Origin of the sequence: Pseudomonas eutrophicaquae (genome assembly GCF_023544715.1) — a bacterium.
Classification (GTDB): domain Bacteria; phylum Pseudomonadota; class Gammaproteobacteria; order Pseudomonadales; family Pseudomonadaceae; genus Geopseudomonas.
Window position 1 is genome coordinate 56373 of record NZ_JAMJEZ010000007.1, and the last position, 55211, is coordinate 111583.

53 protein-coding genes, 1 tRNA gene and 1 pseudogene (1 of these 55 only partly in view) are annotated in these 55211 nt (G+C 65.5%); 33 read left to right on the plus strand and 22 right to left on the minus strand.

Annotated features, from left to right (window positions below; translation table 11 throughout):
- Positions 1 to 24 precede the first annotated feature (24 nt).
- Positions 25 to 651, minus strand: a complete 627-nt coding sequence (locus tag MXC11_RS04910) for an L-threonylcarbamoyladenylate synthase (RefSeq protein ID WP_250006063.1) — start codon at positions 649 to 651, stop codon at positions 25 to 27.
- 14 nt (positions 652 to 665) lie between these two features.
- Positions 666 to 1532: a PHP domain-containing protein gene (locus MXC11_RS04915; RefSeq protein ID WP_250006065.1), complete on the minus strand. Its 867-nt coding sequence runs from the start codon at positions 1530 to 1532 to the stop codon at positions 666 to 668.
- A 107-nt stretch (positions 1533 to 1639) separates the two neighbouring features.
- Here MXC11_RS04915 and MXC11_RS04920 point away from each other — a divergent pair, with 107 nt between their 5' ends.
- The 4 genes from MXC11_RS04920 (at position 1640) to MXC11_RS04935 (ending at position 4623) form a co-directional block, all read left to right on the plus strand.
- Entirely contained in the window at positions 1640 to 1939 is a 300-nt protein-coding gene (locus MXC11_RS04920; RefSeq protein WP_250006068.1) for a YciI family protein, read from the plus strand.
- Between the two features lie 22 nt (positions 1940 to 1961).
- Entirely contained in the window at positions 1962 to 2651 is a 690-nt protein-coding gene (locus tag MXC11_RS04925) for a response regulator transcription factor (RefSeq protein WP_250006070.1), read from the plus strand.
- 107 nt (positions 2652 to 2758) lie between these two features.
- On the plus strand, positions 2759 to 3223 hold the full coding sequence (locus tag MXC11_RS04930; RefSeq protein ID WP_250006072.1) for an LTXXQ domain protein: 465 nt from the start codon (positions 2759 to 2761) through the stop codon (positions 3221 to 3223).
- Positions 3224 to 3294: 71 nt separating this feature from the next.
- Positions 3295 to 4623 carry a sensor histidine kinase gene (locus MXC11_RS04935; protein ID WP_250006074.1) on the plus strand — a complete coding sequence of 443 codons (1329 nt, stop codon included), beginning with the start codon at positions 3295 to 3297 and terminating at the stop codon, positions 4621 to 4623.
- Here the strand turns inward: MXC11_RS04935 and MXC11_RS04940 are convergent.
- Positions 4607 to 5164 carry an NAD(P)H nitroreductase gene (locus MXC11_RS04940; RefSeq protein ID WP_250006075.1) on the minus strand — a complete coding sequence of 186 codons (558 nt, stop codon included), beginning with the start codon at positions 5162 to 5164 and terminating at the stop codon, positions 4607 to 4609. The two genes, MXC11_RS04935 and MXC11_RS04940, sit on opposite strands and share 17 nt — an antisense overlap.
- Before the next feature lie 72 nt (positions 5165 to 5236).
- Positions 5237 to 5608 carry a YkgJ family cysteine cluster protein gene (locus tag MXC11_RS04945; RefSeq protein ID WP_250006078.1) on the minus strand — a complete coding sequence of 124 codons (372 nt, stop codon included), beginning with the start codon at positions 5606 to 5608 and terminating at the stop codon, positions 5237 to 5239.
- Between the two features lie 243 nt (positions 5609 to 5851).
- Between MXC11_RS04945 and MXC11_RS04950 the strand changes: the two genes are divergently transcribed.
- The 4 genes from MXC11_RS04950 to MXC11_RS04965 all read left to right on the plus strand — a co-directional run bounded on the left by MXC11_RS04950 (position 5852) and on the right by MXC11_RS04965 (position 12891).
- Positions 5852 to 7255, plus strand: coding sequence for an adenylate/guanylate cyclase domain-containing protein (locus tag MXC11_RS04950; protein WP_250006081.1), 1404 nt, complete (start codon positions 5852 to 5854; stop codon positions 7253 to 7255).
- Positions 7256 to 7257: 2 nt separating this feature from the next.
- Entirely contained in the window at positions 7258 to 7989 is a 732-nt protein-coding gene (locus MXC11_RS04955) for a 4'-phosphopantetheinyl transferase family protein (RefSeq protein WP_250006082.1), read from the plus strand.
- Positions 7990 to 8604: 615 nt separating this feature from the next.
- Positions 8605 to 11463, plus strand: coding sequence for a ribonucleoside-diphosphate reductase subunit alpha (locus MXC11_RS04960; RefSeq protein WP_250006085.1), 2859 nt, complete (start codon positions 8605 to 8607; stop codon positions 11461 to 11463).
- Positions 11464 to 11640: 177 nt separating this feature from the next.
- The gene (locus tag MXC11_RS04965) at positions 11641 to 12891 is read left to right on the plus strand and encodes a ribonucleotide-diphosphate reductase subunit beta (protein WP_250006087.1); all 1251 of its coding nucleotides are present in this window, start codon (positions 11641 to 11643) and stop codon (positions 12889 to 12891) included.
- Positions 12892 to 12951: 60 nt separating this feature from the next.
- Here MXC11_RS04965 and MXC11_RS04970 read toward each other — a convergent pair whose 3' ends face one another.
- The 3 genes from MXC11_RS04970 to MXC11_RS04975 form a co-directional block, all read right to left on the minus strand.
- On the minus strand, positions 12952 to 13695 hold the full coding sequence (locus tag MXC11_RS04970; protein WP_250006089.1) for a class I SAM-dependent DNA methyltransferase: 744 nt from the start codon (positions 13693 to 13695) through the stop codon (positions 12952 to 12954).
- Between the two features lie 95 nt (positions 13696 to 13790).
- A complete protein-coding gene (locus tag MXC11_RS12155; protein ID WP_349665492.1) occupies positions 13791 to 13919 on the minus strand; it encodes a hypothetical protein in 129 nt (42 codons plus the stop codon).
- Positions 13920 to 14620: 701 nt separating this feature from the next.
- Positions 14621 to 15466, minus strand: a complete 846-nt coding sequence (locus MXC11_RS04975; protein ID WP_462938100.1) for a CAP domain-containing protein — start codon at positions 15464 to 15466, stop codon at positions 14621 to 14623.
- Between the two features lie 168 nt (positions 15467 to 15634).
- Between MXC11_RS04975 and MXC11_RS04980 the strand changes: the two genes are divergently transcribed.
- Both MXC11_RS04980 and MXC11_RS04985 read left to right on the plus strand, forming a co-directional pair.
- Positions 15635 to 16039: a hypothetical protein gene (locus MXC11_RS04980; RefSeq protein ID WP_250006090.1), complete on the plus strand. Its 405-nt coding sequence runs from the start codon at positions 15635 to 15637 to the stop codon at positions 16037 to 16039.
- 290 nt (positions 16040 to 16329) lie between these two features.
- Positions 16330 to 18330, plus strand: coding sequence for a peptidase U32 family protein (locus tag MXC11_RS04985; protein ID WP_250006092.1), 2001 nt, complete (start codon positions 16330 to 16332; stop codon positions 18328 to 18330).
- Here the strand turns inward: MXC11_RS04985 and MXC11_RS04990 are convergent.
- Together MXC11_RS04990 and MXC11_RS04995 are read right to left on the minus strand one after the other, a co-directional pair.
- Complete coding sequence (locus MXC11_RS04990; protein WP_250006095.1) at positions 18308 to 18589, minus strand: cell division protein ZapA; 282 nt, start codon at positions 18587 to 18589, stop codon at positions 18308 to 18310. The genes MXC11_RS04985 and MXC11_RS04990 overlap by 23 nt on opposite strands.
- The gene (locus tag MXC11_RS04995) at positions 18589 to 18822 is read right to left on the minus strand and encodes a hypothetical protein (protein ID WP_250006097.1); all 234 of its coding nucleotides are present in this window, start codon (positions 18820 to 18822) and stop codon (positions 18589 to 18591) included. The genes MXC11_RS04990 and MXC11_RS04995 overlap by 1 nt, the downstream gene beginning before the upstream one ends.
- Positions 18823 to 19027: 205 nt before the next feature.
- Here MXC11_RS04995 and MXC11_RS05000 point away from each other — a divergent pair, with 205 nt between their 5' ends.
- Genes MXC11_RS05000 through MXC11_RS05015 form a run of 4 tightly spaced genes read left to right on the plus strand, consistent with a single transcriptional unit; the run spans position 19028 to position 20841 of the window.
- The gene (locus MXC11_RS05000) at positions 19028 to 19723 is read left to right on the plus strand and encodes a YebC/PmpR family DNA-binding transcriptional regulator (RefSeq protein ID WP_250006099.1); all 696 of its coding nucleotides are present in this window, start codon (positions 19028 to 19030) and stop codon (positions 19721 to 19723) included.
- A 60-nt stretch (positions 19724 to 19783) separates the two neighbouring features.
- Positions 19784 to 20128 (plus strand): zinc ribbon domain-containing protein YjdM, encoded by a 345-nt coding sequence (locus tag MXC11_RS05005; protein WP_250006101.1) that lies wholly within the window; start codon positions 19784 to 19786, stop codon positions 20126 to 20128.
- Positions 20129 to 20182: 54 nt separating this feature from the next.
- Positions 20183 to 20431 (plus strand): hypothetical protein, encoded by a 249-nt coding sequence (locus MXC11_RS05010; RefSeq protein ID WP_250006103.1) that lies wholly within the window; start codon positions 20183 to 20185, stop codon positions 20429 to 20431.
- 14 nt (positions 20432 to 20445) lie between these two features.
- Positions 20446 to 20841 (plus strand): GNAT family N-acetyltransferase, encoded by a 396-nt coding sequence (locus tag MXC11_RS05015; protein WP_250006105.1) that lies wholly within the window; start codon positions 20446 to 20448, stop codon positions 20839 to 20841.
- Position 20842: 1 nt separating this feature from the next.
- Here MXC11_RS05015 and MXC11_RS05020 read toward each other — a convergent pair whose 3' ends face one another.
- On the minus strand, positions 20843 to 23194 hold the full coding sequence (locus MXC11_RS05020) for a sensor domain-containing diguanylate cyclase (protein ID WP_250006107.1): 2352 nt from the start codon (positions 23192 to 23194) through the stop codon (positions 20843 to 20845).
- Between the two features lie 337 nt (positions 23195 to 23531).
- Between MXC11_RS05020 and rpoS the strand changes: the two genes are divergently transcribed.
- Positions 23532 to 24497: an RNA polymerase sigma factor RpoS gene (rpoS, locus tag MXC11_RS05025; protein WP_462938101.1), complete on the plus strand. Its 966-nt coding sequence runs from the start codon at positions 23532 to 23534 to the stop codon at positions 24495 to 24497.
- Between the two features lie 67 nt (positions 24498 to 24564).
- Here rpoS and dinG read toward each other — a convergent pair whose 3' ends face one another.
- Complete coding sequence (gene dinG / locus MXC11_RS05030) at positions 24565 to 26709, minus strand: ATP-dependent DNA helicase DinG (protein WP_250006109.1); 2145 nt, start codon at positions 26707 to 26709, stop codon at positions 24565 to 24567.
- 145 nt (positions 26710 to 26854) lie between these two features.
- Between dinG and MXC11_RS05035 the strand changes: the two genes are divergently transcribed.
- The 4 genes from MXC11_RS05035 (at position 26855) to MXC11_RS05050 (ending at position 30391) form a co-directional block, all read left to right on the plus strand.
- Complete coding sequence (locus MXC11_RS05035) at positions 26855 to 27352, plus strand: YchJ family protein (protein WP_250006111.1); 498 nt, start codon at positions 26855 to 26857, stop codon at positions 27350 to 27352.
- 25 nt (positions 27353 to 27377) lie between these two features.
- Complete coding sequence (locus MXC11_RS05040) at positions 27378 to 27872, plus strand: LEA/WHy family protein (protein ID WP_250006113.1); 495 nt, start codon at positions 27378 to 27380, stop codon at positions 27870 to 27872.
- Positions 27869 to 28339: a DUF2489 domain-containing protein gene (locus MXC11_RS05045; protein ID WP_250006115.1), complete on the plus strand. Its 471-nt coding sequence runs from the start codon at positions 27869 to 27871 to the stop codon at positions 28337 to 28339. The genes MXC11_RS05040 and MXC11_RS05045 overlap by 4 nt, the downstream gene beginning before the upstream one ends.
- Before the next feature lie 81 nt (positions 28340 to 28420).
- Complete coding sequence (locus tag MXC11_RS05050; protein WP_250006117.1) at positions 28421 to 30391, plus strand: penicillin acylase family protein; 1971 nt, start codon at positions 28421 to 28423, stop codon at positions 30389 to 30391.
- A gap of 58 nt (positions 30392 to 30449) precedes the next feature.
- On the opposite strand, the gene secF is transcribed toward MXC11_RS05050, so the two are convergent.
- The 5 genes from secF to queA form a co-directional block, all read right to left on the minus strand.
- Positions 30450 to 31361 (minus strand): protein translocase subunit SecF, encoded by a 912-nt coding sequence (gene secF, locus MXC11_RS05055; RefSeq protein WP_250006119.1) that lies wholly within the window; start codon positions 31359 to 31361, stop codon positions 30450 to 30452.
- 11 nt (positions 31362 to 31372) lie between these two features.
- Positions 31373 to 33235 (minus strand): protein translocase subunit SecD, encoded by a 1863-nt coding sequence (gene secD / locus MXC11_RS05060; RefSeq protein WP_250006121.1) that lies wholly within the window; start codon positions 33233 to 33235, stop codon positions 31373 to 31375.
- A gap of 61 nt (positions 33236 to 33296) precedes the next feature.
- Positions 33297 to 33632 carry a preprotein translocase subunit YajC gene (gene yajC, locus MXC11_RS05065; protein ID WP_250006123.1) on the minus strand — a complete coding sequence of 112 codons (336 nt, stop codon included), beginning with the start codon at positions 33630 to 33632 and terminating at the stop codon, positions 33297 to 33299.
- 39 nt (positions 33633 to 33671) lie between these two features.
- Positions 33672 to 34787, minus strand: a complete 1116-nt coding sequence (tgt, locus tag MXC11_RS05070) for a tRNA guanosine(34) transglycosylase Tgt (RefSeq protein ID WP_250006248.1) — start codon at positions 34785 to 34787, stop codon at positions 33672 to 33674.
- Between the two features lie 5 nt (positions 34788 to 34792).
- The gene (gene queA / locus MXC11_RS05075; RefSeq protein WP_250006125.1) at positions 34793 to 35848 is read right to left on the minus strand and encodes a tRNA preQ1(34) S-adenosylmethionine ribosyltransferase-isomerase QueA; all 1056 of its coding nucleotides are present in this window, start codon (positions 35846 to 35848) and stop codon (positions 34793 to 34795) included.
- Between the two features lie 318 nt (positions 35849 to 36166).
- Between queA and MXC11_RS05080 the strand changes: the two genes are divergently transcribed.
- The 5 genes from MXC11_RS05080 to MXC11_RS05100 all read left to right on the plus strand — a co-directional run bounded on the left by MXC11_RS05080 (position 36167) and on the right by MXC11_RS05100 (position 42436).
- Positions 36167 to 37354, plus strand: coding sequence for an acetate kinase (locus MXC11_RS05080; RefSeq protein ID WP_250006127.1), 1188 nt, complete (start codon positions 36167 to 36169; stop codon positions 37352 to 37354).
- Positions 37355 to 37486: 132 nt separating this feature from the next.
- Entirely contained in the window at positions 37487 to 39601 is a 2115-nt protein-coding gene (gene pta, locus MXC11_RS05085) for a phosphate acetyltransferase (protein WP_250006130.1), read from the plus strand.
- 87 nt (positions 39602 to 39688) lie between these two features.
- Positions 39689 to 39775: transfer RNA gene (locus tag MXC11_RS05090), tRNA-Leu, on the plus strand.
- 330 nt (positions 39776 to 40105) lie between these two features.
- A complete protein-coding gene (locus MXC11_RS05095; RefSeq protein ID WP_250006131.1) occupies positions 40106 to 41743 on the plus strand; it encodes a hypothetical protein in 1638 nt (545 codons plus the stop codon).
- 186 nt (positions 41744 to 41929) lie between these two features.
- The gene (locus tag MXC11_RS05100) at positions 41930 to 42436 is read left to right on the plus strand and encodes an RDD family protein (protein WP_250006133.1); all 507 of its coding nucleotides are present in this window, start codon (positions 41930 to 41932) and stop codon (positions 42434 to 42436) included.
- A gap of 58 nt (positions 42437 to 42494) precedes the next feature.
- On the opposite strand, the gene dcd is transcribed toward MXC11_RS05100, so the two are convergent.
- Positions 42495 to 43061, minus strand: coding sequence for a dCTP deaminase (gene dcd / locus MXC11_RS05105; RefSeq protein ID WP_250006135.1), 567 nt, complete (start codon positions 43059 to 43061; stop codon positions 42495 to 42497).
- A 144-nt stretch (positions 43062 to 43205) separates the two neighbouring features.
- A complete protein-coding gene (gene apbC, locus MXC11_RS05110) occupies positions 43206 to 44294 on the minus strand; it encodes an iron-sulfur cluster carrier protein ApbC (protein WP_250006137.1) in 1089 nt (362 codons plus the stop codon).
- Positions 44295 to 44426: 132 nt separating this feature from the next.
- On the opposite strand from apbC, the gene metG reads away from it, so the two are divergent.
- From metG to MXC11_RS05155, 9 genes and pseudogenes are all read left to right on the plus strand, one after another.
- Positions 44427 to 46472, plus strand: coding sequence for a methionine--tRNA ligase (metG, locus tag MXC11_RS05115; protein WP_250006144.1), 2046 nt, complete (start codon positions 44427 to 44429; stop codon positions 46470 to 46472).
- 170 nt (positions 46473 to 46642) lie between these two features.
- On the plus strand, positions 46643 to 47227 hold the full coding sequence (rsxA, locus tag MXC11_RS05120; RefSeq protein WP_250006146.1) for an electron transport complex subunit RsxA: 585 nt from the start codon (positions 46643 to 46645) through the stop codon (positions 47225 to 47227).
- Positions 47224 to 47799: an electron transport complex subunit RsxB gene (gene rsxB, locus MXC11_RS05125; RefSeq protein WP_250006148.1), complete on the plus strand. Its 576-nt coding sequence runs from the start codon at positions 47224 to 47226 to the stop codon at positions 47797 to 47799. The genes rsxA and rsxB overlap by 4 nt, the downstream gene beginning before the upstream one ends.
- Positions 47796 to 49628, plus strand: a pseudogene (rsxC, locus tag MXC11_RS05130) (electron transport complex subunit RsxC); the annotation flags it as partial. The gene rsxB and the pseudogene rsxC, both read left to right, overlap by 4 nt.
- 210 nt (positions 49629 to 49838) lie before the next feature.
- Complete coding sequence (gene rsxD, locus MXC11_RS05135) at positions 49839 to 50885, plus strand: electron transport complex subunit RsxD (protein ID WP_250006150.1); 1047 nt, start codon at positions 49839 to 49841, stop codon at positions 50883 to 50885.
- A 28-nt stretch (positions 50886 to 50913) separates the two neighbouring features.
- Positions 50914 to 51531 carry an electron transport complex subunit RsxG gene (rsxG, locus tag MXC11_RS05140; RefSeq protein WP_284060394.1) on the plus strand — a complete coding sequence of 206 codons (618 nt, stop codon included), beginning with the start codon at positions 50914 to 50916 and terminating at the stop codon, positions 51529 to 51531.
- A complete protein-coding gene (locus MXC11_RS05145; protein WP_250006152.1) occupies positions 51528 to 52241 on the plus strand; it encodes an electron transport complex subunit E in 714 nt (237 codons plus the stop codon). Before rsxG ends, MXC11_RS05145 begins: the two co-directional genes overlap by 4 nt.
- A gap of 3 nt (positions 52242 to 52244) precedes the next feature.
- Complete coding sequence (nth, locus tag MXC11_RS05150; RefSeq protein WP_250006154.1) at positions 52245 to 52883, plus strand: endonuclease III; 639 nt, start codon at positions 52245 to 52247, stop codon at positions 52881 to 52883.
- A gap of 109 nt (positions 52884 to 52992) precedes the next feature.
- Positions 52993 to 53184, plus strand: coding sequence for a PA3496 family putative envelope integrity protein (locus MXC11_RS05155; RefSeq protein ID WP_250006157.1), 192 nt, complete (start codon positions 52993 to 52995; stop codon positions 53182 to 53184).
- Between the two features lie 65 nt (positions 53185 to 53249).
- On the opposite strand, the gene MXC11_RS05160 is transcribed toward MXC11_RS05155, so the two are convergent.
- From MXC11_RS05160 to MXC11_RS05175, 4 genes are all read right to left on the minus strand, one after another.
- Positions 53250 to 53777 (minus strand): DUF3833 domain-containing protein, encoded by a 528-nt coding sequence (locus MXC11_RS05160; RefSeq protein WP_250006159.1) that lies wholly within the window; start codon positions 53775 to 53777, stop codon positions 53250 to 53252.
- 23 nt (positions 53778 to 53800) lie between these two features.
- Complete coding sequence (locus MXC11_RS05165; RefSeq protein ID WP_250006161.1) at positions 53801 to 54349, minus strand: chalcone isomerase family protein; 549 nt, start codon at positions 54347 to 54349, stop codon at positions 53801 to 53803.
- A 127-nt stretch (positions 54350 to 54476) separates the two neighbouring features.
- Positions 54477 to 54869 (minus strand): lactoylglutathione lyase, encoded by a 393-nt coding sequence (gene gloA / locus MXC11_RS05170; protein ID WP_250006163.1) that lies wholly within the window; start codon positions 54867 to 54869, stop codon positions 54477 to 54479.
- Positions 54870 to 54980: 111 nt separating this feature from the next.
- A protein-coding gene (locus tag MXC11_RS05175; protein ID WP_250006165.1) for an argininosuccinate synthase crosses the window boundary here: on the minus strand, positions 54981 to 55211 show its 3' end. Its footprint extends 993 nt past the window's final position; the window shows 231 of its 1224 coding nt (coding positions 994-1224); its start codon lies beyond the right edge, outside the window — the gene reads right to left on this strand; the stop codon is at positions 54981 to 54983.

A 55211-nucleotide genomic window follows, 5' to 3' on the forward strand; every position in this document is an offset into this window, starting at 1 on the left:
CTCGCTCACCGGCAGCCAGTCCACTCACTCGGCACGAAACGGCGCGGGATCACCGCAGCCCTCGCGCAGCACCTCGGGATCACCGCCAACCAGGCTGATCACCGTGGAAGGCTCGGTGCCGCACCAGCCGCCGTCGATGATCAGATCGACCAGCTTCTGCAGGCGATCGCGGATCTCGTAGGGGTCGCTCATCGCCTCGGCATCGCCCGGCAGGATCAGCGTCACACTCATCAGCGGCTCACCCAGCTCGGCCAGCAGCGCCTGGGCAATCGGGTTGGCCGGCACACGCAGGCCGATGGTGCGGCGCTTGGGGTGCAGCAGCATGCGCGGCACCTCGCGGGTCGCGTCGAGGATGAAGGTGTAGGGGCCGGGCGTGTGGGCCTTGAGCAGGCGGAAGGCACTGGTATCGACCTTGGCGTACTCGCCCAATTGCGACAGATCGCTGCACATCAGCGTGAAGTTGTGCTTGTCGTCCAGGCGGCGCAAGTGACGGATGCGCTCAAGGGCCGCCTTGTCGCTCAGCTGGCAGCCGATGGCGTAGGAGGAGTCGGTGGGATAGATCACCACGCCGCCCTGGCGGATGATTTCAACCGCCTGCTTGATCAGGCGCAGCTGCGGATTTTCCGCGTGGATCTGGAAGAACTGGCTCATGGTGATTCCTTGTCTCAGGCGTGAAGCGGCGGGCGCAGGCTCTGTTGCAGGCAGTCCGCCAGCGCGGGCAGATCGGCCGGCAGGCCGCGGTACTGACCCAGCTCCGACCAGGGGCGCGGCCCGTGAAAGTCACTGCCGGCGCTGGCCAGCAGGCCAAATTCGCGGGCGAGGATCGCCAGCATGCCGACCTGACTGTCCACCTGCGGGCCGTTGGATACTTCAAGGGCGTGACCGCCGGCGGCGACAAACTCGCTGACCAGGCGGCGCCGCTTGCTGCGCGTGAAATCGTAGTGGCACGGGTGGGCCAGGCTGATCCAGGCCCCCGCGGCACGCAGGGTCTGCACGGTGCTGGGCAGATCCGGCCAGTGCTGCTTGATGTCGCCGAGCTTGCCCGCCCCCAGCCAGCGCTGGAAGGCCTGACCATGATCCTTCACGTGACCGGCGCGCACCATGTATTCGGCAAAGTGCGGCCGCGATGGCGGATGCCCCGCCTCGCCGCGCTCGGCCTGCACCGCACAGGCCCCGGCAAAGCAGCCGGGCATACCCTTGGCCTCCAGACGCTGGCCGATTTCCTCGGCGCGCGCCCAGCGCCCGTGGTGCAGGGCCGCCAGCGCCTCACGCAGCGCCGGCGCCTCGCGGTCGAAGGCATAGCCCAGCACATGAATGGTCGCCCCACCCCACAGGCAGGACAGCTCGACCCCATCGACCAGCCGCAGCCCAGCCTCACGGGCGGCAGCGTGCGCGGCCGGCAGGCCATCCAGGGTGTCGTGATCGGTCAGCGCCAGCAGCCCGACCCCCTGTGCCTGCGCGCGCGCCACCAGCTCGGCAGGCGTGAGCAGACCGTCCGAGGCGGTACTGTGGCAGTGCAGGTCGGCAAGCATGGTGGTCGGTTCCATCAATCGAGGTTTACTATTATGCGCCGGTGATACTGCAGATGGCGCACCGCCGGCAAAATTCCCCCCGCTCGCCCTTGCCCGGAGTCCTGCCCATGCTCTACGCCATTTTCGGTACCGATGTTGCTCATTCGCTCGAGGCCCGCCTGGCCGCACGCCCGGCGCATCTGGAGCGTCTGCATGCCCTGCGCGATGCCGGCCGCTTGGTACTGGCGGGGCCGCATCCGGCCATCGACAGCCCGGATCCGGGTCCGGCAGGTTTCAGTGGCAGCCTGATCGTTGCCGAGTTCGACTCGCTGGCCGAGGCCGAAGCCTGGGCCGCCGCCGATCCTTACAAGGCGGCCGGCGTGTATGCCCGCGTGGAGGTCAAACCCTTCCGCCAGGTGCTGCCCTGAGCCCTCGAGCGTCGAGCCTCCCATGCATGACCTGCTGCTGATCGACGACGATCGCGAGCTCACGGAGCTATTGAGCGCCTGGCTGACCCCGGAAGGCTTCACGGTGCGCGCCTGCCATGATGGCGCGAGCGCCCTGCAGGCGCTGGCCGCGCATGCCCCGGAAGCCGTCGTGCTGGATGTGATGCTCCCCGATGGCAGCGGTCTGGAACTCCTCAAACAGCTGCGCACCCGCCACCCGGAGCTACCGGTACTGATGCTTTCGGCGCGTGGCGAGCCGCTGGATCGCATCCTCGGCCTTGAGCTCGGCGCCGATGACTACCTGGCCAAGCCCTGCGATCCTCGCGAGCTGACCGCCCGGCTGCGGGCCGTGTTGCGCCGCACGCAGCCGGCGGGGCACGCGGCTGCCACCAGCGCCCTGCTCGAGCAGGGCGATCTGGCCTACAGCCCCAGCCGTGGCGTGGCGCTGATCGGCACGCAGGAAATTCCCCTGACCCTCTCGGAAAGTCGTCTTCTGGAAGCGCTGCTCGCCCAGCCGGGTGAGCCGCTGGACAAGCAGACCCTGGCTCAGCTGGCGCTGGGCCGCAAGCTGACCCTTTATGACCGCAGCCTGGACATGCACATCAGCAACCTGCGCAAGAAGCTTGGCGCCCACGCCGACGGCCGCTCGCGGATCATGGCCAGCCGGGGCCGCGGTTATTACTACGCGCCCTGAGGCCGCATCTTTACCCATCCTTTACCGCCGCATGACCACCGCTGACCTTGCGCGTCCTAGACTGTACTCATCCGGCCACCCGCCGATCACCTGAAAGGAAAGCCCCCATGCGCAAGACTCTGACCGCCCTGCTGATCGCCGCCGCTCTGCCGACCTTGGCCTTTGCCGGCCCCGGTAAAGGCGCCGGCCACCCCGAAGACTGCCCGATGGGCGGCAAGGGCTACCACCAAGGCCATCACGGCCATTACGGCCACGCCGCCGGTCACAGCCTGCACGGTCTGGACCTGACCCACGAGCAGCGCCAGACCCTGCGTGAAGCCCAGCGCACGCAGATGAAGGAGCATCACGCCATCGTCCAGCGCTACCTGAACAAGCTCTCCGCCGCTGATCAGGCAGCGATGGAAAAGGACCTGCAGGCCAACCGCGATGCCCAGCAGAAAACGCTCCGCGACACGCTGACCGACGAGCAGCGCCAGCGCTACGACGAGCTGCAAAAGCAGCGTGAAGCGCGCCGCGCCGAGCGTGCCGAGTTCGAGGCCTGGAAGGCTGAGCGCGCACAGAAGGCTCAGTAAGTTCACACCATCCGCCGCCGGCCCCTTCTTGTGAGGGGGCCGGTGGCTTTTTTCTGCCCGGGAGTTCTGCCATGCGTTCGCTGTTCTGGCGCATCTTCGCCACCTTCTGGCTGGCCATCGCGGTGGTTGCCGGGCTGTCCCTGCTGCTGGGGCATGCCCTCAAGCAGGATGACTGGATCCTCGCGCGCCATCCGGGACTCAAGACGCTGGCCCGTGAGTGGAGTGAGCGCTTCGAAACCCAGGGCGCGCTCGCCGGGCAGCAGTATCTGGAGCAGCATCGCCAGCGCTGGCGCATCAACGTGCAGGTTCTGGATGAGCTGGGCGAGCCGCTGGTGCGCGGCACCTTCCCCGCGCGTGCTGCCGCCTTTGAGGCCCGCGCCCGGCATCAGGAGCGCCTGCCCTGGCGGCGCCTGACCGAAGAGTACCAGGGCCCGGGCAGCGCAGAGACCTATCTGTTCATCTACCGTATCCCCCTGAGCGAGCTGGCCAGCTGGCAGCGCGACAGCCTGCTGTGGCCGGCCAGCGCGCTGGGCATTGCGCTGGTAGTGCTGACCCTGTGCAGCCTGCTGCTGACTTTCTCGATCACCGGGCCGCTCGGGCGCTTGCGCCGCGCCGTACATGATCTGGGCCAGACCAGCTATCAGCAGGACAGCCTGGCCCGACTGGCCACCCGGCGCGATGAACTGGGCACGCTGGCCTGCGACTTCAACCGCATGGGCGCACGCCTACAAGGGCTGATCACCAGCCAGCGCCAGCTGCTGCACGATGTCTCCCACGAGCTGCGCTCGCCGCTGGCGCGTCTGCGCATCGCCCTGGCACTGGCCGAGCGCGCGGGCGCCGAGGAGCGCGCGCGGCTGTGGCCGCGTCTTGCGCAGGAGTGCGACCGCCTTGAGGGGTTGATCAGTGAAATTCTCACCCTGGCGCGGGTCGATAGTGAAACCCGGCCCCGCGAGCACATCGCGCTGGCAGCGCTGCTCCACAAGCTCTGCGAGGACGCGCGCCTGCTGGCGCCGCAGCAGCACATCGCGCTTTCGGTGACAGATGAGCTGAGCCTGCAGGGCTGGCCGCCGCTGCTGGAGCGTGCGCTGGATAATCTGCTGCGCAATGCGCTGCGCTTCAATCCGCCCGGCCAGCCGTTAGAGGTCAGCGCCGAATGTCATGGCGCGCAGCTGGCGATCCGCGTGCGCGATCATGGCCCGGGGGTAGCCAGCGAACACCTGTCACGCTTGGGTGAGCCGTTTTTCCGCGCGCCCGGCCAGAGCAGCAGCGGGCATGGCCTGGGGCTGGCCATCGCCCGGCGCGCCGCGCAGCGCCACGGCGGCCAGCTACAGCTGGCCAATCATCCCGAAGGTGGCTTTGTCGCCACCCTGCAGCTGCCCGTTACTACGGCCAGCGACTGACGAAGTCCTCCACCGCCAGCACCGGCGGGGTGCGCCGCTCGCCCTGCGGAGTGCCCAGATAGAGAAAGCCGACAATACGCTCGTCGGCGCTCAGGCCCAGCCCGTCGCGCACGGCCGGGTCATGGGACAGCTCGCCGCTGCGCCAGACCGCGCCGATCCCTTGGGCGTGGGCCGCCAGCAAGATGGCGTGCGCCGCACAACCGGCCGCCAGCAACTGCTCGGACTCCGGCACCTTGTGTCCTGCCTGCAAGCGGGCAATCACCGTGATCAAGAGCGGCGCGCGCAGCGGCATGGCCCGCGCCTTGGCCAGCAGCTCCGCCGAGGCCTCGGGATGGCGCTGCTGCTGGACGCGGGCAAACAGCTCGCCCAGCTGCTCGCGGGCCGCGCCCTCGATGGTCAGAAAACGCCAGGGGCGCAGCTGGCCGTGATCAGGGGCCCGCAAGGCGGCGCGGAACAGCTGCTCACGCTGTGCAGGCGTTGGCGCAGGCTCGGCCAGGCGCGGAACGGAAACACGGTTGAGCAGGGCATCGAGGGCTTGCATGGCGAACTCCGGCAGAAGGATCAGGCCCGCATCTTACCCACAGCAACGGGCCGTCTGCAGCAGGCCACTAGGTCAGGCCGCACGCTCCGGCGACAGATCCGGCTGCTGGGGCGGGGTCAAAGGTGGCAGACCGTGGGCCGCACGGGCCGCATCACAACGCGGATTGTGCTCACCCAACTCCCAGGACGCTTCAAACTCGCGACAGGCTGAGGAGCGCTGCTCATAAACGGTGCAGCGCACCCCGCACCCCACCTCACCCAGCAGGCCGACACAGCGGGCGGGCTTTTGCGTGGTGCCGCGCATGGCAGCGTGATGGGGGCTGATCTGCTCGACCAGCTCATCCGGCACCAGACCGCCGGCAGACTGGCATTCGCCCCAGTAAAAAGACACACGAAAGTGCGCGCAGCAGGCGCCGCACGTCAGGCAGGGATTGTTGTCGGGCATCGGTGCAATACCGCAGAAGATACCGGCGGACGCCGGCGGGAGGCGCGATTCTAGCCAGCGCAAAATTGCCCTGAACAGGGGGGTGTCAGAGATTTTTTTACAGCCGGTGCAGCGCCGCTCAAGCCGGCACCACGCAGCCCTGAAACCCTGCGCTGGCGTGCGAGCGTTCGGCACCGGTAATATCCACCAGCACGCAGTATCCCCCCGATGCTGCGGTTCAGGACGAACCCGTCGAGACCCTCCATGCCAGTGCTATCCGGCCAGGCCCTACTGGACTCCCTGCGCAGGGCTGCGCCCCTGTCCCGCCACGAACAGCAGGCTCGCGCCCTGGGCTACCTGGTGACGCTGTCAGCCATCCTGGCGGGTGTGTATGTCGGCCATTTTGCGGCCTCTCTGCTGTGGCTGGCCCTGTATGCCCTCTGCTACCCCTACCTCAGCCATACCCTGAGTCGCCTGACCCCGGTCGCGCAGCATGCGCTGGCCCGCACCGTCCTGCTGCAGGGCGATGCCCTCAATGTCGGGGTGGCGCTGGTGCTGCTGGAGTATGCACTGGTGCCGAGCCTGTTGATGATTGCGGTGCTGCTACAGGGAGCGCTGCTGATCGGCGGTGCGCGCCTAGGGCTGCTGAGCCTGAGCAGCCTGTTCGCCGTGGCCTTTTTCGCCGCGCACCTGCTCGGCATCTCCATCCAGCTGGACAGCCCCTGGCCCGTCAACCTCACCGGCCTGCTGGTGGCCTCTGTCTATTTTGTGCTGGGCGCGTATTTCAGCCATCGCCAGACCCAGCGCCTGGCCGCGACCCAGGCCATCCTCGACCAGGAGCGCCACCAGTCCGCCGAGCGGGCCGCCAACCTCGCCCGCTATCTGGCCCCGCAGGTCTGGCAGTCGATCTTCAACGGGGAAAAAAGTGCGCGCCTTGAGACCCAGCGCAAGAAGCTCACGGTGTTCTTCTCCGACATTCGCGGTTTCAGCGAATTGTCCGAGGAGCTGGAGGCGGAAACCCTCACCGACATGCTCAACACCTATCTGGACGACATGTCGAAGATTGCCCTCAAATACGGTGGCACCATCGACAAGTTCATCGGCGACAGCGTGATGATCTTCTTCGGCGACCCCTCCTCGCGCGGGCCGCGCAGCGATGCGATCGCCGCCGTGACCATGGCGATCGCCATGCGCAAGCACATGAAGGTACTGCGTCAGCAATGGCGCGCCCAGGGCATCCTCAACCCGATGGAAATCCGCATGGGCATCAATACCGGCTACTGCACGGTCGGCAATTTCGGCACCGAAACGCGTATGGACTACACGATCATCGGCAGCGAGGTGAACCTGGCCAGCCGGCTGGAGAGCGCGGCCGAGTCCGGCGAGATCCTCATCTCCCACGAAACCTTCGCCCATGTGCGCGATGTGGTGATCTGCAGTGAGCGCGGCATGCAGACCTTCAAGGGCTTCAGCCGGCCCATGCGCGTCTATCAGGTGATGGATCTGCGCAGTGAGCTGGGCGTGGCCTCGCGCTATCTGGAGTTCGAGCGCACCGGTTTTTCCATGTACCTGGACATCGACACCCTGCCTGATGCCGAGCGCGAACGGGTCATCCATGCCCTGCAGCAGGCCGCCAACCGCCTGCGCAACCAGCTGGGCGGCTGCTGAACATGCGCTCCGTCACGCCCGCCTTGCCGGCCTGCTGCCACGCGCTCAGGCATGACTGGCTGCTGCCGCTGCCTCTGCCCGCCGTCCGCTTGGCCAGCTGCAACTTTACCCCCGAGCGGCTGCAGGACGATGACCCCGTACACCTGGGGCTGACGCTGCCCGATGCTCTGCAAACCGCTGCCGCCAAGCGGCGCTGTGAGTACCTGGCCGGGCGTGTCTGCGCCGCCGCCGCGCTGCAGCAGCTGGGGGGCGGCTGGCAGTACCCGCCCCGTGGCAGCGACCGGGCGCCACGCTGGCCGCACGGCTATAGCGGCAGCCTCACCCACAGCCACGGCTGGGCGGTCGCGGTGGTCGCGCACGGGCATCACTGGCGCAGCCTCGGGGTGGATGCCGAACGGCAGATTGCCCCGGAGCGCGCGGCACGTCTGGCACGGCAGATCCTTGTTGAGGAAGAAATCGCCCACTTCAACCGCCAGGATCCGGGTGCGGCGGCTGAATATTTGACGCTGTGTTTCTCCCTGAAGGAAAGCCTGTTCAAGGCGCTGTACCCGCTGGTCGGGCGACACTTCACCTTCAGCGCCGCTGCCGTGCATCTGCACGCCGCGCCAGGTCAGGCGAGCCTTGAACTGCGTGAAAGCCTGCACCGCGACTGGCCACGCGGGCGCTCGCTGGCGGGCCAGTTTGCCCGCCGCGGCGAACACCGGCTGAGCCTGATCGCCATTGCAGCGGACTGAGCGGCGTCTGCACATCTGGCGTGTTTTTCCAAGTCTCCCCCACCCCCAGATATTGTGTTAGTTTGCGCGCCCTCAAAGGCCTTGAAGCCTGCCTGTGGGCAGCGGTTTCAGGCCGAAGGCAAGACACGCAGTACCCAAGAGGCGGGATGCGCGGGCGCAGGCAACCACCCTCCGGCACTCACCCACATGTTGCCCACATGCTATCCACAGCCGGCAGCAGTCGCACCTTGCCAGATCATGCATCTTGTGCAGATCAGGCTACACTGGCACTACATGTGGTGTTTTTGGTGACAGATATGTACACCGCCCGCTGAAATCACTGCCGTACCGGGCGCGCGGACTCACCTTCGCGCCCGCCCAAGCGCTCAGGCCCGCCGCGTGCTGCCAGACAGCAGACGAGCGGCAGACGGCAAGGCCTCGATAGGCTGGCATGCTCCACGCATGGCCACCCCAAGATGTAGTGGTATTCATCGCCGTGCAACGGCGGGATACCACGCTGCTGACAGGCCCCGGCACCGCCGGACATGGCCTCCCCCGTGCCCCGGCGCGGTCGCTCTTTTTGCACAGTGGCACTGCGGTGCCTGAACTGAACACACGAAGATCGTGGAGAACCCGATGCACACCGACACCCACCGCGAGCACCCCCAGGCCGAGGCCGGCGAACTGGTCGCCACCGCCCCGGGCCAGCTGCGCGTGATCAAGCGCAACGGCACCGTTGTCCCCTATTCGGATGACAAGATCACCGTCGCCATGACCAAGGCGTTCCTCGCCGTGGAAGGCAGCTCCGCCGCAGCCTCCTCGCGGATCCACGACACCGTGGCCCGGCTGACCGAGCAGGTCACCGCCACCTTCAAGCGTCGCATGCCCTCCGGTGGCACCATCCACATCGAAGAAATCCAGGATCAGGTCGAACTGGCCCTGATGCGCGCCGGCGAGCAGAAAGTCGCCCGCGACTACGTGCTCTACCGTGAAGCCCATGCCCAGGAGCGCGCCCGCCGCGCCGCTGCCGAGCAGGTGCAGGCCCACCCGACCATCCGCGTGACCCTAGCCAATGGCGAGAAGATCCCGCTGAACCTCAGCCGCCTACAGACCATCATCGGTGAGGCCTGCGAGGGGCTGGCCGAGGTGGACAGCGAGCTGATCCTGCGCGACACCCTGAAGAACCTCTACGACGGCGTCACCGAGCAGGATGTCAGCACCGCGCTGGTGATGACCGCGCGCACCCTGGTCGAGCGCGAGCCCAACTACAGCTACGTCACCGCTCGCCTGCTGATGGACACCCTGCGCGCTGAAGCGCTGGGCTTCCTCGGCGTTGCCGAGCGCGCCACCCACCACGAAATGGCCGAGCTGTATGCCCGTGCACTGCCGGTGTACATCGACAAGGGCGTCGAATTCGAGCTGCTGGATGCGCGCCTGCGCGACTACGACCTGGCTCGCCTGGGGGCGGCGCTCGATCACCAGCGCGATCAGCAGTTCACCTACCTGGGTCTGCAGACCCTCTATGACCGCTACTTCCTGCACAAGAACGACGTGCGCTTCGAGCTGCCGCAGGTGTTCTTCATGCGCGTGGCCATGGGCCTGGCCATCGAGGAGCAGGACCGTGAAGCGCGCGCCATCGAGTTCTACAACCTGCTGTCCTCGTTCGACTACATGGCATCGACCCCGACCCTGTTCAACGCCGGCACCCTGCGCCCGCAGCTTTCCTCCTGCTACCTGACCACCGTGCCGGATGATCTGGGCGGCATCTACGACGCGATCCGCGACAACGCCCTGCTCTCCAAGTTTGCCGGTGGCCTCGGCAACGACTGGACCCCGGTGCGCGCACTGGGCTCCTACATCAAGGGTACCAACGGCAAATCCCAGGGCGTGGTGCCGTTCCTCAAGGTGGTCAACGACACCGCCGTGGCGGTCAACCAGGGCGGCAAGCGCAAGGGGGCGGTCTGCGCCTATCTCGAGACCTGGCATCTGGACATCGAGGAATTTCTCGAGCTGCGCAAGAACACCGGTGACGACCGTCGCCGCACCCACGACATGAACACCGCGAACTGGATTCCCGACCTGTTCATGAAGCGCGTGTTCGACGATGGCGACTGGACCCTGTTCTCGCCGTCCGACGTGCCGGATCTGCATGATCTGACCGGCAAGGCCTTCGAGGAGCGCTACGAGTACTACGAAGCCCTGGCCGGCTACGGCAAGCTCAAGCTGCACAAGACCCTCAAGGCCAAGGATCTGTGGCGCAAGATGCTCTCGATGCTGTTCGAGACCGGCCACCCGTGGCTGACCTTCAAGGACCCGTGCAACCTGCGTAGCCCGCAGCAACATGTCGGTGTCGTGCACAGCTCCAACCTGTGCACCGAGATCACCCTGAACACCAACAAGGATGAGATCGCGGTCTGCAACCTCGGCTCGATCAACCTGGTCAACCACATCAAGGATGGCCAGCTGGACACCGCCAAGCTGGCGCGCACCGTCAAGACTGCCGTGCGCATGCTGGACAACGTCATCGATATCAACTACTACAGCGTGCCCCAGGCGCAGAACGCCAACTTCAAGCACCGCCCGGTCGGCCTTGGGATCATGGGCTTCCAGGATGCCCTGTACCTGCAGCACATCGCCTACGGCAGCGACGCCGCGGTGGCGTTTGCCGATCAGTCGATGGAGGCGATCAGCTACTTCGCCATCCAGGCCTCCTGTGACCTGGCCGAGGAGCGCGGCGCCTATTCGAGCTTCGACGGCTCGCTGTGGAGCCGGGGTGTCCTGCCGCTCGACTCGCTGGAGATCCTCACCGAACAGCGTGGCGCGCAGTACATCGAGGTCGATCGCAACAGCACCCTGGACTGGGCGCCGATCCGCGAGCGCGTCAAGCGCGGTATCCGCAACTCCAACATCATGGCCATCGCCCCGACCGCGACCATCTCCAACATCGTTGGCGTGTCGCAGTCGATCGAGCCGACTTACCAGAACCTCTATGTGAAGTCGAACCTCTCCGGCGAGTTCACCGTGATCAACCCGTATCTGGTGCGCGACCTCAAGGCACGCGGCCTGTGGGATGCGGTGATGGTCAACGACCTCAAGTACTACGACGGCTCGGTGCAGCAGATCGAGCGCATCCCGGCCGACCTCAAGGCGCTGTATGCCACCGCCTTCGAGGTGGATACCCGCTGGATCGTCGAGGCCGCCAGCCGCCGCCAGAAGTGGATCGATCAGGCCCAATCGCTGAACCTGTACATTGCCGGCGCCTCGGGCAAGAAGCTCGATGTGACCTATCGCATGGCCTGGTTCCGTGGCCTGAAGACCACCTACTACCTCCGCGCGCTGGCCGCCACCAGCACCGAGAAATCGACCATCAACACCGGCAAGCTCAACGCCGTCAGCTCGGCCATCGATGAAACCCTGCCCAGCGCCGAGCCCAAGCCGGCCCCGGTGCCGCAGGCCTGCTCGATCGACAACCCCGACTGCGAAGCCTGCCAGTAACGCCACACGCCCCTCTCCCTCGGGAGAGGGGCCGGGACAAGAGGGCAACAGCCCCGTGCCGACCAGCGGCCCCCGGATACATCTTGCGCCTGCAACACCTGACCGTAGAATCCAGATTGCTGGCTAACCATACAGCTCCGCACCCGGCGGAGCACGCCACCAGACAGGAGAAACACCATGCTGAGCTGGGATGAATTCGATACCGAGGACACCGTCGTCGCGACCCGCCCGAGCACACCGGCCCAGGCGGCCAGTGCCGAGCGCCACAACGGCCTGGACAGCGACGGTGATGCCGCCGCCCATGATGCCCGTGCCGTGACCGCCGACGATTCCGACGCCGTGGCCCGTGCCAAGGCCGCCCTGAACGATCTGGACATCCAGGAAGGCCTCGAGGATCTGGAAGGCGCCAGCGCGCGGGTGCGCGTGGACGAGAAGCGCATGATCAACTGCCGCGCCGACCTCAACCAGCTGGTGCCGCTCAAGTACGACTGGGCCTGGCAGAAATACCTGGACGGCTGCGCCAACCACTGGATGCCGCAAGAGGTCAACATGACCGCGGACATCGCCCTGTGGAAGAGCGCTGACGGCCTGACCGAGGATGAGCGACGTATCGTCAAGCGCTCGCTGGGCTTCTTCTCCACCGCCGATTCGCTGGTCGCCAACAACCTGGTGCTGGCCGTCTACCGGCTGATCACCAACCCCGAATGCCGCCAGTACATCCTGCGCCAGTCGTTCGAGGAAGCGATCCACACCCACGCCTACCAGTACTGCATCGAGTCGCTGGGCATGGACGAGGGCGAGATCTTCAACATGTACCACGAGATCCCGAGCGTGGCGAAGAAGGCCTCCTGGGGCCTCAAGTACACCCGCTCGATCAGCGATCCGACCTTCACCACCGGCACCGTCGAGACCGACAAGCAGTTCCTGAAAAACCTGATCGCCTACTACTGCGTGCTGGAAGGCATCTTCTTCTACTGCGGCTTTACCCAGATCCTCTCCATGGGCCGCCGCAACAAGATGACCGGCACGGCCGAGCAGTTCCAGTACATCCTGCGCGATGAGTCCATGCACCTGAACTTCGGCATCGACATGATCAACCAGATCAAGATCGAGAACCCGCACCTGTGGGATGCCGAAATGAAGGACGAGGCCACCCAGATGATCCTGCAGGGGGCGCAGCTGGAGATTGAATACGCCCGCGATACCATGCCGCGCGGCGTGCTGGGCATGAACGCAGCGATGATGGAGGAATACCTCAAATTCATCGCTAACCGCCGCCTGACCCAGATCGGCCTGCCGGAGCAGTACGCCGGGGTGAGCAATCCGTTCCCGTGGATGAGCGAGATCATGGACCTGAAGAAGGAGAAAAACTTCTTCGAGACGCGGGTGATCGAGTATCAGACCGGTGGTGCGTTGAGCTGGGATTGATGCCCAGTAGCCACTGTCGTAACAGAGCCCCGCCTTGCGCGGGGCTTTCTGTCTCTGTCCTCAGCGCCTCACACAAGCAAACAATGCATTCCCCGCGCGGCCATCCCAGGGCAGCAGCTTCTGGTAGTCATGCGCGAACACATGCACCTCAAAGTACGGCGCCAACAGCGCCTGCAGCTCATCAAAATCCACCGCCACCATCGGGTGCTCGTCCTGCCAGTGCTGGGTCTGCCCGGCCATGCGCCGTTCAATGCGCAGGCGCAGAGTCTGCTGCTCGCCCTCGCCGGGGTAATGCCAGCCGGAGCCGAAGCTGAACAGGCCATCGGCATGCTCGGCGCTGTGGCTGACGAAAGAGGCGTTGTCGATGCGCCGCTTGTCCACCGCGTTGAAGCAGAACAGCCCCTCTGCCGCCAGAGCGTGATGGGCGCTGGCAATACAGGCCTGCAGCCGCTCGAGGCTGGAGCTGTAGTGGATCGAGTAGAGGAAGCAGGTGATCAGATCCTGCGGCTCGCTGACCGTGAAGGTGCACATGTCCTGGCAGGAGAACTGCGCCTCGGGGCAGCGCTGCGTGGCGCGATCGAGCATCGGCTGGTTGAGGTCGAGGCCGCTGCTGTAATAGCCCGCATCGATGAAGTGCCGCACATGGGGGCCGGTGCCACAAGCCAAGTCCAGATGCCGCTGTCCGCCGTTGCCAAACAGCTGCTGCAGGCGCTGCACGCAGTGGCTTTGCGCCGGGTAGTCGATGTCGGCGCACATCAGGTCGTAATAACCGGACAGGTCGTTGTAGAGGATGGTGCCGGTCATGGCGTAGGTTCCGGGCGGATGTGGGGCGCGCATCATAGCCTGATTGTCGGGACCGGTAGGCTACCGACAATCCGCCCGGACCAGCATGTGCTCGCTCAGCTGCCCTGCAGGCCAACCAGCACAAAACCGCTGATGATGCCGGCCAGCGCAATCAGCCAGCCGATGCGGTAACCACGATCCTTGAGGGCACGGCGGGCGGGGTCTATGGGCTTTTTCTTTCTCACGGGGTCACCTGTAACCGAGGGCAGTAAAGCGGGCTTGCAGGGCGTACCCGCGTGATGCGGACCGGAGCATGCCGGCCAGTCAGGCGGCCTTTTTAGGGAGGTTGTTGCGGCTTGTCCAGCCTCTTGCGATGAACAACCCACCGGCTGCGCAGTTACCCAGAGGCCAGATGCACGAAGGGGAGCCTTTGGGCTCCCCTTCGAAGATGGCGTCTGATTTTTCTTATTGTTCTGCCGGATCTGTTGTTCTTGTTGTCGATCCGGTTGGGTGTGCGGCCCGTTGCTCCCAGGGGGAGCGTCCTGCACAAACGGATTCCTTTGGATGCTGACGTCGCCGTCATCGTGCACGACTGACCGGTACTGGCGCTGCTGCTGGGCAGTTTTATTGTTCTCGCGCCGGTCGGGAGATTCCTTTCGGGCAACTCCTCTCCAAAAGAATCAGTTTGTTACGTTGCCTGCTGTTGTTCTTGTTGTTAAGGCTTCGTGACATCTTGTTCTTGTTGTACCGAAGATATTGCAGTTAGCGTGCCAGAAAACTAAAAATCCTTTTAATACAGTGAGTTACGCATCAGTCTGCTTGCGCAGACACCCTGCTAATCCTCCCCATCCGTTACCGGTACACCCAGGGCAGGTGACAGCCAGGCGTGCTCCAGTAACACCACAACGACTCGGTAACGCCGGTAACACGCAGTCTCGTGCCCGGCTCAGGGCGTACCGAACAGCGCGGTCCAGTAGATCCCGGCATCACTCTGTGGATCGATGGCATAGGCCGCGCCCAACTCTTGGAACCGGGCATTCATCAGATTGGCGCAGTGGGCGGGGCTATCCAGCCAGCCGGTCAGCACCTGCGCCGGGGTGTCCAGAGCTGCTGCGATGTTTTCACCCACCGCCTGCCCTGCATAGCCCGCCAGCTCGGCACGATCCGCCGGGGTATAACCCTCGTGGTCGACATGGGCGAAGAAATTGCCATTGGCCATCGCCCGGCTATGGCGCTCGGCCAGCTCACCGAGCAAGGGATTCCAGCTCAGCGCCGGGGCCGCCGGATACGTTTGCTCGCCACAGCGGCGCGGCAGAGCACGAGCTGCATTGATGCCCTCCAGCAGCGTCTGCCCTTCGCGCTGCCAGTCCGCTAACCCGGCTGCCAGCAGCGGGCGGGCCAGCACGATGCGCCAGTCACGCTCAGCCTGATGGATGCCGATATGCACGAAGCGTGCATCCAACAGCGTTCGGCAGTAGTGCGCCTGCAGCAGGGCCATTGCCGCAGCCGCATCGCGCGGGCCAGACAGACGAATCGACTGGGCATGCACCATCGGATAGCCCGCCGCGACCAGCGCCGGCTGCAGTTCCTGGCCTTCGGGCAGGATCAGGCGTGCATCCGCACGCAGGGGTGGCAACTCGCCCAGCGCATCGCCCGCGCAGGCTTGCGGGGTGCTGCGGTAACGGTTGAGGGCGTCGAGCAAGGTGGATGCTTCACTGCCATGCGCGGCAGGCATGCCAAGGCTTGCGAGCAGTCCGGCCAGCAAGGGCCAGAGACGGAAAAGGCGGGACATGGCAGGCTCCAGGGCGATTGATCAGCGCCCATGATGCCGGGTTGTGCTGAGCGGCGGCAGGGGGCCTAGCCCCGCTGGCGCCCGACGGTCACGCCGCCGCGCGAAAGCCGCGCTCAACCGCAGGGATGGCCTCTGTGCAGAGAAGCGGGCCATGACTATGATCGAGCCATGCACACCAACCCACCCTCGCCCCTGCGCCAGCCCTGCCCACCCGCACTGTGCACTTGCGGGCATCGCACCTTGCTGGCAGATGCCACGGCCGATCAGCGCATCCTGCGCCTGACCCGCCATGAGGAGCGGCGCCTGCTGGCGCGTCTGCAGGCGCTGCTCGATTTTGACGACCTGCAGCACCTGCGCCGGCGCATGCACGAGCAACTGGGCATCGAGCTGCGGCTCTCGCCCGGCCTACATGAGGTGCGTAGTGCGCGCGGTGTGCAGATCGACTTCACCCCGCAGCCCGGGCTGTGCCGCAAGACGCAGCGCGCGATGGCCGCCACGCTGCGCCGCGCCTTTGAGCAGCATCCGCCGCTGCTCTGGCGCCTTCTGGATAGCTTCGACCTGCTGGGTGCCTGAATCCTCAGCGCCGCGGGCGACGGTAAACCACGCCGCAGGCATGCTTGAGGGCGGATTCGGCGAAATAGACCTGATGCGAGATATTCATGGAAGCTCTCCTGTAACACGGGCAACGCCACCTAGGCGACTGGCTGCCATGGTGCGCGTCCGGCACCGCGCAGGGAAATCGACAAAGCGTATCGCCCACATTGAGCCAGCCGATGGAACCACGCCCGGCGCACAAGCCCCGCAAGCGGCCGGCGGGCAGGTACAATGCGCGCCCTGTTTCACAGCGCTCGCGAGCCCGCCCCATGTCCCTGCCCCAACACCATCTGGAACTGCTCAGCCCCGCGCGGGATGTCACCATCGCCAAGGAGGCCATCCTGCATGGTGCCGATGCCGTGTACATCGGCGGCCCAAGTTTCGGTGCCCGGCACAACGCCGAGAACAGCGTGGCGGAGATCGCCGAGCTGGTGACCTTCGCTCATCTGTTCCATGCGCGGGTGTTCGTCACCCTCAACACCATCCTGCATGACGACGAGCTGGAGCCGGCGCGCCGGCTGATCCACGAACTGTACAACGCTGGGGTCGATGCGCTGATCGTGCAGGACATGGGCATCATGGAGCTGGATATCCCGCCGATCGAGATCCACGCCAGCACCCAGACCGACATCCGCAGCGTGGAAAAAGCCAAGTTCCTCGCCGATGCCGGCTTCTCCCAGCTGGTGCTGGCCCGCGAGCTGAACCTTGCGGAAATCCGCCAGATCAGCGATTCGGTGGACTCGACCATCGAGTTCTTCATCCACGGTGCGCTGTGCGTGGCCTTCTCCGGGCAGTGCTACATCTCCCACGCGCAGACCGGGCGCAGCGCCAACCGCGGCGACTGCTCGCAAGCCTGCCGCCTGCCCTACACCCTCAAGGACGAGAGCGGCGCAGTGGTCGCCTACGAGAAGCACCTGCTGTCGATGAAGGACAACAACCAGAGCGCCAACCTGCGCGCGCTGATCGACGCCGGCGTGCGCTCGTTCAAGATCGAGGGGCGCTACAAAGATATGGGCTATGTGAAGAACATCACCGCCTACTACCGCCAGCGCCTCGACGAAATCCTCGCGGAACGTCCGGAGCTGGCGCGCGCCTCTAGCGGGCGTACCGAGCACTTCTTTGTCCCCGACCCGGACCGCACCTTCCACCGCGGCAGCACCGATTACTTCGTCAATGACCGTATGATCGACATCGGTGCCTTCGACTCGCCCAAATTCACTGGCCTGCCGGTCGGTGAGGTGCAGAAAGTCGGCAAGCGCGACCTGCTCGTCAGCACCACCGATCCGCTGACCAACGGCGACGGCCTCAACGTGCTGGTCAAGCGCGAGGTGGTCGGTTTCCGCGCCAGCGTGGTCGAGCTGCTCGGCCAGAGCGAGGAAGACGGCGCGCCGCGCTGGCAGTACCGCGTCGAGCCCAACGAGATGCCGGAGGCGCTGCGCCGCCTGCAGCCCAAACACCCGCTCAACCGCAACCTCGACCACAACTGGCAGCAGGCGCTGCAGAAGACCTCCGCCGAGCGCCGCATCGGCGTGCGCTGGCAGGCCGCGCTGAGTGCCGAACGCATCAGCCTCATGGTCAGCAGCGAGGACGGCAGCACCGCCTCAGTGAGCCTTGATGGCCCGTTCGGCGCCGCCAACAAGCCGGAGCAGGCGCGCGAGCAGCTACGCGAGCTGCTCGGCCAGCTGGGCAACACGATCTATCACGCCGATGGCGTGGAGATCGCTGCCACAGAGCTGCCCTTCGTGCCCAACTCGCAGCTCAAGGCGCTGCGCCGCGAGGCTGTCGAGGCGCTCACCGCGGCGCGTCTGGCGGTGCATCCGCGCGGCAGCCGCAAGCCGGTCAGCGTACCGCCGCCGGTCTACCCGGAGTCGCACCTCTCCTTCCTCGCCAACGTCTACAACGAGAAGGCGCGCGCCTTCTACCACCGCTTTGGCGTGCAGCTGATCGATGCGGCCTACGAGGCGCACGAGGAAACCGGCGACGTGCCGGTGATGATCACCAAGCACTGCCTGCGCTTCTCCTTCAACCTCTGCCCCAAGCAGACCAAGGGCTACACCGGGGTGCGCACCAAGGTCGCGCCGATGCAACTGGTGCACGGCGACGAGGTGCTGACCCTGAAGTTCGACTGCAAGCCGTGCGAGATGCACGTGGTTGGCAAGATCAAGGGGCACATCCTCAATCTGCCGCAGCCGGGCAGCGCGGCGAGCATTGTCGGTCAGATCAGCCCGGAAGACCTGCTGAAGACCATCAAGCGCCAGCCGCTGCACTGAGGCGGGCGACACACGCCTGCAGGCGCTGCTCGGCTTCCTGCAGGCGCTGCTGCTGCTCCAGCAGCGGCACGCACAGATTGAGCGCAGTCAGCACCAGCAGTTCATGGCTGCCCGCGCGCGGGAAGCGCTGGCGGTGCTCCTCCAGACGCTCTTCAAGCAGCATCGCTGCCTGCTGCAGCGCTGCCTCTCCCTCGGTCGTGGTACGGATCGCATACTCGCGACCGAGGATGCTGAGCGTGCGGACATGGCCGGCGCTCATCAGGCGCCGCCGTGGCCATGACCACCCAGACGCTGCACCAGCGCCTGCAGACGGGCCTGACTGGCAGCCTGCTTCTCTTCCTGCTCGAGCGCGGCCAGCTGCAGGTTGTCATTTTCCTCGCGGGCCTGCTGCAATTGCTGCTCTAGCAGACGGCAATGCTCACCAAGATTCTGATTCTGGCTCAGCAGTTCACTGACCAGGGCTTCGAGTTGTTCCAGCGTGGTTTCGAGCATGAAAAACATCCGATTGTCGTGAAAACAGCGCTGAGGATAATGAAAAGCCCGGCCCCTCACAACCGCCGCCCCGCCCGTCCGCCAGACCTCGATGGCGCTTTGGCAGGCACGAGAATAGATGCCGGCGGGCAGCCCAGCCGTTAGAATCGCCGCTCCCGTTCCGGGGCTGTCCCGGGACCTTCACGCCGCAGCGAGAGAAACCGACATGGGCGCCCAGTGGAAAGCCAAACCCAAAGAAGCCGCCGCCAACGCCAAGGGTAAAATCTTCGGCAAGCTGGTGAAGGAAATCATGATCGCCGCACGGGGCGGCGCCGACCCGGAGATGAACCCCAAGCTGCGTCTGGCGGTGCATCAGGCCAAGAAAGCCTCGATGCCCAAAGACACCCTGGAGCGCGCCATCAAAAAAGGCGCCGGTCTCTCCGGTGAGGTGGTCAACTACGAGCGCACCCTCTATGAAGGCTTCGCCCCGCACCGCGTGCCAGTGATCGTCGAGTGCCTGACCGACAACGTGAACCGCACCGTCGCGGAAATCCGCGTGCTGTTTCGCAAGGGCCAGCTGGGCACCTCCGGTTCGGTGAGCTGGGATTTTGACTACCTGGGCATGATCGAAGCCACGCCCGAGGGCGATGCCGATCCGGAACTGGCCGCCATCGAGGCCGGCGCCCAAGACTTTGAGGCCGCCGAAGAAGGCGCCACGCTGTTCTACACCGAGCCGACCGATCTGGATGCGGTGTGCAAGGCGCTGCCGGAGTTTGGTTTCACCGTGCAATCGGCCAATCTGGGCTACAAGGCCAAGAATCCGGTCAGCCTGTCGGCGGCTGAGCTGGAGGAAGTCGAAGCCTTCCTTGAAGCGCTCGACAACCACGACGACGTGCAGAACGTCTACGTCGGTCTGGCCTGACGGCCTGGGCAGGCAAAAACCCTCTACAATGCAGGGCTTTCAACCCGCCCCGGAGTCACCATGAGCACCCTGCCCCCCTGCCCGAACTGCCTGGCCGAATACACCTATGAGGATGGTCCATCGCTGATCTGCCCAGCCTGCGGGCATGAATGGTCGGCATTGAATGAGACCGGCGACAGCGCCGATGGCGAGCGGGTGATCCGCGATGCGGTCGGCAATGCCCTGGCGGATGGCGATACCATCACCGTGATCAAGGACCTCAAGGTCAAGGGCACCTCGCTGGTGGTCAAGGTCGGCACCAAGGTCAAGGGCATCCGGCTGGTCGAGGGTGACCACGACATCGACTGCAAGATCGAGGGCATCGGTGCCATGAAGCTCAAGTCCGAGTTCGTGCGCAAGGTCTGAGCCCCACACCTCTCCCGCGCTGCGCTTGCAGCGCTTTTTTCAGGAGTTGCCCCCATGCACCCGCAGGATCCGGCCCCGGCCGATCACACCGACCGCCTCACCGCAACCGCCGAGCAGCCAGAAGCGGCCCAGGCAGCAGCGAATACCGAGCGCCCGGCAGCCTTCCGCTTCCCGTTCTCGGCCAAGACCTACGCCCCGCGCGCCGAACAGCAACCGGGCTATCCGCGCCCCCACGGCTGCGACCACACCCGGCATCCCGGCGCCGCTCCGCGCGGCACGCGCCGCTCGATGGGCAAGCGCTGAGCCCGGACGCAGGCATGCACTGCAAAGCCCTTCCCGCGCTGCAGTACCCCCTGCTGCAGCGCTTCTACCGCACTCAGCGCAGCGCCATGCGGATTCCGGCCGGCGCCCAGCCCTGGGTGCTGCATGAGGGGGAAATCGTCGCGGCACTGTGCCTGACACCGCAGGCCGAGGGCTACTGGCTGACCGGCCTGCTGGTCGATCACGCACAACGCGGCCGGGGCCTGGCGACGCAGCTCTTGAGCGAGGTGCGCCGCCGCCATGCAGGGCCGATCTGGCTGTTCTGCCATCCCGACCTGCAGCCCTTCTATCAGCGCCGCGGACTGAGCGAGAGCCAGCAGCTGCCCGCCGCCCTCGCTGAGCGTCTGGCCCGCTATCAGCGCAGCAAGGCGCTGCTGGCCATGCAGTTCTGAGTCAGCTGTTCAGGCTGCGCTCGTCACACACCCGGTTGCGACCGCTCTGCTTGGCGGCGTACATCGACTGATCGGCGCGCTGCAGCAGGCTGCCGCTCGTATCTCCGACCCGCGCGGTGCTCACCCCCAGGCTGATGGTGATGGTGCCCACCTGCTCGAAGGGCGCGCTGGCCACCCGCTCGCGCAGCTGCTCGGCCAGCTGCACCGCCGCCTCCAGGCCGGTTTCCGGGCAGATGATCACAAACTCCTCGCCCCCGAAGCGGCAGAACACATCGAGCCGGCGCAAGCGGGTCTTGATGCACTGGCACAGCGCCTGCAGCACCTGATCACCGACATCATGGCCGTAGGTGTCGTTGACGCGCTTGAAGTGATCAATGTCCAGCAGCAACAGGCTGAGCTGCTGACCGGTGCGCTTCTGGCGGGCCAGCTCGTGTTCGAGCTGATCGAGGAAGAAGCGCCGGTTGTGAATGCCGGTCAGCGCATCGGTGATGGTCAGCGTGCGCAGCTCCTCCTCGACCTGCTTGAGGTTGCTGATATCACTGACATAGCCATACCAGATCACCGAGCCATCGATCAGCCGCTCAGGCACGGCATCTGCATGCAGCCAGCGCTGACCACGCCGCGGCAAGAGCACCCGAAAATCGCTCTGCCAGCGGCTGGGTGCATGCGCCGCATCGGCAATCGAATCCTCGATGCGGGCGCGATCCTCGGGGTGAATGCGCTCAAACGTCACTTGGGCATCCTGCAGCACCTGCTCCGGCAGCACCTCGAACAGCTCCTGCAAGCCGGTACTGGCGTAGGGCATCGAGGTGTGACCATCAGGGTGCAGCTGGAACTGATAGATGCAGCCCGGCACCTGCGCCCCCAGCCGGGCCAGCAACGCACTGCGCTCCTCCAGCGCGGCGAGGATGCGCTGGCGCTCGCTGGTGTCGATGGCGATCAGCAGATAGCCATCCCACCCGCCGTTGCCATCGCTGATGGTGGAACACATCAGCGTCACCGGCAGCCAGGCGCCGTCATGGCGGCGCAGCAGGGTATCCAGCGAGGCCTGATAGTGGTGGGCCAGCAGCGCCTCCAGCACGGCGGTCGGGTGATCGTTGAGGATGTCGAGACCGGCCGAGAGGGCCAGTTGGCGATTATCCAGCACCGCCTCGATCGATGACTGCTCCAGCATCTGCCGGGGCAAGCCCAGCAAGCGCTCGGCCCCGCTGTTGGCGCTACGGATCTGCCCGTTACTGTCCATGCTGATGATCAGCACTTCACTGGCCGCCTCCAGCAGGTTGTTGAGCCGGGCGTTGATGTGCTGCAGGTGTTCACGGCTGCCCTGCAGCTCGGCGGTGCGCTCCGCGACCAGACGCAGTGCACGCTGGCGCTGGCCCAGCATGGTCATCAGCAATACGCCGAGCAACAGGCTGAGGCTGATGCCCGACAACAGCACCGGCACCCCCATCGGCTGCGCCGCGCGGCGGTAGAACTCGCTCGTCGGACGCAGGTACATCTGATACGGCCAGAGCGGGTTGTCGATTTCATCGACCAGCAGCAAGGTGCGCTCCTCGGCCGCCTGGCCATAGGCATACACCAGCGAGTTCGGCCCGAGCTCCGGGTCATGTACCTCAACCGCCAGCGCCTCCAGAAAACCCGGCGAAACATTCTCCTCCAGCAGCTGGCGGACCCCCAGACCGCTGAACAGCATCCCCCGCAGGCTGGCCAGCTCCGGCACGGCGCCCACGCTATAAATCGGTATGAACAACAGGATCGACAGGCGATCCCGCTCCTCACCCATGGTGCGGCGCAGCACTTTGGTGGCGCTGATCTGCCCACGGCGGATGGCCAGCTCCAGCCCTTCACGCCGCGGGCCGGGCGAGGCCATGTCTAGCCCCAGCGGCAGACCAACATTTTCGCGGGCGGCGCCATAGAGCATCGGGAAATAACTGGACCGCTCGCCCAGCGGCAGCAAGCCGCCCTGCAAGCCCGCCTCGCGCAGCACGAAGTCACTCCCCACCCTCGCCCGCGCCTGCGCCGTGAACGCCGCCAGTTGCGCTGCGTGCGGCACGTCACCTGCGCTGATCGTCAGCCGTGGCGCCCAGGCAAAGACCAGATTCTCATCGAGCATCGGGCTGGCAAACCGCTCGAAGGTTTGCGGATCATCGCCCTGCATCTGGAAGAAGCGCCGCAGGGCATGCAGATCACGCTCACGCTCCTGCAGTCGCTCGCTGAAGCGGCTCAGGTGCTCGTTGGCAAGGCTCTCGAATTGCTGACGCAGTTGCTGCCGATGAAAGGCCTGCACCTGCAGGTAGGCCCACATGCTCAGCAACAGCCCGCACACGGTCGGCAACAGCGCAAGCAACCACACAGGCCGCAACCCTGCAGCCTCGCGGCGGGACAGTATTGATGAGCGCATGCGCATTCCCCGCAACATACCAAGTGAATACTCGCAGCATAGCCGCCCTCTAACGAAGTTGCCGGGCAGTGCATGACGCGGCTGAACGGTCGGCTAATTCGCTATGCGTCATATATCCGTCACAAAAAATCGCCAATCTGCCGCCGAATCGTTGACCTACAGCATACGAACGTCGGAAAAATCCAGTAAGCGCTGTTTTTTTGACTCAAATAAGGTATTCATGTGTGACAGGGGATCGTTGATGTGTGCACACACGCCCCGCCGATCATCAAGCAGAGGAAGCCATAAGATGGGTATCACCAACAGACAGTACGCCCCCCTCGCCACGGAGGCACTGACGCTGGGGGAACATGCCAGGCTCGATGAGACCGCTGTTGCATCGCCAGCGACCAGTGCCCGGCGCAGCAGCGAGGAGGATGGCTTTGCCCTCGACCCCACCCAGCTCTACCTCAACGAGATCGGCTTTTCGCCGCTGCTAAGCGCCGAGGAAGAAGTGCACTTTGCTCGCCTGGCCCGCAAGGGGGATGCGGCGGGCCGGCGGCGCATGATCGAAAGCAATCTGCGCTTGGTGGTACGCATCGCCCGCCGCTATCACAACCGTGGCCTGTCGCTGCTGGACCTGATCGAGGAAGGCAACCTCGGCCTGATCCGCGCGGTGGAAAAGTTCGACCCCGAGCGCGGCTTTCGTTTTTCCACCTACGCCACCTGGTGGATCCGCCAGACCATCGAGCGGGCCTTGATGAGCCAGACCCGCACCATCCGTCTGCCGATTCATGTGGTCAAGGAAGTCAACGTCTGCCTGCGCGCCGGCCGTGAGCTGTCCCAGAAGCTCAGCCATGAGCCGAGCATCGAGGAAGTCGCCCGCCTGCTGGAAAAGCCGGTCGCCGAGGTCAGCCGCACCCTGCGCCTCAACGAGCGCATCATCTCCACCGATGCGCACATCGGCCAGGATTCCGAGCACACCCTGCTGGATATCGTCGCCGATGAGCAGCCGAACGATCCCTGCGACCTGCTGCAGGATGCTGACCTTCAGGAGAGCATCGATCAATGGCTGTCGCAGCTCTCCGAACGGCAGTGCGCCGTGGTGATCCGCCGTTTTGGCCTGCGCGGCCATGAATGCGGCACTCTGGAAGAGGTCGGCCGCGATATCGGCCTGACCCGTGAGCGGGTCCGGCAGATCCAGGTCGAGGCGCTGCGCCGGCTGCGGGAAATCATCGAGGAAAACGGCCTGAATGGCGAAAGCGTCTTCAGCTGATATCCACTGAACCGGCTGCCAGCCTGCAATGGGCTGGCAGTCTGATCGTCCGCGGGTACCCCTGTATTCAATCGATCTGCCGGCGGAACGGTGGCAGGGTGTCCAGCAGGGTGCGTCCATAACGCTGAGTGACCAGCCGACGGTCGAGCAGGGTCACCACGCCGCAATCCTCTTCGGTACGCAGCAGGCGCCCGCAAGCCTGGATCAGCTTCAGCGAGGCGTCAGGCACGGCGATCTCCATGAACGGATTGCCACCACGCGCCTCGATCCACTCCGAGAGCGCCGCCTCGACCGGATCGTCCGGTACGGCAAAGGGAATCTTGGCGATCACCACATGCTCGCACCAGGCGCCGGGCAGATCGACGCCCTCGGCAAAGCTGGCCAGACCGAACAGCACGCTGGGTTCACCGTCATCAACCCGCGCCTTGTGCTTGTTCAGCGTCTCCTGCTTGGACAGGTTGCCCTGAATCAGCACGCGCTTGCGCCAGTCACGCTCAAGGCCATCGAACACCTCCTGCATCTGCTTGCGCGAGGAGAACAGCACCAGACTGCCGCGGGTGCCCTCCAGCAGCGCCGGCAGCTCGCGGATGATCGCCGCGGTGTGCTCGTCGGCCTTGCGCGGGTCTGCGCCCAGATCCGGCACATGCAGCACCCCGGCCTCGGCGTAGCGGAATGGGCTGGGCACCACCGCGGTGGCCGCCTGCTTCGGCAGCCCGGAGCGCATCCGGTAACGGTCGAAGCGGCCCAGCGCGGTGAGGGTGGCCGAGGTGACCAGCGCCCCGAACGCCGCATTCCACAAATGCCGGCGCAGGGTTTCGGCGGCGAGGATCGGGCTGGCATTGACCTCGATGTCGTGATAACTGCCGCTTTCCACCAGGGTCAGCCAGCGGGCCGTGGGCGGGCTGTCTTCAGGGTCCTCGCCGGTGAAGGCGCTCCACAGCTCCCAGTTGCCCTGCGCGCGGGCCTGCAGGCTGCCGAACAGCGGATACCACTCCTCGGCCTGATGACTGGCCAGCCCAGTACTGCCCTCGCCGTCCATCGCCTCCTTGAGCCGCTCGGTCAGGCGGGTCAGTTGCTCGGCCAGGCGGCTGAAGCCCTTTTTCAGCTCCGCGCCCATCTCGCGCAGATGCTCGGGCACTACGCCACCGGGGAAGCGGTGCCGGGGACGCTCGCGGCCCTCCGTATCCTCACCGGGGCGAAAATCGCCGATTTCCTCGCACGCCGCCTGCATGAACTGCTGCTGGGTGCGGATCTCGCGGGCCAGCTCGGGAATCCCCTCCAGCAGCCGGCCGAACTCGCCGGGCAGCGGGTGCTGGGCCAGCAGGCGGGTGAGGTTCTTGGCGGTCTGCTCCAGCCAGTCGGCGGTGGAGCGCAGGCGCGTGGCGTGGGCGAAGTGGCCGATGGCCTTGTCCGGCAGGTGGTGACCTTCGTCGAACACATACAGGGTATCGGCCGGCGCCGGCAGGATCGCCCCGCCGCCCAGCGCCAGATCAGCGAGCACCATGTCATGGTTGGTGACGATCACATCGACCTTGGTCATGCCCTCGCGGGCTTTGTAGAAGGCGCATTGCTGGAAGTTCGGGCAATGCCGGCCGGTGCACTGGGTGTGATCGGTGGTCAGGCGCGCCCACTGCTCATCCTCGATGGCCTCAGGCCAGGCGTCGCGGTCGCCATCCCAGCGGTTGCCGGCCAGCTTCTCGATCATCCGGTTGAACAGCTTCTGGCTGGCTTCGTCGATATCGATGCGAAAGCCCTCCTCCTCGAACAGCTGGGCGGTGGCGCCCTGCGCGGCGCCTTCTTGCAGCAGCAGATCGAGCTTGGACAGGCACAGATAACGCCCGCGGCCCTTGGCTAGGGCAAAGCTGAAATTCAGACCACTGTTGCGGGCCAGATCCGGCAGATCCTTGAATACGATCTGCTCCTGCAGCGCGACCGTGGCCGTGGCGATTACCAAGCGCTTGCCGGCCAGCTTGGCCAGCGGAATGGTCGCCAAGCAATAGGCCACTGTCTTGCCGGTACCGGTGCCGGCCTCGACCGCTACCACCGCCGGCTCGCCGCTGCGCACCCCTTCTTCATCGACCTCGATGGCGCCCAGGGCGCGAGCCACCTCGGCGATCATCAGCCGCTGACCGTAGCGAGGCTTGAGGGACTTGGCCTCGAGAAAGCGGCTGTAGGCGCCCTGGATCTGGGTCTTGAGTTCGTGACTGAGCATGGCGAGGCTGTATGGATATTCAGGCAAGTGACGGCGGCTATGATAGCCTGCCGCACGCCGGGCTGTCGCAGCGGGCTGCAGCGCTGGTCGCTGCGCTCACCAGTCGTTAGGCTGACCGGCCTTGTCCTGCCCTGGAGTCCGCGCCATGTCTACCCCCTGTCCCTGCGGCAGCCAGCAGCCGCTGAGCACCTGCTGCGCTCGCCTGCATGCCGGTGAACCGCCGACCAGCGCCGAGCAGCTGATGCGCTCGCGCTACAGTGCCTATGTGCTGGGACTGATCGACTACCTGATCGCCACCACCCTGCCCGCCCAGCAAGCGGCGCTGGACCGTGATGCCATGACCCAGTGGAGCCACCGCAGCCAGTGGCTGGGGCTGGAGGTCGAGCAGCATCGCCCGCAGCCCGGAACGCCCGAGCGCGCTCAGGTGGTCTTCACCGCACACTGGGCGGATGAACAGGGCACCCACAGCCACCGCGAGTGCTCGGATTTCGTGCACAGTGCCGGGCGCTGGTTCTTCATCGATCCGAGCGTGGCGCTGGCAGCTGGGCGTAATGATCCGTGCCCCTGCGGCAGTGGTCTTAAGTTCAAGAAGTGTTGCCAGACTGTTCGGCACACCCATTGCACAGCGTCTGACAGTTGTTAAACTCCAGACCAAAACGGAGCCCTGCATGCCCGCCTTGGCCACCTTCCGCCCCCTTCTGCTGCCGGTCCTGCTGCTGGCCATCGGCCTGTTACCGGGCTGCAGCCTGCTGCGCCATACCCTGGAAGCGCCGGAGGTGCGTCTGGTCGATATCGAGCTGGTGCGCGCCCGGCTGCTCGAGCAGCAGTTCCTCCTGCACTTTCGCGCCGACAACCCCAACAACGTGCGTCTGCCGATTCGCGGCCTGAGCTACACCGTCTACCTCGAGGACAAAAAGCTCGCCCACGGCGATGCCAGCCAGCATTTCAGCATCCCGGCACACGGCAGCAGCGAGTTCACCGTTCCGGTGCACAGCAACCTGTGGCGCCACCTGCGCACCCTGATGCGCCGGCTGGAAGACCCCGAGCAGCCCCTTCGCTATCGCCTGGAGGGTGAGGTGCGCACCGGCCTGTTCGGTAGCCGCTTCAGCCTGCAGCGCAGTGGCGAGGTAACCCCTGGTGACTATCTGCGGAGTAAGCCATGAGCACGACCCTGATCATCCTTGCCGCCCTGATCATTGCGGCCCTGGGCCTGTATGCCCTGTACCTGTGGCGACAGGTCTGGCAGCGCCAGCGCGTGCGCCAGGCGGCTGAACAGGCCCGGCGCCAGCGCCTGGGTGATGACCTGAAGATCCTCGCCGGCAGCCTGCTCGATGAGCAGATGCCACTGATCGAGGGGGCGATCCGCATCAAGGTCCTGCTGGACAACTACGATCACGTGCTGAGCAATCATGCGCGCTGTGCGGTGTTCCACCAGCTGCATGCAGCCACCGCCGACATCCCCACCCACGCGGCCTGGCAGGCACTGCCGCTGGCCACCCGGCGTGAGCACGAGCGGCACTTCAGCGAGCTGGAACTGCTGCACAAGGCGGCTGCACGCGATGCCGCCCGCTGGCTGCGGGATGAAGCCCTGCCCGGGCAGCGCAGCGCCCCCGCACCGGTAGCCGCCTAAGAGCGCCGCGCGGCACAGGCCGCGTGGCTCGCCCGGCGTGAGCGGCGTCTGATTGCCATTGTCCTGTTCAGGAACTGCCCCATGCGCTCCATGCTGCCGCCGGCCATCCGCCGGCCACGCCCCCACTTGGCCCTGCCCCTTGCGGCCACGCTGCTGCTCAGTGGCTGCCAGCTGATCCAGCCACCGCCCGCCAGCGCCATTTTGCCCGAGCAGGGCATGCAGACCCTGCGCGGACTGGCACAGCCGGTCACGGTGCATCGCGATCCTCGGGATGTGCCCCTGATCGAGAGCGCCAGCCTGCACGACGGTCTGTTTACCCTCGGCTATCTGCACGGCCGCGATCGTCTGGCGCAGATGATCCGTCTGCGGCTGCTGGCCGACGGGCGTCTGGCCGAGCTGGACGGCGCCCCGGCCTTGCCGCTCGATCGCCTGCTGCGCGCCCTGGACCTGCGCCATGGCGCGGCTGAACTCTTGCGCAGCGCCAGTCCGCAGATGCGCCAGATCCTCGACGTTTATGCCCGCGGAGTGAATGCCGCGCTGTTCGCCCAGCGCCGCGCGCTGCCCGCTGAGCTGGCTGGCCTGCAGCCGGCTCCCGCTTACTGGCAGGCCGAGGATTCCGCGCTGCTGTTCTACCTGCTGGATCTGGCGCTCTCCGGCAATCTGGAAGATGAGCTGGCGGCCCTGTGGCTGGCCCCGCGAGTCGATCAGCGCCTGCTGGCCACGCTGCTGGGCGATGGACCGGAGCAGCCGCTGGACACCGAAGAACTCGCCCTGCTGCAAGGCCCGGTACAGCCTCCAAGCGCCGCGCTGCTACGCGAGCTGCTCTACACGCTGCGCCGCTTCGACCAGCAGGCGCCCGGGGTACACAGCAGCCTGCAAGTTGCCGTGCACGCCTCGCGCAGCCGTGGCGGGCGCAGCCTGCTGGCGATGGACAGCCGGCATAGCAGTACGCAAGCCCCCTGGTATGCCGTTCAGTTCAAGACGCCACGCTACCAGGTGGCGGGTGCCGGCTTGCCGGGCCTGCCGCTGCTGCTGCAGGGCTTCAACGGCCAGCTGACCTGGAGCCTTGGCAGCATCCGGGCCGACACCCAGGATCTGGCCATCGAGTCACTGCGCCGCCGCGGCGCCGGGTTCGAGTACCGGCATCAGGATGGTAGCTGGCAAACCCTGCAGGCGCGGCCGGCGACGTTCTTCATCCGGGGTCAGCGCCCGCAGCGCCATCCGCTGTATGCCTCGGCCAACGGTCCGCTGCTGCATGATCCGCACGGACAGCCCAGCGCACTGGCGCTGCGGCGGCCGGCGCTCAACGGGGATCGCAGCCTGGATGCACTGTTTGCGCTGTCGCGGGCGCCGTCGCTGGAGCAGGCTCACGATGCCGCCCGCGCAGTGCGCACCCCCGCCGTCCACCTGCTGTATGCCGATGCCGGCAGCATCGCCTGGCAGGTGGCGGGACGCTATCCAAACCGCCTGAGCGGGCGCGGCCTGCTGCCGGTGCCCGGCTGGCAGCCGCAGCGAGCCTGGGATGGCTACGCCGACAGTATGCTGCACCCCTATGATCAAGACCCCGCCCGCGGTGCGCTGGTGCTGGCCGGGCAGCGCAGTGTGGCGCCAGGCTATGGCGTGCAGATGGCCGCCGCCTGGCAAACAGCACAGGTGGCCGAACAACTGGAACAGCGACTGGCCAAGGGCGCCGTGGAGGCCGGCTCACTGGCACGCTGGCTGGCGCAGCATCCCGCACCGCGCCATACGCTGCTGGAGCGGCTCAGCCAACCACAGTCCCTGCAGCATCTGCCGGCCGCACAGGCCGAGAGTCTGCGCCAGACCCTCGCGGCGCTGGATCTACCCCCGCGTCCCGAGGCCGCTTCCGGCCTGCGCTGGCGGGTGGATTTCTCGCAGCAGGAGCCGCTTAAGCTGCGGCTCTGGCCGGCGCAGCGTGAGGCGGATACCCGTCCGCCCCGTACCGCCAGCGCGCCGCTGGCTCCGCTCACACGCCGCGCTCAGGAGCCTGCACGCGCCGAGGCGGTGCTGCGCCTGCTGCCCGCCGCCCGCTGAAAACGACAGCGGCCAGCCCCGGTTGCCCGGAGCTGGCCGCAGCGTGTTACGCAAGACCTCAGGGACGCTCGTCGACTTCGTCCTCGACCACCGGTGGAATCAGATCCTCACGGGTCAGATTCAGCCAGATCAGCAGAATCGCGGCGATGTAGATCGAGGAGAAGGTCCCGACGCCCACGCCAATGAACAGCGCCAGCGAGAAGCCCCAGAGGCTCTCCCCACCAAATAGCAGCAGCGCGCCGACGGCCAGCAACGTCGAGATCGAGGTCGCCAGGGTACGCAGCAGGGTCTGGGTGGTGGAAATGTTGATGTTCTCGATCAGCTCGGTCTTGCGCAGCAGGCGGAAGTTCTCGCGGATGCGGTCGAACACCACGATGGTGTCGTTCAGCGAATAGCCGATGATCGCCAGCACCGCCGCCAGTACGCTCAGATCAAAGGTCAGCTGGAACAGGCTGAACACCCCGAGGGTGATGATCACGTCATGCACCAGCGAGAGGATCGCCCCCATGCCGAACTTCCACTGGAAGCGAAACGCTACGTACACCAGGATGCCGGCCAGTGCCACCAGCATACCCAGCCCGCCCTGATCGCGCAGCTCCTCACCCACCTGCGGACCGACGAACTCGACACGCTTGAGGGTGAAGGGCGTATCGGCACTGACGCGGCGCAGCGCCTCGGCCAGCTGATTGCCAAGATCCGGGTCATCGCCCTGCATGCGCACCAGCACATCGGTGCTGGCACCAAAGCTCTGCACCACGGCATCGCCGTAGCCGGCCTCACGCAGCTGGACGCGGACCTGATCGAGCTGCGCCGGTTGCGCGTAGGACAGCTCGATCAGCGTACCGCCGGTAAAGTCGAGGCCAAAGTTCAGCCCGCGAATCGCCAGACTTGCCAGCGAGCCGAGCACCAGCACCACGGCCAGCACGACCGCCGCGTGGCGCAGCGCCATGAAATTGATCACACGTTTCATTCAGGCAGTCCTCAGATCCACAGCTTCTTGATGTTGCGGCCACCGTAGATCAGGTTGACCATCGCGCGGGTCACGTAGATCGCCGTGAACATCGAGGTGACAATCCCCAGCGACAGGGTGACGGCAAAGCCCTTGATCGGCCCGGTGCCCATGGCAAACAGGATCGCACCGACCAGCAAGGTGGTCAGGTTGCCGTCCAGGATCGCCGACAACGCCCGGTCAAAGCCCTCATGGATGGCGCGCTGGATGTTCATGCCGTTGGCAATTTCCTCGCGGATCCGCGAGAAGATCAGCACGTTGGCGTCCACCGCCATGCCCATGGTCAGCACGATACCGGCAATACCCGGCAGGGTCAGGGTCGCACCGAGCAGCGACATCAGCGCCAGCAGCAGGGTCATGTTGAAGGCCAGTGCCGCCGTCGCCAGCACGCCAAATGCCTTGTAGATCAGCATGATGAACAGCGCGACCAAGATCATGCCCCAGATGCCCGCCTGCACGCCGAGCTGGATATTCTCAGCCCCCAGGCTCGGGCCGATGGTGCGTTCCTCGGCAAAGTACATCGGCGCGGCCAGGCCACCGGCGCGCAGCAGCAGTGCCAGCTCCGAGGACTCACCCGGGCCATCGAGGCCGGTGATGCGGAAGCTGTTGCCCAGCGGCGACTGGATGGTCGCCAGGCTGATCACCTGCTTCTCCTCGCGGAAGGCCTGCACCGCCACTTCCTGCTCGACGCCATCCACCACCTGACGCACATAGCGGGTCACCGGCTTCTGCTCGATAAACACCACCGCCATGCTGCGCCCGACGTTGTTGCGGGTCGCCCGGCTCATCAGCTCACCGCCCTGACCATCCAGACGAATGTTGACCTGCGGGCGGCCGTTCTCATCAAAGCTCGACTGGGCGTCGGTCACCTGATCGCCGGTGATGATCACGCTGCGCTCCAGCGGCACCGGAGCCCGGCCCTGCTCACGGAAGCCGAAGGTCTCGGTACTAGCACGCGGGGCATCCTGCTCGGCGGCCAGACGGAACTCGAGGTTGGCGGTCTTGCCGAGAATCCGCTTGGCCTCGGCGGTGTCCTGCACGCCGGGCAGCTCGACCACAATGCGGTTGGCACCCTGGCGCTGCACCAGCGGCTCGGCGACGCCCAGCTCGTTGACCCGGTTGCGCACCGTAGTGAGGTTCTGCTTGATCGAGTATTCGCGGATTTCCGCCAGCTTGGCGGCACTCAGGCCCAGGCGCAGTACCTGCAGCTCGTTGCGCTCCAGCGTCTGCAGCTCAAAGTCGGGGAAGTCCTTGCGGATCAGCCGCTCGGCCTGCGCCAGCGCCTGCGCATCGACAAAGCCGATCTGCAGGGCACCCTCGCTGACCGGCAGCGAGCGATAGCGCACCCGCTCCTTGCGCAGCAAGGTCTTCACTTCACCTTCATAGACCTTGAGGCGCGCGGCAACCGCTTTGTCCATGTCCACTTCGAGCAGGAAGTGCACACCACCAGAGAGGTCCAGACCGAGCTTCATCGGACTGGCGCCGAGGCTGCGCAGCCAGTCGGGAGTGGTGGGCGCCAAGTTCAGCGCCACCACATAATCGTCACCCAGCAGGCGGCGCACCACGTCCTTGGCCGGCAGCTGGTCTTCCTGACGCAGCAGGCGCAGCAGACCGCCACGCTCGGTGGTGGTGGCGGCCTTGACCTCGATCCCGGCCTCGCGCAGTGCCTGCGCGGCACGCTCGACATCCTTTGCCTCGATCTTCAGGGCGCTGCTGGCGCCGCTGAGCTGGATGGCGGGATCGTCAGGGTAGAGGTTGGGCGCCGAATAGATGAAGCCGATCCCCAGCACCAGGAGAATCAGCAGGTATTTCCACAGAGGGTATTTGTTGAGCATGACACAGCCCGTATGCGACACGGGGCACATTGCGTGCCCCGTGGGTGGTGGAGATGCAGGCTCAGATCGCCTTCAGGGTGCCCTTGGGCAGAGCCGCGGCGATGGCCGCTTTCTGGATCTTCAGCTCGACGGTGTCAGACACCTCCAGCACGACAAAATCATCCGCCACCTTGGCGACCTTGCCGGCAATGCCACCGGCGGTCACCACTTCATCACCCTTCTGCAGGCCGGCGAGCAGGTTCTTGTGCTCCTTGGCGCGCTTGGACTGTGGGCGCCAGATCATCAGATAGAAGATGACCACAAAGCCGACCAGCATCACCCACTCAAAGCCGGTCCCGGCCGGGGACGCCGCAGCGGCGGCAGTGTCGGCGTAGGCGGCGGGAATCAGAAAGCTCATGTACTACTCCTGTTGCAAGGTCTTGAAAATTCGGGGGATTCAGTCGAGCGGCGGAACCGGCAGGCCGCGCCGCGCATAGAAGTCGGCGACAAAGGCGGTCAATGTACCTTGGCCGATGGCCTCGCGCAAACCGGCCATCAGGCGCTGATAATGGCGCAGGTTATGGATGGTATTGAGCATGCTGCCGAGCATTTCTCCGCACTTGTCCAGGTGGTGCAGATAAGCGCGGGAGAAGTTCTGGCAGGTATAGCAGTCGCAGGTCGGATCCAGCGGCGAGTCGTCGTGCTTGTGCACGGCGTTGCGAATCTTGATCACCCCGGTATCAACGAACAGGTGGCCATTGCGGGCGTTGCGGGTCGGCATCACGCAGTCGAACATGTCGATGCCACGGCGCACTCCCTCGACCAGATCCTCCGGCTTGCCGACGCCCATCAGGTAGCGCGGCTTGTCGGCCGGCAGCAGCGGCGGCACGCAGTCGAGGATGCGGATCATGTCCTCTTTAGGCTCGCCGACCGACAGACCGCCGATCGCCAGACCGTCAAAGCCGATCTCCAGCAGCCCCTCCAGCGAACGGCGGCGCAGCTCCTCGTGCATGCCGCCCTGAACGATGCCGAACAGCGCCGCCGGATTGCCCTCATGGGCATCCTTGGAGCGCTTGGCCCAGCGCAGCGACAGCTCCATCGACTGCCGCGCGGTGTCAAAGTCGGCCGGGTACGGCGTGCACTCGTCGAAGATCATCACGATGTCCGAGCCCAGCTCGCGCTGCACCTGCATCGACTCCTCGGGCCCCATGAACACCTTGGCGCCATTGACCGGCGAGGCGAAGTACACGCCCTCCTCCTTGATCTTGCGCATGGCGCCGAGGCTGAACACCTGGAAGCCGCCGGAGTCGGTGAGGATCGGTCCCTGCCACTGCATGAAGTCGTGCAGATCGCCATGCGCGCGGATCACCTCGGTGCCCGGGCGCAGCCACAGGTGGAAGGTATTGCCGAGAATGATCTGCGCACCGATCGCCTCGATGTCGCGCGGCAGCATGCCCTTGACCGTGCCGTAGGTGCCGACCGGCATGAATGCCGGGGTATCGACCACGCCACGCGGGAAGGTCAGCCGGCCGCGACGGGCCTTGCCGTCGGTGGCCAGCAGCTCGAAGGACATGTGACTCATCGGGTTTCCTCGGGGCCGCGCGCGGCGGGATTGCGGGTGATGAACATGGCATCGCCGTAGCTGAAGAAGCGGTAACCCTCAGCCACCGCAGCGCGGTAGGCGGCCATGGTCTCGGGGTAGCCGGCGAAGGCTGAGACCAGCATCAGCAGCGTGGACTCGGGCAGATGGAAGTTGGTGACCAGGGCATCGACCACATGGAAGGGCCGCCCCGGATAGAGAAAGATGTCGGTGTCGCCACTGAACGGCCTGAGCACGCCATCGCGCGCCGCCGACTCCAGCGAGCGCACGCTGGTGGTGCCCACCGCGATCACCCGCCCGCCGCGCGCCTTGCAGGCTTCGACCGCGGCGACCACCGCCGGCGCGACCTCCAGCCACTCGCTGTGCATGTGATGGTCTTCGATGCGCTCGACGCGCACCGGCTGGAAGGTACCGGCACCGACGTGCAGGGTGACGAAGGCGGTTTCCACGCCCTTTTCACGGATCGCCGCCAGCAGGCCGTCATCAAAATGCAGCCCGGCAGTCGGCGCCGCCACCGCACCGGCCTTGGCCTTGTCGGAGTAGACGGTCTGGTAGCGCTCGCGGTCGGCAGCCTCGTCCGGGCGGTCGATGTAAGGCGGCAGTGGCATATGCCCGACACGCTCGAGCAGCGCCAGCACCGGCTCGGCAAAGCGCAGCTCGAACAGTGCGTCGTGACGGGCCAGCATCTCGGCCTCACCACCGCCCTCGATATGGATCAGGCTGCCCGGCTTGGGCGACTTGCTGGCGCGCACATGGGCCAGCACGCGCTGCTCATCCAACAGGCGCTCGACCAGGATCTCCAGCCGGCCGCCGGAGGCCTTCTGGCCGAACAGCCGCGCCGGGATCACCCGGGTGTCGTTGAACACCATCAGGTCGCCGGGACGCAGGTATTCCAGCAGGTCAGGGAACTGGCGGTGGCGCAGCTCACCACTTGGGCCATCCAGCATTAAAAGACGGCTGGCACAGCGCTCGGCCAGCGGATGACGGGCGATCAGCTCGTCGGGAAGTTCGAAATGGAAGTCGGCAACACGCATGACAGGGCTCTCGCAGGGGCGCCGATCTTAGCGGAAATGCCCCGGGCTGACCACGCGCCGCCTATCCGTGCGCGCCGCACCCGGCCGCCGCCATCCTGCGACTAAAGCAGGGCGGTAACCGCCCACAAGCCGTGTCAGGATGAGAAAAATCGGTAAACAGCCGTGTTCGATCTTGAGCCCCTACCCCGTGCATGTCAGGATCCTGCGGTCTGTGACACGCCTGCCGCTCCACAAGAGCCGGGCATCCTCCAAAAATTCCAATGAATGAAGCGGCCTTTTCCCGGGCCTTTTCGTGACAGATATCTTTCAGGAGCAGCAATGTCCGCCCGTAACATTCTGGTGATCAACTGTGGCAGTTCGTCCATCAAATTTGCCCTGGTCAATGAAGCACAGAGCAGCTTCCCGCTGCAGGGCCTGGCCGAACGCCTGGGCAGCCCGGAAGCAGTGATCCACTTCGAGAATGCCTCCGGCAAGGAAAGCCTTCAGGTCCCGGATGCCGACCACCAGGCTGCGCTGGCGCAGATTCTGCCGCGCGTTGAAGCCGCCGCCGGTGGTCACCTGGACGGCATCGGCCACCGCGTCGTGCATGGCGGTGAGAAGTTCTTCGCCTCCACCCTGCTCAACGCCGAAACCCTGGCCGGGATCGAGGCCAACGTGCAGCTGGCCCCGCTGCACAACCCCGCCAACCTGAGCGGTATCCAGGCCGCCATGAGCCTGTTCCCGAGCCTGCCGCAGGTGGGTGTGTTCGACACCGCCTTCCACCAGAGCATGCCCGAGCACGCTTACCGCTACGCGGTGCCGGAGTTCCTCTACACCCAGCATGGCGTGCGTCGCTATGGCTTCCACGGCACCAGCCATCGTTATGTCAGCAAGCGCGCTGCCGAGCTGGCCGATCTGCCGGCCAATAACAGCAGCTGGCTGGTGGCGCACCTTGGCAACGGCTGCTCCACCTGCGCGGTGGTCAATGGCCACAGCCGCGACACCAGCATGGGCCTGACCCCGCTGGAAGGTCTGGTGATGGGCACCCGCAGCGGTGACGTCGACCCCAGCCTGCACAACTTCCTGGCCAACACCCTGGGCTGGGATCTGGCCAAGATCGACAGCATGCTCAACAAGGAAAGCGGCCTCAAGGGTCTGTCCGGCCTGAGCAACGACATGCGCACCATCACCGAGGCCCGCGAAGCCGGCCATCCGGGCGCGACCCTGGCCTTTGAGGTGTTCTGCTACCGTCTGGCCAAGTCGCTGGCCAGCATGGCCTGCGCCCTCGAGCAGCTCGATGGTCTGGTATTCACCGGCGGTATCGGTGAAAACGCCGCCGTGGTGCGTGCCCGCACTCTGGATCACCTCAAGCTGCTGGGCTTCAAGATCGATGCCGAAGCCAACGCCCGCTGCGTGCGCGGTGTTGCCGGCGAGATCCAGGCGGCAGGCAGCCCGCGCATCCTGGTCGTGCCGACCAACGAGGAGCGCCAGATCGCCCTGGACACCCTCGCCCTGCTCGACGCCTGATCCGATTGCCATGCAGGCGTCCCATCCGTAATGCCAGACCCGGCCACCGCAAGGTGTCCGGGTCTTCGCGTCACGGCGAGGTGGAAATGCCCTGCTGTCGTTAGTGTTCTCTGCTCCCTGCAAGGAGATTCCATGCACACTCTGTTTCTTGCACCCACCGGCTTTGGTGGTGGTCTCAATTCCATCAGCCTCGGCCTGATCAAGAGCCTCGAGCAGGCTGGCCTCAAGGTCGGCTTCTTCAAGCCGATCGCCCAGCTGCTGCCGGGCGACATCGATCAGGAGCGCTCCTGCGTACTGGTCGAGCGCACCCTCGGCATCAACAGCCCGGCGGCACTGGCCCAGAGCCAGGTCGAGCGCCAGCTGGCCAGCGGCGATCTGGACCTGCTGCTTGAAGAAGTGGTCCAGCGCTTCCAGCAAGCGGCCGCCGGCAAGGATGTAGTGGTGGTCGAGGGCCTGGTGCCGACTCGCGAGTGCGAATACGCCGCGCGCCTCAATACCCAGCTGGCCAAGAGCCTCGATGCCGAGGTGATTCTGGTCGCAGCCCAGGGCAAGGACAGCCTCAAGCAACTGGCCGAACGCATTGAAATCCAGGCGCAGATGTTCGGCGGCGCCAAGGATGCCAAGGTGCTCGGTACCATCCTCAACAAGGTGCAGAGCGAGGACGGTGTACCGGCTTTCATCGAGCGCCTCAAGGCGCAACTGCCGCTGCTCGGCACCGAGAGCTTTGCCCTGATCGGCGCGGTACCGTTCAACGCCGAGCTCAATGCCCTGCGCACCCGCGACATTGCCGACGCCCTGGACGCCCAGGTGATCAATGCCGGCAACCTCGAGCAGCGCCGCGTACAGAAGATCATCCTCGCCGCGCGCACCGTGCCGAACATGGCCCACCTGCTGCAGCCAGGCGTGCTGGTCGTGACCCCGGGGGATCGCGACGACATCATCCTCGCTGCCTGCATGGCCTCGCTCAATGGCGTGGAGCTGGCCGGCATCCTGCTGACCGGCGATTTTGGCACCGACCCGCGGATCATCGACCTGTGCAAGGCCGCGCTGGATGGCGGTCTGCCGCTGCTGCGCGTGGATACCGGCTCCTTCGATACCGCCAGCAACCTGGTCAACCTGAACAAGGAAACCCCGGCCGACGACATCGAACGCGCCCGCCGCGTCACCGATTTCATCGCTGCCGAGCTGCATGCCGAGTTCCTGCGCACCCACTGCAGCGGCACCCGCGAGCTGCGCATGTCGCCGGCCGCGTTCCGCTACCAGCTGGTCAAGCGCGCCCAGGATGCCGACAAGCGCATCGTCCTGCCGGAAGGCGACGAGCCGCGCACCGTGCGTGCGGCCGCGATCTGCCAGGAGCGCGGCATTGCCCGCTGCGTACTGCTGGCCAAGCCGGAAGCCGTCGAGGCCGTGGCCCGCGAGCAGGGCATCACCCTGCCGGAAGGCCTGGAGATCCTCGATCCTGAGGTGATCGCCGAAAACTACGTGGCGCCGATGTGCGAGCTGCGCAAGTCCAAGGGCCTCACCCCGGAGCAGGCCCGCGAGCAGCTCAAGGACACCGTGGTGATCGGCACCATGATGCTGGCGCTGGATGAGGTCGATGGCCTGGTTTCCGGTGCTGTGCACACCACCGCCAACACCATCCGCCCGGCCCTGCAGCTGATCAAGACTGCACCGGGCTACAACCTGGTGTCTTCGGTGTTCTTCATGCTGCTGCCCGACCAGGTGCTGGTCTACGGCGACTGCGCGGTGAACCCCAACCCGAGCGCCACCGAGCTGGCCGAGATCGCCCTGCAGAGCGCCGAGTCCGCGGTAGCGCTGGGCGTCAACCCGCGCGTGGCGATGATCAGCTACTCGACCGGTAGCTCCGGCGCCGGCGCTGAGGTGGAGAAGGTCGCCGAAGCGACCCGCATCGCCCAGGAGCGCGCTCCGCAGCTTCCGATCGACGGCCCGCTGCAGTACGACGCCGCCTCGGTCCTGAGCGTGGGTCGCCAGAAGGCCCCGAACAGCAAGGTTGCCGGGCAGGCCACGGTGTTCGTGTTCCCGGATCTGAACACCGGCAACACCACCTACAAGGCGGTGCAGCGCAATGCCAACTGCCTGAGCGTCGGCCCGATGCTGCAAGGTCTGGCCAAGCCGGTGAACGACCTGTCGCGCGGCGCGCTGGTAGACGACATCGTCTTCACCATCGCCCTCACCGCCCTGCAGGCAGCCAGCCAGGCGGCCCAAAAGGCGGCCCAGAGCGCCTGATCCGCTGGCCTCCCGACCCGGGTCGGGAGGCCAACTTGCGGTGCTGATTGACCGGGCTGCGCAGTCTCACTATACTGCGCGCCCATTGCCTCGATGGCGGAATTGGTAGACGCAGCGGATTCAAAATCCGCCGCTGGCGACAGCGTAAGAGTTCGAGTCTCTTTCGGGGCACCACTTTAGCTTTCCAAGCATTCCCAAATGCCCCGGAAAGCCCAGAAAACCGGCCTTAGCGCCGGTTTTTTATTGCCTGTGATTCAGTCAACTGCGCCAAGAGCCGCCCCGCGCGGCTCGCCGCCACCACGCCCGAACACCCGCAACGGCTACACCCGCCCCCTAGAGCGCCACTGACAGACTGAATCACTCAAGAACTGTGCACGCTGTCGCACTCTGCAAAAACTCCCAGCGCCACCGCCTCGCAGACGCAAAACCTAGCGGCATAATCCGCATGTTTTCGATTCAGAGGTCGCCCCACAAGACGACCCGCCCTGCCCAGAGACTCCTCCAATGAACACGTTTTCCTTCCCGCGCAGCGCCACCGCTCTGGCCCTGATCCTGGCTGCAAGCCTGGCAACCGGTTGCAGTGGTACCTCCAAGCGTTACTACGTCAGCGACAGTGGTAGCAGCAGCAGTGCCAATGGCACAGGTTCGGTGATCGATGGCTCCAGCAGCGCAGATGGCACCAGCGGCACGGACGGTACAGGCGGCGGCGGCACTATCGGTACCGATGGCACGGGTAGCACTGATGGTACCGGCGGCACCGGCACTGATGGCAATGGCGATCTGACCGGCACTGACGGTGCGGGTACCGGCGATGGAACGAACATCGTGGATGGTGGCGACACCTCCATCCCGGGCACCAGCACGCTCACCCCGACCCGCGGCACCATCACCGAAGTACAGGAAACCGTGGACACACTGCTGGCCGACACCAGCCTGTCGGGCGTGGGTGATCTGGTCAACGGTCTGGTCGATCCGCAGACCGGTACCCTGGCACCGGTCACTGGCCTGCTGGAAAACCTGACCGCCGAGGGTGGCCTGCTGCAGCCGGTCGGTGATCTGGTCGGCGGACTGGCCACCCGTGATGATGCCCTGCTGGCACCGGTGGTCGCGACCGTCGATGGCCTGCTCGGCGGCCTGCTGAATGCCGACAGCGGCCTGGTTGGCGGTCTGCTCGGCGGCGAGAGTGGTCTGCTGGGCGGTGGTCTGCTCGGCGGCACGGCCAGCACTGACGGCACGGGCACCATCAGCGCCGTACAAGGCACCGTCGACAACCTGCTGGGGGATACTGCGCTGGCAGGCGTCGGCGGCCTGGTCAATGGCCTGGTTGACCCCAACGCCGGGGTGCTGGCGCCGGTCACCGGCCTGGTCGAAGACCTGACGGCTCCCAGCGGCGCACTGGCCCCCGTCGGCAATCTGGTCGGTGGTCTGGTGACCAATGAAGATGCTGCACTGGCACCGGTGGTACAGACGGTTGATGGCCTGCTCGGTAGCCTGCTGGGCGGCGAAGGTCTGCTCGGTGGCAGCACCGGCCTGCTCGGCAGCCTGAGCGGTGGCAGCGCCACAGGCGACGCCAGCGTCACTGACACTGACAGCACCAGCGGGGGTGGCCTGTTGGGCGGTCTGCTCGGTGGCAGCGGTGGTCTGCTCGGCGGCGTCACCGGCGGCAGCACGACCACAGATGGCACCGGCACCGTCACTGCCGTGCAGGGCACCGTCGACAACCTGCTGGGGGATACCGCGCTGGCAGGCGTCGGTGGTCTGGTCAATGGTCTGGTTGATCCCAACGCTGGCGCACTGGCACCGGTCACCGGGCTGGTGGAAGACCTGACCTCGCCTAATGGCGCGCTGGCACCGGTCCAGGATCTGGTTGGCGGTCTGGTCACCAATCAAGACGCCGCGCTGGCACCGGTGGTCAATGTCGTGGACGGTCTGGTCGATGGCCTGCTCGGCACCAACGGTGGCCTGCTGGGCACCAGCGGCACCGGTACCGGCCTGCTGGGCGGGTTGCTGGGTGGCACAGGAGCCTCCGCCAGCACCAGCCTTGATCCGGCCACCAGCGCTACCGTAACCAGCGACACCAGCACCGGACTGGTCGGCGGCCTGCTGGGTGGGCTGCTCGGCGGCGGCACCACCGGCAACTGATTCGCGCGCATCGCAACACGTACAGGCCGGCCTGCAGCATATCCTGCAGGCCGGCTTGCGCGTTTCTGGGCCTTGAGCGGCCATCCACAGCTGCATCGTGCAGGCAAATCGGGCACACTCTGCCACCAGCCGGGTTGCAGCCCGGCTGCCGCTTCACCCCTTCATGGACCCACGCACGAGCCTGTCATGCCGCGACACAGACACCTGCTGCGCCCTCAGGGCGACTTCCCCAAGGCCGGCCTCGGTCGCCGCCTGGCCGCGATGTTCTACGATTTTCTGCTGTGCGTGGCGATGGTCATGGTGGTCACGCTGATCTATCAGCAGGGCATCCTGCGGCTGATCTACGGGGGCGACGAGCTGCTGGCGCTGTCCGAGGCCGGCGCTCTGGATCGCGACCCGGTCCTCGCCAGCCTGCTGCTGCTGTGCCTGTTCGGCTTCTTTGCCAAGTTCTGGACCCATAACGGTCAGACGCTGGGCATGCAGGTCTGGCGGGTACGCATCCAGAATGCCGACGGCACCGCCATTGATCTCTGGCAGGCGCTGCTGCGCTTCTTCATCGCCGCCGCCTCCCTGCTGCTCGGCGGGCTGGGCTATCTGTGGATGCTGTGGAGCAAGGACCAGAGCACCTGGCACGACCGCTACTCGGAAAGCATCGTGGTCGAGCTGCCCAAGCGCGGCGTACAGAACCGCTGAAACGACACAGGGCCGGCGATCAGCCGGCCCTGTACGTACAAGAACCTGGATGCAGGCGTTACGCCTTGGGCAGCGTGACTCCCGTCTGGCCCTGATACTTGCCCCCCCGGTCACGGTAAGACACCTCGCACGGCTCATCCGATTGCAGGAACAGCATCTGCGCCACACCCTCGTTGGCGTAAATCTTTGCCGGCAGGGTGGTGGTGTTGGAGAACTCCAAGGTCACATGCCCTTCCCACTCCGGCTCCAGCGGCGTGACGTTGACGATGATCCCACAGCGGGCATAGGTGCTCTTGCCAAGGCAAATGGTCAGCACGTCGCGCGGAATGCGGAAGTACTCGACGGTGCGCGCCAGCGCAAAGGAGTTTGGCGGGATGATGCACACCGGACCTTTGACATCGACGAAGCTCTTTTCATCGAAATTCTTCGGATCGACGGTGGCCGAGTGGATATTGGTGAACACCTTGAACTCGTCAGCACAGCGCACATCGTAACCGTAGCTCGAGACCCCGTAGGAGATCACCCGTTCTGCTTCGGCGCCGCGCACCTGACGCTCGACGAAGGGCTCGATCATGCCGTACTCAAGCGCCATACGGCGAATCCACTTGTCCGATTTGATGCTCATGCGACTGTCCTGACTGGGTGAAAAACAGAGAAAGCGGGCGCGAAATGCGCCCTGCATCTTACCGGCTGCCCCCTTCCCGGCAAAGGGTGCAGCCGGCGCCTGGTGCGACACGGCACGCCATGCGGCTACACGCAGACTGGAAACTCAGTCCTCGCTGATCTGAATGCTCGGCAACACCGGCGCGGCCTGGCGCAGCAGGCGGGCGCCGACCTTGCGCGCCAGCACCTGATAAAGCGCCGCGATCGGCCCCTCCGGTTCGGCAACCACGGTCGGTCGCCCACCGTCAGCCTGCTCGCGGATCGCCATGGCCAACGGCAAGGATGCCAGCACCTCGACACCATACTGCGCGGCCAGCTTCGCGCCGCCGCCCTCGCCAAACAGGTGCTCGGCATGCCCGCAGTTCGAGCAAATATGCACCGCCATGTTCTCCACCACCCCAAGCACCGGGATCTTGACCTTGGCGAACATCTCCACACCCTTCTTGGCGTCGAGCAGGGCCAGATCCTGCGGCGTGGTGACGATCAGCGCACCGGCCACCGGCACCTTCTGTGCCAAGGTCAGCTGGATGTCGCCAGTGCCCGGCGGCATGTCCACCACCAGATAATCCAGGTTGTCCCAGGCGCTCTGGGTGATCAGTTGCAGCAGCGCGCCGGAGGCCATCGGCCCGCGCCAGACCATCGGCGTGCGCTCATCGGCAAGAAAGGCCATCGACATCACCTGAAGGCTGTGGGCCTCGAGCGGCACGAACCACTGGCCATCACGGATCTGCGGACGGGTGCCATCCGCGATGCCGAGCATCAGGCCCTGACTGGGGCCGTAGATGTCGGCATCCAGAATGCCGACCCGCGCACCCTCGCGGGCCAGCGCCAGCGCCAGATTGGCCGTGGTGGTCGATTTGCCGACCCCGCCCTTGCCAGAGGCCACCGCGATCACATTCTTCACCCCGGCCAAGGCCTGGGTCTGCGCCGGAACCGGATGCGCCGGAATCACGCAATCCACATGCACCAGAGCCTCGCCGACCCCAGCCAGCGTCTTCAGCCCCGCTTCCAGCTGCGCCGCCCAGCCGGCCTTGAACAGCCCGGCGGCATAGCCCAGCTCCAGACGCACGCGCACGCGATCGCCGTCGATGCTGACCTCACGCAGGCAGCCGGCACTGACCGGGTCCTGCCCGAGATGCGGATCAAGGTACTGTCGCAGGACCGCCTCGACAGCGGCGCGGGTAACGGCACTCATGGATGACTCCCGAAAAATGGTTGAGTAAAACAGGCGGCTATCCTAACCGAGCGCCCGCCCTGCAGATGAAAAAAAGCGTGCGGGTCTATATAGTTCCCGGCTTCTTTCGTTTCGCCAGTGCAGCCGATCATCATGTCCGAGCCCCGCCAGATTCTCGTTACCAGCGCCCTGCCCTACGCCAACGGCTCCATTCACCTCGGCCACATGCTCGAGTACATCCAGACCGACATCTGGGTGCGCTTCCAGAAGCAGCGCGGCCACCAGTGTCTCTATGTCTGCGCCGACGACGCCCATGGCTCGGCCATCATGCTGCGCGCCGAGAAGGAAGGCATCACCCCCGAGCAGCTGATCGCCAACGTGCAGGCCGAGCACAGCCAGGACTTTGCGGACTTTCTGGTCGATTTCGACAACTTCCATTCGACCCACGCCGAAGAAAACCGCGCACTGGCCGAGCTGATCTATACCCGCCTGCGCGATGCCGGGCACATCGCTACCCGCTCGGTGACCCAGTACTTCGACCCGGACAAGGGCATGTTCCTCGCCGACCGCTTCATCAAGGGCACCTGCCCGAAGTGCGGTGCTGAGGATCAGTACGGCGACAACTGCGAAAAATGCGGTGCCACCTACGAGCCGACCGAGCTAAAAGACCCGCGCTCGGCGATCTCCGGCGCCACTCCGGTGCTCAAGGACTCCAAGCACTTCTTCTTCAAGCTGCCCGACTTCGAGGCGATGCTGAAAGCGTGGACCCGCAGCGGCACCCTGCAGGACGCGGTGGCCAACAAGATCGCCGAATGGCTGGACGGCGGCCTGCAGGAGTGGGACATCTCCCGCGACGCGCCCTACTTCGGCTTCGAGATCCCGGGCGAGCCGGGCAAGTACTTCTACGTCTGGCTGGACGCACCGATCGGCTACATGGCCAGCTTCAAGAACCTCTGCGCGCGCCGCCCGGAGCTGGATTTTGACGCCTTCTGGCAGAAGGACTCCAAGGCCGAGCTGTACCACTTCATCGGCAAGGACATCGTCAACTTCCACACCCTGTTCTGGCCGGCGATGCTGGAAGGCGCGGGCTTCCGCAAGCCGAGCGCGGTCAACGTGCACGGCTACCTGACCGTCAATGGGCAGAAGATGTCCAAGTCGCGCGGCACCTTCATCAAGGCGCGCACCTACCTCGATCATCTGAATCCCGAGTACCTGCGCTACTACTACGCCAGCAAGCTGTCGCGTGGCGTGGATGATCTGGACCTCAACCTCGAAGATTTCGTGCAGAAGGTCAACTCGGATCTGGTCGGCAAGGTGGTCAACATCGCCAGCCGCTGCGCCGGCTTCATCCACAAGGGCAATGCCGGGGTGATGGTCGACGCCAACCCCGAGCCCGAGCTGTGGGACGCTTTCCAGGCCGCCGCGCCGAGCATCGCCGAGGCCTACGAGCACCGCGACTTCGGCCGCGCCATGCGCGAGATCATGCACCTGGCCGACCGCGCCAACGCCTGGATCGCAGACAAGGCGCCGTGGGCGCTGAACAAGGTCGAGGGCAAGCAGGCCGAAGTGCAGGAAATCTGCGCCTTTGGCGTCAACCTGTTCCGCCAGCTGGTGATCTTCTTGAAGCCGGTGCTGCCGAACCTTGCCGCCGCCGCCGAGGGCTTCCTCAACGTCGCCCCGCTGACCTGGCAGGATCATGCGCTGCGCCTAGCCAACCACCCGCTCAACCCGTTCACCCCGCTGATGACCCGTATCGAGCCCGCGAAGATTGACGCCATGATCGAAGCCTCCAAGGAAGACCTCGCCGCCCAAAACACCGAAGCCGCCGCGCCGACCGGCAATGGCGAGCTGGTCAAGGAGCCGCTGGCGGCGGAAATCAACTTCGACGCCTTTGCCGCGGTGGATCTGCGCATCGCGCTGATCGAGAAGTGCGAGTTCGTCGAGGGCGCCGACAAGCTGCTGCGCCTGACCCTGGACATCGGCGATGCCAAGCGCAACGTGTTCTCCGGCATCAAGTCCGCCTACCCGGACCCAAGCAAACTGGAAGGCCGCCTGACCCTGTACGTCGCCAACCTCGCGCCGCGCAAGATGAAGTTCGGCATCAGCGAGGGCATGGTGCTGGCCGCCGGCCCCGGTGGTGAGGAAATCTTCCTGCTCAGCCCGGACGCCGGTGCCAAGCCGGGCCAGCGCGTGCACTAAGTCCTGTGCGGGCCTGTCACCTTGGCGGTGGCAGGCCCGGCAAATAGCAGTATCTGCACCTTTTATTCTTAAAAGGAATAAAAAACCCCGCCACTATCGACTTGTACGCTATAACGGCGTTCACGATAATAAGCGCCCCCATCCTCAGCCCGCACGAGCCGCCCTCGCCCATGACCGAACTTGCCCTCATTCTGGTCAGCGCCATTCTGGTCAACAACTTCGTGCTGGTGCAGTTCCTTGGCCTCTGCCCGTTCATGGGCGTTTCCAAGAAGATCGAAACCGCCATCGGCCTGTCACTGGCCACCACCTTCGTGCTGACGCTGGCGGCGATGTGCAGCTACCTGCTGCACCAGTATGTACTCAAACCGCTGGATCTGGAGTTTCTGCGCACCATCAGCTTCATTCTGGTGATCGCGGTGGTGGTGCAGTTCACCGAGATGGTGGTCAACAAGACCAGCCCGCTGCTGCACCGGGTGCTGGGTATCTTCCTGCCGCTGATCACCACCAACTGCATCGTGCTTGGCGTCGCCCTGCTCAACGCCAACAAGGCCGAGTTCACCTTCCTCACCGCCACGGCCAACGGCTTTGCCGCGGGCCTCGGCTTCTCGCTGGTGCTGGTGCTGTTCGCCGCGCTGCGTGAGCGCATTGCCATCGCCGATGTGCCGACGCCCTTCCGTGGCGCGGCCATCGGCATGATCACCGCCGGCCTGATGTCGCTGGCGTTCATGGGCTTCACCGGATTGATCAAGCTATGAGTCTGGTCCTGATTGCCATCCTTGCCCTGGCCCTGCTGTGTCTGGTGGCCGGGGCCATCCTTGGCTATGCGGCGGTGCGTTTTCGCGTCGAGGGTGATCCGATCGTCGAGCAGATCAACGCCCTGCTGCCGCAGACCCAGTGCGGCCAGTGCGGCTATCCGGGCTGCAAGCCCTACGCCGAGGCGATTGCCGGCGGCGACAAGATCAACAAATGCCCGCCCGGTGGTCAGGCCACCGTGCAGGCGCTGGCTGACCTGCTGGATGTCGAGGCCGAACCGCTGGATGCCGAAGAAGGCGAAAAACCACGCATGGTGGCGCGGATCCGCGAGGCCGAGTGCATCGGCTGCACCAAGTGCATCCAGGCCTGCCCGGTGGATGCCATCGTCGGCGCGGCCCGGCAGATGCACACGGTGATCCAGGACGAGTGCACCGGCTGCGACCTGTGTGTCGAGCCCTGCCCGGTGGACTGCATCGACATGATCGAGGTCGGCGCCGACGTCAACAGCTGGAAATGGGAACGCCCGCTACCACCCGGGCAAGTGATCGCCACCGATCGGGGACATGCCGCATGACTGCTGCCGCCATGATCTGGGACATTCCCGGCGGGATTCACCCTGCCGAGCACAAGGAGCTGTCCAACACCACCGCCATCGCGCATCCGCCGCTGCCCCGCCAGCTGATCCTGCCGCTGGGCCAGCACATTGGTGCGGCGGCTGAACCCTGCGTGCAGGTGGGCGAGCGGGTGCTCAAGGGGCAGAAGATTGCCGAGGCCAACGGGCATATCAGCGTGCCATTGCACGCACCGACTTCCGGTACGGTCAGCTTCATCGGCCCGCAGCCTTACCCCCACGCCTCCGGGATGTTGGCGCCGGCGATCGTCATTGATAGCGATGGGCGCGATGAGTGGTGCGAGCTTTTCCCCTGTCCGGACTATCGCCAGCTGGACAATGCAGCGCTGCTGGCGCGCATCCGCGAGGCCGGGATCAACGGCTTGGGCGGAGCGGGCTTCCCGACCGCGGTCAAGCTGACCGCCCGCCCGCAGCAGAAGATCCACACCCTGATCATCAACGGCACCGAATGCGAGCCTTATATCAGCGCCGATGATCGCCTGATGCGCGAGCGGGCGGCCGAGCTGATCAGTGGCATCGAGATCCTCGAACACCTGATCCAGCCCGATGAGGTGCTGATCGGTATCGAGGACAACAAGCCCGAGGCGATTGCCGCAGTGCGCGCAGCGCTAGGCAACCGCGCCTGGCAGATCAAGGTCTTCCCCACCAAGTACCCCTCCGGTGGTGAGCGTCAGCTGATCCAGATCCTCACCGGGCGGGAAGTCCCCGCCGGTGGCCTGCCCGCCGATATCGGCATGCTCTGCCAGAACGTCGGGACCGCCGTGGCCGTGCATGACGCCATCCTGCATGGCAAGCCGCTGATCTCACGCATCACCACCCTGACCGGCGAGGCGCTGAGCCGCCCCGGTAATGTCGAGGCGCTGATCGGCACCCCGGTCCGTGAGCTGCTGGCCTTTGCCGGCCTCGACTCGGCGCGCATGGAGCGGCTGATCATGGGCGGGCCGATGATGGGCGTTACCTTGCCCTCGCTGGATGTCCCGCTGATCAAGACCTGCAACTGCCTGCTGGTCCCGACCCGCGAGGAGCTGCCACCGCCGCCGCCCGCCCAGCCCTGCATCCGCTGCGGCGAGTGCGCACTGGCCTGCCCGGCCAGCCTGCTGCCCCAGCAGCTGCACTTTTTTGCCTTGGGCAGCGAGCACGAGCAGCTCAAGGCCCATCACCTGTTCGACTGCATCGAGTGTGGCGCCTGTGCCTACGTCTGCCCGTCGAGCATTCCGCTGGTGCAGTACTACCGCGCCGCCAAGGCGGAGATTCGCGAGCTGGAGCAGAAGCAGCAAAAAGCCGAGCACTCCAAGCAGCGCTTTGAGCAGCGTCAGGAACGCCTGCGCCGCGAAGAAGAACGCAAGGAAGAAGAACGCCGCGCCCGCGCCGAAAAGGCCGCCCGCGCCAAGGCAGCGCAAGTCGAAGCCGCGGCGGCTTCGGCGAGCGCGACCCCGGCTCCGGCAGCGGCAGCGGCAGCGGCACCGGCCGCCGCCACCAGCGAAGGCGCCGAAGCCCTCAAGCGCCTGAAGATCGAAGCCAGCCTGGCGCAGGTGGCGCTGAAAAAGGCTGAAAAACAGCTGGCCCAGCACGACAGCGCCGAACTGCAGGCCCAGGTCGCAGAATTGCGCCAGGCGGCCAGCGCGGCGCAGGAGGCACTGGCGCAGGCGCAGGCTGCTGCCAGCAGTGCACCCGCAGAAAACACCACCGCGCCGCCCGCGCCCCAAGAGGCTGCACCCGCCCGCAAACCGGTCCTCGATGAGGCCACCAAAAAGGCCAAGGTCGAGCTGGCGATGAAGCGCGCTGAACTGCGCAAGGCGGAAAAGGCCGGTGCCGATGACGCCACGCTGGCGGCGCTGCGTGAAGCATTGGCAGCGGCGGAACAGCAGCTGGCGGCGCTCACCCCCGCCGAGTGACCACCTCCCCTGCGCCCGTGCAGGGGAGGCCTGAATTGCCGGAGCCGGGAGCCTTTCCCGCTCCTTACCCAACCCAACGGAGCGATCATGGCCCTGCCCCGCATCACCTCGCCCCACGCCACCGGCCACAACCGCACCCAGACGGTCATGCAGCTGGTGCTGCTGGCCACCGTGCCCGGCGTCCTGGCCCTGACCTGGCTGTATGGCTTTGGCACCCTGATCAATCTGTGCTGGGCCGGCGCGGTGGCGCTGGCCTGCGAGGCGTTGATGCTGCACCTGCGCCAGCGGCCGATCGGCTTTTTTCTGCGGGACTGCAGCGCCCTGCTCACCGCCGTGCTGCTGGCCATCGCCCTGCCGCCCTATGCCCCCTGGTGGCTGACCCTGATTGCCACCGCCTTCGCGCTGACCTTCGGCAAGCACCTGTTCGGCGGCCTTGGCCAGAATCCGTTCAACCCGGCCATGCTCGGCTACGTGGTGGCGCTGATTTCCTTCCCGGTAGAGATGACCAGCTGGCCCGTCCCGCGCGATCAGGACGGCGCGCTGCTGAGCCTGGGCGCTGGCCTGCAGCAGATCCTGGGCCTTGGGGCGGGTATTGATGGCTGGAGCCAGGCCACGGCGCTGGATGTGCTGAAAACCAACCAGCGCCTGACTATCGAGGAGCTGCAGGCCAGCAGTCCGGCATTTGGCCTCTTCGGTGGCGCCGGCAGTGAGCTGGTCAATCTGGCCTTCCTCGCCGGCGGGCTATTCCTGCTCTACAAACGAGTCTTCACCTGGCATGCGCCGCTGGGCATGCTCGCCGCGCTGTTCGTGATGAGCCTGCTGTTCTGGAACGGCAGTGGCTCGGACAGTAACGGCTCGCCGCTGTTTCACCTGTTGAGCGGCGCGGCGATGTTCGGCGCCTTCTTCATCGTCACCGATCCGGTCTCCGGCGCCACCAGCCTGCGGGGACGCCTGCTGTTCGGTGCCGGGGTCGGCATCCTCACCTACGTGATCCGCGCCTGGGGCGGCTACCCCGATGGGGTGGCTTTTGCCGTGCTGCTGATGAACCTGGCCGCCCCAACCATCGACTACTACACCCGTCCGCGCACCTACGGTCACCGTGCCGCCAGCCGCGGCTTCAAGCTGGGAGAGTGAGATCATGCTGCCGGAAGTCCCCCGCTCGATGCTGCGTAACAGCCTGGTCCTCGGCCTGTTCGCGGTGGTCACGGTCGGTGTGGTCGCCCTGACCCGCGTCGGCACCGCCGAGCGGATCAGCGCGGCCGAACAGGCGGCGCAGACCCGCATCTTGGCCGAAATCCTCCCCCCGCACAGCCATGACAACCGCCTGAGCGACAACGCCCTGACCCTCCAGGACGCCCTGCTCGGCAGTCCACAGCCGCAACCGGCCTGGCTGGCCTTAAAGGACGGACGCCCCAGCGCGGTGATCCTGCAGGCCATCGCCCCGGACGGGTACAGCGGCAGTATCCGTCTGCTGGTCGGGGTACAGGCCGATGGCCGGCTGGCCGGGGTGCGCGTGCTGCAGCACAAGGAAACCCCGGGCCTTGGCGACAAGATCGAGCTGAACAAGAACCCCTGGGTGCTGGACTTCAACGGCAAGTCCTTGGAGGATCCGGGCGAGGCCGGCTGGGCAGTGCAGAAGGATCAGGGCGACTTTGACCAGTTCGCCGGCGCCACCATCACCCCGCGTGCGGTGGTCAAGGCCGTACACCGCGCCCTGCAATACGTCGATGCCCATCGGACCGAACTGTTCGGCGCACCTGCCGAGGAATCCGCGCAATGAGCCAGAGCTACCGCGAAATCGCCGTCAACGGCCTGTGGAAGAACAACCCGGCGCTGATCCAGCTGCTTGGCCTGTGCCCGCTGCTCGGCACCAGCAACTCCACCGTCAATGCCCTCGGGCTGGCACTGGCCACCCTGCTGGTGCTGACCTGCTCGAATGCGGCGGTGTCGCTGATCCGCAGCGTCACCCACACCGCCGTGCGCCTGCCGGCGTTCGTGATGATCATCGCCGCGCTGACCACCTGCACCGAGCTGTTGATGCAGGCCTTCACCTACGAGCTGTACCAGATCCTTGGCATCTTCATCCCGCTGATCACCACCAACTGCGTGATCCTCGGCCGCGCCGATGGCTTTGCCGCCAAGAACGATGTCGCCCGCTCGGCCTTTGATGGCCTGATGATGAGCATCGGCTTTGGCCTGGTGCTGGTGGTGCTGGGTGCCAGCCGCGAGCTGCTGGGCAGCGGCACCCTGCTGGCCGACATGCACCTGTTGTTCGGCCCGAGCGCGGCGAGCTGGCGGATCGAGGTGTTTGGCGGCGACTATCAGGGCCTGCTGCTGGCCATCCTGCCGCCGGGTGCCTTTATCGTGCTGGGCCTGCTGATCGCCATGAAGAACCGCATCGATGCGCACCTGGCCGAACAGGCCCGCGCCCGCGCCGAGCCGGTGGTGCGCGAAAGCCGCCGGGTGCGGGTCACCGGAGTGGTGGAATAAGCGATGAATGCCGCCAAACGCGCGGAGATCTTCCGCCGCCTGCACGAAGACAATCCGGAGCCGACCACCGAGCTGGCCTACTCCAGCACCTTCGAGCTGCTGATCGCGGTGATTCTCTCCGCTCAGGCCACCGATGTCGGGGTCAACAAGGCCACAGCCCGGCTGTTTCCGGTGGCTAATACCCCGGAGGCAATCCATGCGCTGGGGGTCGAGGGCCTGGAGGCCTATATCAAGACCATCGGCCTGTACCGTAGCAAGGCGAAAAATGTGATAGAGACCTGCCGCCTGCTGATCGAGCGCCACAACAGCGAAGTGCCGGCCAATCGGGAGGCGCTGGAAGCCCTGCCCGGGGTCGGTCGCAAGACCGCCAATGTGGTGCTCAACACCGCCTTTCGCCAGCCGGCCATGGCGGTGGATACGCACATCTTCCGGGTCAGCAACCGCACCGGCATCGCCCCCGGCAAAACGGTGCTGGAGGTGGAGAAGAAGCTGATGAAGTTCGTGCCCAAGGCATATCTGCTGGATGCGCACCACTGGCTGATCCTGCATGGCCGCTACGTCTGCAAGGCCCGCAAGCCGCAATGCGGCAGCTGCCGGATCGAGGATCTGTGTGAATACAAGGGCAAGACCTCGGACGATTGAGCTGATTACCGAATCACTCGCCTGCCGATAAAGAAAATCTTTTTTACCCTCCAGAATTTTGCCGTTATAAGGGGCGCGAAACGGTCCTCTGTTTTCTGGAGCAACGGTCATGACTCAAGCCAAAACCGATCTCGACCTAGAAGAAGACTTCATCGCTGACGAGCAGGACGACGGCGACACAGCGACCGATGCCACCCCGGCCAGCAAGAACAACAGCCTGGTCAAGCGGCGGGTGATCGATAACCTGCTGGAAGAGCGCCGGCTGAAGAAGCAGCTCTCCGAATACGATTACGACCTCTGAGCGGCACTCAAACAAAAGCCCCGCGTTTGTTGCGGGGCTTTTTCATCAGCGCGGCAGGCGGTCCGTCAGGGCGCTTCCTTGCGGAAGAACAAGGTGACCTGCCCCAGCTCGAAGCCGAACTTGGTCATGAACGAGCGGTTGGCCATGGTGCGCTCGTCCAGCAGGTACATCCAGTCATCGAAGTTGACGTGATAGACCTTGTCATCGACCGGCAGACTCAGCACATAGCGCCAGCGCAGCGCGTTGCCGGCCACCTCACCATGGGCCTCCCCCACCACATCATCGGCGGTACCGCGCCAGCGGCCCGGTCCGTCAGGATGCAGGGTCCAGACCCGGCGCTGGGTGCTGCCGTCGCTGTAGGTGAAGTGCTCATCCAGAATCAGGCGCTCGCCGTCCATGCGCCCGTCAATCGCCACATGAAAACGCTTGATCACCTCACCGGAGCGTTTCTGGAACATCCCCCAGGCGTCCACCCGTCCCGAAAAGTAGCTGGGCAGATCCAGCGCCGGCTGCTCCGCGCGGTAATGTTCGACGTCAATCGGCCCGCAACTGGCCAGCAGCAGGCACAGGGGCAGCAGCAGTTTCTTGAGCATGGCAGACTCCTTGGGGCGGTCGTTCAGCGATCGGCGCGGCCCAGCAGCTGGGCACGCAGTTCAGGGTTGCGGGTGCGCGGATCGAGCCAGATGGCAAAGAAGGCACGGGCAAACTCGGCATCGTCTACCGCGTGCTGCAAGCGGTTACCGGCATAAAAACGGGCGCCGGTGCCGGGCAGATACACACCGGTGATCTTGGCACCGGGCGTGACATCGACAAACGCCTGCTGCATGTGCACTTGCCAAGCACTCAGTTGCTGGTCGCTGACCTGCGTGCCGAACAGCCGGCGGATCTCCCGCTGGCTGGCCTCGACCAGCTGCTGGCGGCTGATGTCGCGGTGATAGGTCAGCTCCAGGGCAAAGGGGCTGTTCTCGGTCAGCGGCTGCTCGCGGCTCCACAGCCTTGCGCTGTAGATGCGAAAGCCAAACAGGCGCAGCTCGCCTGTGCCCAGCACCTCGGCCTGCGGCAGGCTTTCCTGCCAGCTGGCCTGCGCGGGGGCGGTCAGTAGCAGACCGGCCCATAGTGCCAGGGCCGACGACCAGCGCGCCCATCTCTTCATCAGCGTATTCATGGCCCCTCCTCATCCTGTGATGATGCGGTGCAACCCGCCAATCTCTATACAGGAACTATACAGGAAAAGCCTTTCGCACAAGATCGCAGCACGCGATCCCGCCTTATGCGCGGGTCAGCGCGGTGACTCAGTCGCGGCGCTGCGGCGAGAGCAGCTCGATCTTGTAGCCGTCCGGATCCTCGACGAAGGCCAGGATGCTGCTGCCGTGCTGCATCGGGCCGGGCTCGCGGGTGATCTTGCCACCACGGGCACGAATGTCCTCGCAGGCCTTGTAGACGTCCTCGACCTCCAGCGCGATGTGCCCGTAGCCGGTGCCCAGATCATAGTGCTCGACGCCCCAGTTATGGGTCAGCTCGATCACACTGTTATGGGCTTCATCACCATAACCGACGAAAGCCAGGGTAAATCGGCCCTCCGGATAATCCTTGCGACGCAGCAGGGTCATGCCCAGCACTTCGGTGTAGAAGGCGATCGACTTGTCCAGATCGCCGACGCGCAGCATGGTGTGTAGCAGACGCATGGTGTGTTCTCCTGAGCGTGGTTCAGACACAAAGACAGACCCCGGCCGCAGCCGGGGTCTTCTGGAATCGGGCAGAGGACGCGCCTCAGCAGGCAGCCCCTGCCCTATCGCTTACTTCAGCGGGCTGCGGCCCTTACCCGCCGCGATGCGCATGCGCAGCGCGTTGAGCTTGATGAAGCCTGCCGCATCGGCCTGATCGTAAGCACCGGCATCGTCTTCGAAGGTGGCAATGTTGGCATCGAACAGCGAATCATCGGACTTGCGGCCGGTGACGATGACGTTGCCCTTGTACAGCTTCAGGCGCACCACACCGTTCACGTTGACCTGGGAGGCATCGATCAT

Bases quoted from the DNA above. Each gene is read 5' to 3' on its own strand.
- MXC11_RS04920 (WP_250006068.1), top strand. From the start codon at position 1,640: ATGCTCTACGCCATTTTCGGTACCGATGTTGCTCATTCGCTCGAGGCC.
- MXC11_RS05100 (WP_250006133.1), top strand. From the start codon at position 41,930: ATGCCGCGACACAGACACCTGCTGCGCCCTCAGGGCGACTTCCCCAAG.
- rsxA (WP_250006146.1), top strand. From the start codon at position 46,643: ATGACCGAACTTGCCCTCATTCTGGTCAGCGCCATTCTGGTCAACAAC.
- queA (WP_250006125.1), bottom strand. From the start codon at position 35,848: ATGCGTGTTGCCGACTTCCATTTCGAACTTCCCGACGAGCTGATCGCC.
- secD (WP_250006121.1), bottom strand. From the start codon at position 33,235: ATGCTCAACAAATACCCTCTGTGGAAATACCTGCTGATTCTCCTGGTG.
- MXC11_RS04970 (WP_250006089.1), bottom strand. From the start codon at position 13,695: ATGACCGGCACCATCCTCTACAACGACCTGTCCGGTTATTACGACCTG.
- yajC (WP_250006123.1), bottom strand. From the start codon at position 33,632: ATGAGCTTTCTGATTCCCGCCGCCTACGCCGACACTGCCGCCGCTGCG.
- rsxG (WP_284060394.1), top strand. From the start codon at position 50,914: ATGCTGCGTAACAGCCTGGTCCTCGGCCTGTTCGCGGTGGTCACGGTC.
- rsxB (WP_250006148.1), top strand. From the start codon at position 47,224: ATGAGTCTGGTCCTGATTGCCATCCTTGCCCTGGCCCTGCTGTGTCTG.
- MXC11_RS05160 (WP_250006159.1), bottom strand. From the start codon at position 53,777: ATGCTCAAGAAACTGCTGCTGCCCCTGTGCCTGCTGCTGGCCAGTTGC.
- gloA (WP_250006163.1), bottom strand. From the start codon at position 54,869: ATGCGTCTGCTACACACCATGCTGCGCGTCGGCGATCTGGACAAGTCG.
- MXC11_RS05040 (WP_250006113.1), top strand. From the start codon at position 27,378: ATGCCCGCCTTGGCCACCTTCCGCCCCCTTCTGCTGCCGGTCCTGCTG.
- MXC11_RS04940 (WP_250006075.1), bottom strand. From the start codon at position 5,164: ATGCAAGCCCTCGATGCCCTGCTCAACCGTGTTTCCGTTCCGCGCCTG.
- MXC11_RS05010 (WP_250006103.1), top strand. From the start codon at position 20,183: ATGCACCCGCAGGATCCGGCCCCGGCCGATCACACCGACCGCCTCACC.
- dinG (WP_250006109.1), bottom strand. From the start codon at position 26,709: ATGCTCAGTCACGAACTCAAGACCCAGATCCAGGGCGCCTACAGCCGC.
- MXC11_RS04965 (WP_250006087.1), top strand. From the start codon at position 11,641: ATGCTGAGCTGGGATGAATTCGATACCGAGGACACCGTCGTCGCGACC.
- MXC11_RS04980 (WP_250006090.1), top strand. From the start codon at position 15,635: ATGCACACCAACCCACCCTCGCCCCTGCGCCAGCCCTGCCCACCCGCA.
- MXC11_RS04945 (WP_250006078.1), bottom strand. From the start codon at position 5,608: ATGCCCGACAACAATCCCTGCCTGACGTGCGGCGCCTGCTGCGCGCAC.
- MXC11_RS04990 (WP_250006095.1), bottom strand. From the start codon at position 18,589: ATGAGCGCCGGCCATGTCCGCACGCTCAGCATCCTCGGTCGCGAGTAT.
- nth (WP_250006154.1), top strand. From the start codon at position 52,245: ATGAATGCCGCCAAACGCGCGGAGATCTTCCGCCGCCTGCACGAAGAC.
- metG (WP_250006144.1), top strand. From the start codon at position 44,427: ATGTCCGAGCCCCGCCAGATTCTCGTTACCAGCGCCCTGCCCTACGCC.
- dcd (WP_250006135.1), bottom strand. From the start codon at position 43,061: ATGAGCATCAAATCGGACAAGTGGATTCGCCGTATGGCGCTTGAGTAC.
- MXC11_RS04910 (WP_250006063.1), bottom strand. From the start codon at position 651: ATGAGCCAGTTCTTCCAGATCCACGCGGAAAATCCGCAGCTGCGCCTG.
- rpoS (WP_462938101.1), top strand. From the start codon at position 23,532: ATGGGTATCACCAACAGACAGTACGCCCCCCTCGCCACGGAGGCACTG.
- MXC11_RS05045 (WP_250006115.1), top strand. From the start codon at position 27,869: ATGAGCACGACCCTGATCATCCTTGCCGCCCTGATCATTGCGGCCCTG.
- MXC11_RS05035 (WP_250006111.1), top strand. From the start codon at position 26,855: ATGTCTACCCCCTGTCCCTGCGGCAGCCAGCAGCCGCTGAGCACCTGC.
- MXC11_RS05005 (WP_250006101.1), top strand. From the start codon at position 19,784: ATGAGCACCCTGCCCCCCTGCCCGAACTGCCTGGCCGAATACACCTAT.
- MXC11_RS05000 (WP_250006099.1), top strand. From the start codon at position 19,028: ATGGGCGCCCAGTGGAAAGCCAAACCCAAAGAAGCCGCCGCCAACGCC.
- MXC11_RS04925 (WP_250006070.1), top strand. From the start codon at position 1,962: ATGCATGACCTGCTGCTGATCGACGACGATCGCGAGCTCACGGAGCTA.
- secF (WP_250006119.1), bottom strand. From the start codon at position 31,361: ATGAAACGTGTGATCAATTTCATGGCGCTGCGCCACGCGGCGGTCGTG.
- MXC11_RS05050 (WP_250006117.1), top strand. From the start codon at position 28,421: ATGCGCTCCATGCTGCCGCCGGCCATCCGCCGGCCACGCCCCCACTTG.
- MXC11_RS05145 (WP_250006152.1), top strand. From the start codon at position 51,528: ATGAGCCAGAGCTACCGCGAAATCGCCGTCAACGGCCTGTGGAAGAAC.
- MXC11_RS05155 (WP_250006157.1), top strand. From the start codon at position 52,993: ATGACTCAAGCCAAAACCGATCTCGACCTAGAAGAAGACTTCATCGCT.
- rsxD (WP_250006150.1), top strand. From the start codon at position 49,839: ATGGCCCTGCCCCGCATCACCTCGCCCCACGCCACCGGCCACAACCGC.
- MXC11_RS05080 (WP_250006127.1), top strand. From the start codon at position 36,167: ATGTCCGCCCGTAACATTCTGGTGATCAACTGTGGCAGTTCGTCCATC.
- MXC11_RS05095 (WP_250006131.1), top strand. From the start codon at position 40,106: ATGAACACGTTTTCCTTCCCGCGCAGCGCCACCGCTCTGGCCCTGATC.
- MXC11_RS04995 (WP_250006097.1), bottom strand. From the start codon at position 18,822: ATGCTCGAAACCACGCTGGAACAACTCGAAGCCCTGGTCAGTGAACTG.
- tgt (WP_250006248.1), bottom strand. From the start codon at position 34,787: ATGTCCTTCGAGCTGCTGGCCACCGACGGCAAGGCCCGTCGCGGCCGG.
- MXC11_RS04960 (WP_250006085.1), top strand. From the start codon at position 8,605: ATGCACACCGACACCCACCGCGAGCACCCCCAGGCCGAGGCCGGCGAA.
- MXC11_RS04950 (WP_250006081.1), top strand. From the start codon at position 5,852: ATGCCAGTGCTATCCGGCCAGGCCCTACTGGACTCCCTGCGCAGGGCT.
- MXC11_RS04975 (WP_462938100.1), bottom strand. From the start codon at position 15,466: ATGTCCCGCCTTTTCCGTCTCTGGCCCTTGCTGGCCGGACTGCTCGCA.
- MXC11_RS05165 (WP_250006161.1), bottom strand. From the start codon at position 54,349: ATGAATACGCTGATGAAGAGATGGGCGCGCTGGTCGTCGGCCCTGGCA.
- pta (WP_250006130.1), top strand. From the start codon at position 37,487: ATGCACACTCTGTTTCTTGCACCCACCGGCTTTGGTGGTGGTCTCAAT.
- MXC11_RS04935 (WP_250006074.1), top strand. From the start codon at position 3,295: ATGCGTTCGCTGTTCTGGCGCATCTTCGCCACCTTCTGGCTGGCCATC.
- MXC11_RS04985 (WP_250006092.1), top strand. From the start codon at position 16,330: ATGTCCCTGCCCCAACACCATCTGGAACTGCTCAGCCCCGCGCGGGAT.
- MXC11_RS04930 (WP_250006072.1), top strand. From the start codon at position 2,759: ATGCGCAAGACTCTGACCGCCCTGCTGATCGCCGCCGCTCTGCCGACC.
- MXC11_RS04915 (WP_250006065.1), bottom strand. From the start codon at position 1,532: ATGCTTGCCGACCTGCACTGCCACAGTACCGCCTCGGACGGTCTGCTC.
- apbC (WP_250006137.1), bottom strand. From the start codon at position 44,294: ATGAGTGCCGTTACCCGCGCCGCTGTCGAGGCGGTCCTGCGACAGTAC.
- MXC11_RS05015 (WP_250006105.1), top strand. From the start codon at position 20,446: ATGCACTGCAAAGCCCTTCCCGCGCTGCAGTACCCCCTGCTGCAGCGC.
- MXC11_RS04955 (WP_250006082.1), top strand. From the start codon at position 7,258: ATGCGCTCCGTCACGCCCGCCTTGCCGGCCTGCTGCCACGCGCTCAGG.